Genomic DNA, 49,570 nt, shown 5'->3' with positions numbered 1-49,570 from the left:
CTCAACGTTCACACCGATCCCCTGTAGGAGCTGGCTTGCCGGCGATGACATCCGCATGATCGATGCACATCCAAAGGCCCCATCGCCAGCAAGCCGGCTCCTACAAGGGCTTTGTGTGAACGCCAGTCTCAACGTTCACACCGATCCACTGTAGGAGCCGGCTTGCCGGCGATGGCGGCTGCATGATCGATGCAAGTCCAAGGGCCTCATCGCCGGCAAGCCGGCTCCTACAAGGGTTTTGTGTGAACGCCAGTTTCAACGTTCACATCGATCCACTGTAGGAGCTGGCTTGCTGGCGATGGCGGCCGCATGATCGATGCAAATCCAAAGGACCTATCGCCGGCAAGCCGGCTCCTACAAGGGCTTTGTGTGAACGCCAGTTTCAACGTTCACACCGATCCACTGTAGGAGCTGGCTTGCCGGCGATGGCGTCCGCATGATCGATGCAAGTCCAAAGGCCTCATCGCCGGCAAGGGGCTTTCTGCGAGTTCCTGTTACAACGCCTTCGCACTGGGTTTTGCCAGTGACTGTGCGTTTATTGCCTTCTTCAGGAACATGACCGGCATCACCCCTGGCCACTGGCGAAATTAAGCACCTGACGATCGGCAGCAGAAATTAATTGCGACCAAATATTACATGCGTCATATTACGTACGTAATTAAACGCCGATTCCCACAGGTAATCCTCCATGACCAGCATGCCCAGCCTTGAACCCAACGTTGCCGTTGCGGTGAGCACGCCCAAGCCTCCCCTGCTCAAGCGCCTGATCCTGCTGACGCTGGCCATTGCTGCCCTGATATGTGCAGGCCTTTACGCCACCCATTGGTGGACCGCCGGGCGTTTCATCGAAGAAACCGACGACGCCTACATTGGCGGCGACGTGACGGTGATCGGGCCGAAGGTCGCGGGTTACATCGAAGAAGTGCTGGTCAGCGACAACCAGAAAGTGAAGGCCGGCGATGTGCTGATCCGCCTCGATTCCCGTGACTACCGCGCTAACCTGGCCAAGGCCGAAGGCGCGGTGGCTGCGCAAGAAGCCTTGCTGGCCAACCTCGACGCCACCGAACAACTGCAACACGCGGTGATCGGTCAGGCCCGTGCCGGGATCGATGCCACCGGCGCTGAAACGGCCCGCTCACGGGACGACAATGCACGCTACAAACGCCTGGTCGGCAGCAACGCCGTCTCCGTGGAAAGTGCGCAACGGGCCGACGCCACCTTCAAGACCGCCCAGGCGCTGAGTGCTCGGGCCCAGGCTGAACTGCTGGCGGCGCAACGCCAATTGAACGTGATCGACACTCAGAAACAGCAAGCACGTGCCGCGCTGATGCAAGCCCGGGCCGAACGAGACCTGGCGCAATTGAACGTCGGCTACACCGAGTTGCGCGCACCGATGGATGGCGTGATCGGCAATCGCCGGGCTCGGGTCGGTGCGTATGCGCAGGCCGGTTCGCAGCAGTTGTCAGTGGTGCCGGCCAGCGGGCTGTGGGTCGATGCCAACTTCAAGGAAGACCAACTGGCGCACATGACACCGGGCCAACCGGTGATCATTCACGCCGACGTGCTCTCGGGGCAGGTATTCCACGGGCACCTCGACAGCCTCGCGCCGGCCAGCGGTTCGCAGTTCAGCGTGTTGCCACCGGAAAACGCCACCGGCAACTTCACCAAAATCGTGCAGCGAGTGCCAGTGCGGATCGTGCTCGATCCTGCCGACGGCGTGCTTGGGCATCTGCGTCCGGGCCTGTCGGTGACCGCTGAAGTCGACACACGCAAGGAGCCTGAAACGCCTGCCGTGGCCAGCACGCCATGAGCCGCGCCCTCGCCGCCCCCGCGCAGCCGTTCAACGCCGCGAACATGGCGACGGCGACCAAGGTGTTCGCCTTCGCCACCATGTGCATCGGCATGTTCATTGCCCTGCTGGATATCCAGATCGTCTCGGCTTCATTGCGCGATATCGGCGGCGGGTTGTCGGCGGGCACTGACGAAACGGCGTGGGTGCAGACCAGCTACCTGATCGCCGAAATCATCGTGATTCCGCTGTCCGGCTGGCTCTCCCGTGTGTTCTCTACCCGCTGGCTGTTCTGCGCATCCGCGGTGGGTTTCACCCTGGCCAGCCTGCTCTGCGGCGCGGCCTGGAACATTCAGAGCATGATCGCCTTCCGCGCCCTGCAAGGGTTTCTTGGCGGCTCGATGATCCCGCTGGTGTTCACCACGGCGTTCTTTTTCTTCACCGGCAAACAACGGGTGATCGCCGCCGCGACCATCGGCGCAGTGGCGTCATTGGCACCGACACTGGGGCCGGTGATTGGTGGCTGGATCACCGACGTTTCCTCCTGGCACTGGCTGTTCTACATCAACCTGGTGCCGGGGATTTTCGTCGCGGTGGCGGTGCCGATGCTGGTGAAGATCGATCAGCCGGAACTGTCGCTGCTAAAGGGCGCCGACTATTTGAGCATGGTGTTTCTGGCACTGTTTCTCGGCTGCCTGGAATACACCCTCGAAGAAGGCCCGCGCTGGAACTGGCTCAGTGACCGCACGATTCTGACCACCGCCTGGATCAGCGGCCTGGCGGGCCTGGCGTTCATCGGCCGGACCTTGCACGTGGCCAACCCGATCGTCGATTTGCGCGCCCTCAAAGACCGCAACTTCGCCCTCGGCTGCTTCTTCTCGTTTGTCACCGGGATCGGCCTGTTTGCCACAATTTACCTGACGCCGCTGTTTCTCGGTCGCGTCCGGGGTTATGGCGCGCTGGACATTGGTCTGGCGGTTTTCTCCACCGGAGTGTTCCAGATCATGGCGATTCCGCTGTACGCCTTTCTGGCCAACCGCATCGATCTGCGCTGGGTCATGATGACCGGCCTTGGGTTATTCGCTTTGTCGATGTGGGATTTCAGCCCGATCACCCATGACTGGGGAGGCAAGGAATTGATGCTGCCGCAAGCGCTGCGCGGAATTGCCCAGCAATTGGCGGTGCCACCGGCGGTCACCTTGACCCTCGGCGGTCTGGCGCCGGCGCGACTCAAACACGCTTCCGGGCTGTTCAACCTGATGCGAAACCTGGGCGGAGCCATTGGCATCGCCGCCTGCGCGACGATCCTCAATGACCGCACCAACCTGCACTTCACACGATTGGCGGAAAACCTCAACAGCACCAACGAAGCCCTGAATCAATGGCTGTCCCAGGTCGGCAGCAACTTCGCCACGCTCGGCCAAAGCGGTGACGCGGGTGTCACCGCCAGCCTGCACCAGCTATGGCTGCTGACCTACCGCGAAGCGCAGACGCAAACCTACGGCGATGCGTTTCTGATGATCATGGTCTGCTTCATCATCGCCACGGCGATGGTGCCCTTGATGCGCAAGGTGCAACCACCGGCCGCGCCTTCAGCGGACGCTCACTGATCAGGCCTGAGGCGTTTTACGGAAGCCTACGGCGAGACGGTTCCAGCTATTGATGGTGGAAATCGCCACGGTCAGGTCGACCATTTCCTTGGGGCTGAACTGCGCAGCGACCACTTCGTAGTCTTCGTCCGGAGCGTGGGTCAGGCTCAGTTGGGTCAGGGATTCGGTCCAGAGCAACGCAGCACGTTCGCGCTCGGTGAAGAACGGGGCCTCGCGCCAGGCGGTCACGGCGAACAGGCGACGCGGGGTTTCGCCGCCCTTGATCGCATCGGCGGTGTGCATGTCGATGCAGAAGGCGCAGCCATTGATTTGCGAAGCACGCAACTTGACCAGTTCGATCAGGGTCTTTTCCAGCGGCAGCTTCGAAACGGCGGTTTCCAGGGCGATCATGGCTTTGAGGGCATCAGGGGACGCGGTGTAGAAATCGATACGGGGTTTCATGGCAGGCTCCGGGAGCAAGTGGGGGTGGAGCTAAGTTAGTCCTGCAGGCCGACTGCTGGAATATCCAATTTCTCAAAAGTCGAGTAGACCGCCGCCGCCCTTGTAGGAGCCGGCTTGCTGGCGATGCGGGCAACTCGGAGCAAATTGATGAGTGAGGTGATGCTATCGCCAGCAAGCCGGCTCCTACAGGGGGGCGAAAAATAGTCTGTCGGGCTGATTGCCAGCACTCGGTCCTCGCCACTAGAATGCGATCAATTCTTAATTGCATCAGGCCAGGACGCCGGAAAAGAGTATCAGTCCCCCATGTCGTCAGCCGACCAGCCTTTGAACCAGCAAATCCATACCCTCTACAGCGAACACCACGGTTGGCTGCAGGGATGGCTGCAGCGAAAACTCGGCAATCGCTGCGACGCGGCGGACCTGGCCCACGATACGTTCCTGCGTTTGCTGACCCGGCAAGTCGTCAAGCCCTGGGGCAGCGAGCCCCGGGCACTGCTGACGCACATCGCCAAGGGCCTGGTGATTGATCGCTGGCGTCGACAGGACATCGAACGCGCCTATCTGGAGACCATTGCCCACCTGCCGGCCGCGGAGGTGCCGTCACCGGAAACCCGCCTGCTGATTCTCGAAACCCTGATGCGCATCGAAGCGCTGCTGCGCGAATTGCCGGCCATCACTCGAGAAACCTTTCTGCTGTCACAGATCGAAGGGCTGACCTACAACCAGATCGCCGCACGCCTGAATGTGTCGCTGATCACCGTCAAACGGCACATGCGCACCGCGTTCATTGCCTGCCTGAGTGTCGCCTGATGAATTCGTCGATGATCAACCCGCACATTCTCGGCGAAGCCGCCGACTGGCTGGTGCAGTTGCATTCAGGCAGCGCGACGCCGTCCGACCATCACGCCATTGCACAATGGCGCAATCGCAGTGCCGAGCATGCGCTGGCCTGGCAACGGGCCGAAGCGCTGCTCGGAGAATTTCGCAGCGTGCCGGCCAACCTGGCCATCCAGACCCTGCAGCGAGCGGCACGCAAGGATGGTTTGAGCCGCCGCCAGACCCTCACGCGTATTGGCTTGCTGCTGATGGCCGGCCCCTTGGGCATCGCCTCGCAACACGCGTCCTGGCAACAATGGACCGCCGATCAGCGCACGGCAGTGGGCGAACAGAAAAACCTGCAACTGCCCGATGGCAGTCAGGTGCTGCTCAACACCGAAAGTGCGGTGGACATTGCCTTTACCCCGCGTGAACGCCGAGTGGTGCTGCTGGATGGCGAAGTGTTGATCAGCACCGCCAAGGATCCCGGCGCCCGGCCCTTTATCGTCGAAACCCCGCAAGGCATCGCCCGTGCGCTGGGTACGCGGTTTTGCGTGCGCATCACTGGCTCGAGAAGCCAGGTGTCGGTGCTCGAAGGGCTGGTGGAAGTCACGCCGCAGTTGCTCCAGCAGAGCACGACGCTCAAGGCCGGTGAGCGTCAGAGCTTCAAGCTCAATCGCCTCGACCCGCTCGAACCTTTCGACACCAGCGCCCTGGCCTGGGACAAGGGCATGTTGCTGGCGAGCAATATGCGCCTGGACGAATTGCTCGGCGAATTGAGCCGCTATCGCCCCGGCGTGTTGCGTTGTCATGCGGATGTCGCGGGGTTGCGGGTGTCGGGGGCGTTTTCCCTGCGTGACACCGATGCCAGCCTGCGTCTGCTCAGCGATACGCTGCCGCTGAAAATCAGCAGCCTGACCCGCTACTGGCTGTCGGTCGAGCCGCGGGCCTGAGTGCGCTGAAAAACTATTTCACAGTCCCCTGATACCTTTCCGCGTTTCGTTCGGTGTGTGGATAGACCTCTTCAATTCCACGCGCTCGACAGGAACGCCGAATGACTTCGACACCGCTGCACCGCCCCGCCGATTTCCCGCTCAAGGCCCTGAGCCTGAGCATTGCCCTGGCCTTTACCGCGATGCTGCCGATCAACAGCCATGCCGCTGACACCGTCAGCGAAAGTGCCAGCCGCAACGTCGACATCGGGCCGGGCTTGCTCAGCCATACCCTGGCGCAATTCGCCGTGGCGGTCGGCGTGCCGTTGTCGTTCGATCCGGCGCAACTGGGCAATCGCCAGAGTCCGGGATTGCAAGGCAACTACAGCGTGCAATCGGGCTTCGCGCAATTGCTTGAAGGCAGCGGTTTCAAGTTGATCAGCACGGGCGGAAACGGTTACACCGTGGCGCCGCGAGTCGCTGCCAACGGTGCACTGGAGTTGGGCGCCACCAGCGTCAGCGCCCTGCGCGACGACAACGCGGACACCTACGGTGGCGGTCAGGTCGCCAAGGTTGCGCAGATCGGCATGCTCGGTAACCAGGCCTTGAAAGACCTGCCCTTCAGCGTCACCAGCTACACCGCCAAAACCATCGCCGACCAGCAAGCGCAGACTGTGGGCGATGTGTTGCTTAACGACGCTTCGGTGCGGCAGTCCGCCGGCTTTGGCAACTTCTCCCAGGTGTTCGTGATCCGCGGTTTGCCGCTGCTGTCCGATGACATTTCCTATAACGGTCTTTACGGCATCCTGCCCCGGCAGATCATCGCCACCGAAGCGCTGGAACGGGTCGAGTTGTTCAAGGGACCGAACGCTTTTGTGAATGGTGTTACGCCCAGCGGCAGCGGGATTGGCGGCGGCGTCAACCTGCAACCCAAGCGCGCCAACGATGTGCCGACCCGCAGCGTCACTCTCGATTACAGTGACGATGGCCGGGTCGGCGGGCATCTGGACCTGGGCCAGCGCTTTGGCGAAGACAACCGATTCGGCGCGCGGGTCAATCTGTTGCAACGCGAAGGCGCCACCGCCGTCGATGACGAAGACCGTCGCTCGTCGCTGATCAGCGTCGGCCTGGACTACCGAGGTGATCGCCTGCGGGTGTCGACGGACCTGGGCTATCAGAAACAGGTGATCAATCAGGGCCGCTCGGTGATCTATGTCGATTCGACCTTGAGCAAAGCGCCCAAGGTGCCGGATGCCAACGCCGGGTACGCACAGAGCTGGAGCTACTCGCAACTGGAAGACACCTTCGGCATGGCCCGCGCCGAGTACGACCTCAGTGACAACTGGACCGCCTACGTGTCCGGCGGCGCCAAACACACGCGGGAAAACGGCGTGTATTCGTCGCTGACCGTCACCGACCTCAACGGCAATGCCCGGGGCGGCATGCTTTACTCGCCTCACGACGAGGACAACAAAAGCCTGATGACCGGCCTCAACGGCCACTTGAACACCGGGCCGATCAGTCACCAATTGAACCTGGGCCTCGCGGGTATCTGGGGCCAGCAACGCTCGGCGTTCGAAACCATAGGAACCGCCACGCGCTACAGCACCAACCTCTACGACGTCACGGACAAACCGCGCCCAAGCCCCACATCGTTTGCCAGCGACATTCACGACCCGCGCATCGTCGGCAAGAACACCCTGCGCAGCGCGGCGGTGTCCGACACCCTGGGTTTCATCGATGATCGCGTCTTGCTCACCCTCGGCGTACGGCGCCAGACACTCAACGTCGACGGCTGGAACACCACCACCGGCGCGCGCACTTCAAGTTATGAAGAGTCGATCAGCACGCCGGTCTATGGCCTGGTGATCAAGCCGTGGGAACACGTTTCGTTCTACGCCAACCGCATCGAAGGCCTGGCCAAGGGCCCGACGCCGCCGACCAGCGCGATCAACCGCGACGAGACCTTCGCCCCGGTGCGCAGCAAGCAAATCGAAGCCGGCGTGCGCCTGGACATGGACACCTATGGCGCGAGCCTGGGCGTGTACCGCATCGAACAACCGTCGAGCTACACCCAGGACGGGATCTTCCGGGTCGATGGCGAGCAGCAAAACAAAGGCGTGGAGTTGAACGTCTATGGCGAGCCGCTTGATGGTCTGCGCCTGCTGAGCGGCGCGACGCTGATGAAGACCGAAATCGAAGGCAGCACCAACGGGGTCAACGACGGCAACCGCGCCGTCGGCGTACCGCGTTTTCAACTCAACGTCGGGGCGGATTGGGACGTACCGGGGATTGAAGGCGCGGCGCTCAGTGCGCGGATGCTGCGCACCGGCGGGCAATACCTGAACGCCGCCAACACCCAGAGCATTCCGGCGTGGAACCGCTTTGATGTGGGGTCGAGGTATGCCTTCAAGATGGATGAGAAGTACATCACCTTGCGCGCCAATCTGGAGAACGTGGCGAACAAGGCATATTGGGCCTCGGCGAATGGCGGGTACCTGACGCAGGGGACACCGCGGACGCTGAAGGTGTCGGCGACGCTGGATTTCTGATCCGGAATTTGCAGTGAGCCAGCTACCGCCATCGCGAGCAGGCTCGCTCCCACATTGAATCTCCGTCGTACACAAATATTGAGTTCACTGAAGATCAACTGTGGGAGTGAGCCTGCTCGCGATCCGCGAAGCGGCCATTCACTACAAACCGCTAAGCCCGACTGCGCAACCACTGCAAAAACCCCTTCTTCTCCACCACCTTCGGCGTTTCCTGGGTCAACGTCTGTGCCTTGTGCAAACGGAAATCCAGCAACGCCCTCATCGCTTCGCCGATGTCATGCCGCGCATCCAGGCACGGTTTGAGGTAGTCCTTTTCGATCCGGTACAGGCTGCAGGCGGTCTTGGCGCTGAAGTCCGCCGGCAGCGCCGTGTCCGACAAGATCCCGCCCTCGCCGATCACCTCGCCCGGCCCCATGCGCCCGGACTCGAACTTGCCCCCGGCGCGGCTCAGCGCCACCGAGACCACGCCGGATTCGATGATGAACAGATGATCGCTGACCTCCCCCGCCGGCAGGATCATTTCCCCGGCGCGGAAGTTTTGCAGGGTCATGTGCTGGCTGAAGGTTTCTTTTTCTTCCTGACGCAAAGTCGAGAAGATCGCCGAGCTTTCCAGCAACGCCCGTGGCCGCGACAGGTTCACCGGTGCATTCGATTCGACGCTGGACAACAGGCTCACGCCCGACGCTTGCAAGTGCCGGAACGCCAGATCGAACAGCAGATTGCGCACCATGCGCTTCTGGTCCATCGAGACCACGAAGCCGCTGATTTCGTATTCCACGCCGGTGGCGCTCGAACCTTTGAGCGCGACACACGGCGCTGGCTTGGCCAGCAGGTATCGGCACCCCTCCATCGCCCGCTCCAGCGCATCGATCACCGTTTGCGGACGGGCGTGCGGGCTCAACTGCAAGCTGATCGACACGCCGAAAATGTCGCTCGGCCGGCTGAAGTTGATGATCTTGGCCTTGGCCGCCAGCGAGTTGGGGATCACCGCCATGCTGCCCTGGGACGTTTGCAGGCGCGTGGCACGCCAATCGATGTCGGTGACCCGACCTTCGGTGCCGTCGATAGAGATCCAGTCATCCAGTTGATAGGGTTTGGTGGTGTTGAGGACGATCCCCGAGAACACGTCGCTGAGGGTGCTTTGCAACGCCAGGCCGACGATGATCGCCAACGCGCCGGACGTCGCCAGCACGCCTTTGACCGGCAGGTCGAGCACGTACGCCAGGGCCGCGATGATCGCGATCAGGAAAATCACCGCGCCCAGCAAATCCTGGAGCAGGCGACCGGTGTGCCCGACCCGTTGCATCATCCCTGCGCCGATCAACACCGTCAGGGTGCGCGCGCCGAACAGCCACCAGCCAATCTGCAAGCCGGTCGCCGCCAGGTGCAACGGCACGTTGTCCGCCCAGGGCGCGGGCTCCAGAGGGTTCAGGCCTTCGTTGAACAACAGGATGCTGAACAACGTGAAAATCAGCAGCCGCACCAACAGTTTCCAGTTGCTGCCACTAGCACTGATCAAGCGCCACAGCCCCAGATCGATGATGATCAGGATCAGGGCACAGACCAGCGGGTGATTGGTAAGCAGTGACAGCATCAAGCAACTCCAGCCATGTACGGATGGGCACAGTGTAGGAGCAAACGCAGTCGTTGGAACAACACAAAACACTGTAGGAGCCGGCTTGCCGGCGATGACGGTTTCAAGATCGCCATCGCCGGCAAGCCGGCTCCTACAGAGAACGTGTGATGTTATTTGCTATTGGTCAGCGTGTTGTAGCTGGTCATCAGGTTGCGGTAGTCCGGGATGTGGTTGGAGAACAGGGTCGCCAGGCCTTCCACGTCGTTGCGCCAGTCGCGATGCAGCTCGCAGGCCAGGCCGAACCAGGTCATCAGTTGCGCGCCGGAGGACGACATGCGGTCCCAGGCCGATTGGCGGGTCAGCTCGTTGAACGTGCCGGAAGCGTCCGTCACCACAAACACGTCAAAACCTTCCGCCAGTGCCGACAGCGCCGGGAATGCCACGCACACCTCGGTCACCACGCCAGCGATGATCAGTTGCTTCTTGCCGGTGGCCTTGATCGCCTTGACGAAGTCTTCGTTGTCCCAGGCATTGATCTGGCCAGGACGGGCAATGTAAGGCGCATCCGGAAACAGCGCTTTGAGCTCGGGCACCAGCGGGCCGTTGGGGCCGGTTTCGAAACTGGTGGTGAGGATGGTCGGCAATTTGAAGTACTTGGCCAGGTCGGCCAGGGCCAGCACGTTGTTCTTGAAACGGTCCGGTTCGATGTCCCGCACCAGGGACAGCAGGCCAGCCTGATGATCCACCAACAGAACGGCGGCGTTATCCTTGTCGAGACGTTTGTAAGAAGTAGTCATGGGGTCATCCTCGGTTTTAATCGATGCCGAACAGTTCGGCGTGGGGGTGTTTTGATTGATCATTCAGACGCGGCCAGACAAGCGTAGTCAGTCAAGCCTGGCGCGGTGCAACCATCTATCCGTGTATCAACCGCTCATCCGTCCAAACCGGCCCGATTGAAAATCGGCAAAGGCCTGGTGAATCTCTTGCTCGCTGTTCATCACGAACGGGCCGTGGCCGACGATGGGTTCGTCGATCGGCTCGCCGCTGAGCAGCAACACGACGGCGTCGTTATTGGCTTCCAGGCTGAGCTGGTGGCCGTTGCGTTCGAACAACGCCAGCTGCCCTTCGCGCACCAGTTCCAGGCCGTTGACCTGAACCGTGCCACGCAGCACCACCAGTGCGGTGTTGCGACCTTCATGCAGATCGAGGGTCAGCAACTTGCCGCCGTTGAGGCGCAAGTCCCAGACATCGACCGGGGTGAATGTCCGCGCCGGGCCGGTGTGGCCGTCGAATTCGCCAGCGATCAGGCGCAGGCTGCCGGCCTCGTCCTTGAGCGGGATGCTCGGAATGTCGCCGTCGAGAATCGTCTGGTAACCAGCGTCGGCCATTTTGTCTTTAGCCGGCAGGTTGACCCACAGCTGGACCATTTCCAGGGTGCCGCCCGTTTTGGCGAAGCCTTCGGAGTGGAACTCTTCGTGGAGAATCCCCGAGGCGGCAGTCATCCATTGCACATCGCCCGGGCCGATCTTGCCGCCGCTGCCGGTGGAGTCGCGGTGCTCCAGTTCGCCCTTATAAACGATAGTCACGGTTTCGAAACCGCGGTGCGGATGCTGACCAACGCCACGACGCTCGGTGGTCGGGGTGAATTCAGCAGGGCCGGCGTGATCCAGCAGCAAAAACGGGCTGATGTGTTTGCCCAGGTTGTCGTAGGAAAACAGCGTACGAACCGGAAAACCGTCGCCAACCCAATGGGTCCGTGGGCTGGTGTAGATGCCGATGATGTTTTTCATGCTGCCTCCGAAATCTGTGGTTTGACGCGATGGACAAAGCTTAAAACCGAACCCTTTGGTACGCTAGACTGCAAAAATCAGCCTTAGCGTTCTATATGGAGAACGATGGTGGAAGACCTCAACACCCTCTACTACTTCACCCAAGTGGTGGAACATCAGGGTTTCGCTGCGGCCGGGCGGGCGCTGGACATGCCCAAATCGAAGCTCAGCCGACGCATCGCCGAGCTCGAAGAGCGCCTCGGTGTACGTCTGTTGCACCGCACCAGCCGGCATTGTTCGCTGACCGAAATCGGCCAGGCGTATTACCAGCGTTGCCTGGCCATGCGCGTGGAAGCGGAAAGCGCCGCCGAACTGATCGAGCGCAACCGCTCCGAACCGCAAGGCCTGGTGCGCATCAGTTGCCCGACCGCGTTGCTCAACTCCTGGGTCGGGCCGATGCTGACCCGCTACATGCTCAAATACCCACTGGTGGAGTTGTTCATCGAGAGCACCAACCGCCGGGTCGACCTGATCCACGAGGGATTCGACATCGCCTTACGCGTGCGCTTTCCGCCGCTGGAGAACACCGACATGGTGATGAAGGTGCTGGGCAACAGTACCCAATGCCTGGTGGGCAGCCCGGCCTTTGCCGAACGCTTGTCGACGCCCGCCTCCCCGGCCGACCTCAGCGGTTTGCCCAGCGTGCATTGGGGCGCGGCGCAGCGTGAATATCAGTGGGAATTATTCGGTGCGAACGGCGCCAGCGCGCTGATTCGACACGCGCCACGCATGGTCACCGATGACTTGCTGGCCCTGCGTCACGCGGTGCTCGCGGGGATTGGCGTCGCGCACCTGCCCAGCGTGGTGGTGCGCGATGACATTGCCGCCGGACGCCTCGTCGAACTGGTGCCGGGCTGGGCGCCCAAGTGCGGGATCGTCCATGCAATTTTCCCCTCTCGCCGTGGGTTGCTGCCGTCGGTGCGGACGTTGATTGACTTTCTCGGTGAGGAATTCACCCACAGCGACATCGCCTAGCCCTTTTTTTGCCGACACGGACGAACCTGTAGGAGCGAGCTTGCTCGCGAAAAACGTGAGAGCTCCGCGGGGTGTCAGACTGGCTGCGTTACCGTTGACCTCCATCGCGAGCAGGCTCGCTCCTACAGGGCCGATGAGTGGGGGCTGGCGGAGTTTTTATTTCGGACATAATATCAGCCAAGATTACAACCATAATATCCGCGCCCGTCCGAGGACACTGAACATGCAAAGCCCCAACCGAGAAGCCACCCTCGCCCAATGGATCGTTCAGGAAGACGCCATGCGCGCACGTCTGGCCGGGCCCGGCAGCCTGTCGCTGGCCGAGGTCAGCGCGCTGTCGCCGGCCGAGTTCTTCGAGGGCATCGGCAACGGTGAACTGCCCTCGCCGCCGATTGGCACGCTGATGGACTTCATCCCTATCGAATGGTCGGCCGGGCTGTTCATCTTCCAGGGCACGCCGGACGCCCGGCATTACAACCCGCTGGGCAGCGTGCATGGTGGCTATGCGGCGACCTTGCTGGATTCGTGCATGGGCTGCGCGATTCATACGCAGCTGAAAAAGGGCCAAGGGTATACGACGCTGGATCTGCGCATCAGTTATGTCCGCGCGTTGACCGGCGCCAGCGGACCGGTGCGGGCCGAGGGCAAGATTGTGCACCTGGGGCGTTCGACGGCGCTGGCCGAGGGGCGGATTTATGATGTGGATGGGCGGTTGTATGCGACGGGGTCGACCACCTGCATGATTCTTGAGGCTCGGGGGTAAGGTTTTAGACCGAGTCGTTGCCTTCGCGGGCAAGCCTCGCTCCTACAGAAACAGTGTACCCCCCTGTAGGAGCGAGGCTTGCCCGCGAAGGGGCCAGACCGGACACCATCAATTTCGCAGACATCCCACTATTCATGACTTGCGGTAAACATTGCTTTGCCCATCCAGCGGTTTTTCTCAAGGATGCAGGCACGGATACTCGTGCCCATTCCCACTGCAACCCCTGGAGTCATTGATGTCTATTCCCGCATTCGGTCTTGGTACGTTTCGCTTGCAAGGCCAGGTGGTCATTGATTCGGTGAGCACTGGCCTGGAACTGGGCTACCGCGCCATCGATACCGCGCAAATCTACGAGAACGAAGCCGAGGTCGGCGAGGCCATCGCGGCCAGCGGCATTGCCCGTGAAGAGCTGTTCATCACCAGCAAGATCTGGGTCGCCAACTTCGCCAAGGACCGCTTGATCGACAGCCTCAAAGAGAGCCTGCAAAAACTGCAGACCGACTACCTCGACCTGACACTGATCCACTGGCCATCGCCGGAAAACCAGGTGCCGGTCGAAGAATTCATGGGCGCGTTGCTCGAAGCCAAAAAACTCGGATTGACCCGGCAGATTGGCGTCTCCAACTTCACCGTCGACCTGATGAAGCAAGCCATCGCCGCCATCGGTGCCGAGCACATCGCCACCAACCAGATCGAATTGCACCCGTACCTGCAAAACCGCAAGGTCGTCGAGTTCGCGCAGAACCAGGATATCCAGATCACCTCCTACATGACCCTGGCATACGGCGAAGTGCTGAAAGACCCGGTCATCCAGCAGATTGCCGAGCGTCTGCAAGCAACGCCTGCGCAAGTCACCCTGGCCTGGGCCATGCAATCGGGTTACGCGGTGATCCCGTCGTCGACCAAGCGCGCCAACCTGGAAAGCAACCTCAAGGCCTGCGCCCTGACCCTGAGCGACGCCGACATGGCGTTGATCGCCGGCCTTGAACGCGCCCACCGCCTGACCAGCCCCAAAGGCATCGCGCCGAACTGGGATTAAGCGTCAACCCTGCGCCAGGCGTCGGTCGAGGCACGTCATGGCCTGCAGCAACTGAACGACGGCTTCGTCGATCAGCCCTGCACGGCCATCACCGCAGGCACGCTCGAGGTCCTCGCAGCATTTGACCAGACCGTCCGCCCGTACCATCAGCGCCCCGCCCTTGATGCGGTGCGCCAACTTACGCAGGGCATGCTGTTCGCCACTGGCGTGGGCCTTGAGCAACTCATCCCGATCCGTGCGATTGGTCGCGGCCAGGTCGCTCAACAGTTGATTGATCAGCTCGTCGTCCTTGCCGACGTAGCGCTCCAGACCGCTCAAGTCGATGTCGGCGGTTGAGGGTGTTTCGAGGGGCGGCACCGGTGATCCATCGGCAAACCTGGACGCCAACCAGACGCCCAGATCCGCCAGGCGGATCGGTTTGAACAGGCAGTCGTCCATCCCCGCTTCCAGGCAACGGGCCTTCTCCTCGGGCTGCGCATTGGCGGTCAACCCCAGAATCAGGATCGGTTGCAATCCCTGAGTCCGCTCTTCATCGCGGATGGCCCCGGCCAACTCATAACCGCTGAGCACCGGCATGTTGCAGTCGGTAATCAGCACTTCAACATCATACTCGCGCCATCGATCAAGACCTTGCTGGCCATCCTCGGCGTCCATCACCCGGTGGCCCAGGTAGCTCAACTGCCGTGAGAGCAGCAATCGATTGGCCGGGTAATCATCGACCACCAGAATGGTCAGCGGCCGGGTCTGAGCCTGTTCCTCAAGGTCAGGTAACTCACTGGACGGCAACGGTTGCAACGCGGGCAGATCCAGACAGACATCAATCCGCGTGCCCTTCCCCAACACGCTGGCAAGCTGCAATTGACCGCCCATCATTTCGCACAACGTGCGGCTGATCACCAGCCCCAGACCCGAGCCGTTTCGACCTGTTTGCTGGCTGTTTTGCGCCTGCACAAACGGGCTGAACAGTCGCTGCCGATCGATCTCGCTGATACCGATGCCGGTGTCTTCAATGCGCACCGAGACCGCCAGTTGCCCGGCCGCACGGGGCTCGACCCGCAGCGTCAGGCGCACTTCACCTTCTTGGGTGAACTTGATCGCGTTGCTCAGCAGATTGGACAGCACCTGCTTGAAGCGCGTGGGGTCGATCAACACGTCGGCGTCGCTGTGCTCGCCCAGGTCGACGCGCCACTCCAGGTTCTTCTGCCGGGCCAGGCCTTCAAACACCCGGCACACCGATTCGACCAGCGTGCGCAGGTTGGCCCGTTCCGGCGTCAGGGACAAATGCCCGGACTCGATGCGGGCGATGTCCAGGATGTCGCCAATCAACGCCAGCAATTGTTGCCCGGCATTGGCCGCCACCTCGATTGCCGGCCGGTCGGTGACGCCTTCATCCGCTCGCTTCAGCGCCAGTTCGAGCATGCCAAGCAGCGCATTCATCGGCGTGCGGATCTCATGGCTCATGGTCGCCAGAAACGTGGTCTTGGCACGGTTCGCCTCATCCGCCGCGTCCTTGGCGTCCTGCAGTTGACTGAGCAATTGCTGACGCAGGCGGATTTGCCGGCGCTGCCAGGCGATCCAGGCCAGCGCCAGCAACAGCAAGGCGCCGGCACCGACAAAGGCCTGGAGAATGTCCTGCCGGTGACGCAGCCAGAAGCTCTGTTCAACCATCAGGTCATTGCGCCAATAACCGGTCATTTCATCGATTTCTTCAGGGGAGATACTCAGCAGCGCCTTGTCCAGGATCGAATGCAGCTCAACGGCCTCGCGACCGGTCGCCAGGGTGCTGCGGGCCGGATCGGTGCCGACGGTGCTGGTCACTTGCAGGCGGTCGCGGTATTGCCGGGAAATCATGATCCGGGCACCGATCAACGAGTTGATGGCGCCGTCCGTCCTGCCCTGGGCGACCATTTCCATCCCGTCTGCGGTCAACGGCGCAGTAACCAGTTCGACCTGCGGGAAATGCTGGCGAATGAATTCGCCGGCACTGTTGCCCTGGGTGATGGCCAGTTTTTTTCCCGCCATCTCATCCAGTGTCTGCGGGCTGTCGGATGCGATGCGGGTCACCAGCACATTCGGGCTGGTCAGAAACGGCCGGGTAAATCGCAGTTCTGTTTCACGCTCAATGCTGGGGCTGATCCCGGCGACCACGTCAACATGACCGCTCCTGATCCACTCGAACAATTCAGCCACTGACCGGGTTGGCTGAATGTCGAATTTCAAGCCTGTACGCAAACTGATTTTCGCCAGCACATCGATGCTGATGCCCCGGTAATTGCCCCCGTCATCGACGAAGGAAATCGGCATGAGGTTTTGGTTGATCGCCACTCGCACGCGTGGATGATTATTGAGCCAGCGTTGCTCGGCGACACTGAAGTGCAGGGCTTGCGTACCGGCAATGGAAGCCCCGCTGCCGCCCCATCGCCGCAGGATATTCATTCGTTCATTGGTCGGGATCGCCGCCAGCGCCCGGTTGACGATGCGTTGCAACTGGAGGTTGTCGAGGTTCATCGCAAACGCAAAACGCCCGGACTCCATACGGGAAAAATCCGCCAGTTGAACGTTGTTGAGGTAATTTTTGCTGATCAGGTGATTGACGCTGATGGCGTCCCCCAGATAGGCGTCCGACTGACCAAACGCAACGGCGCCCACCGCGCCCAGCGTTGAAGGGAACAGCTGCACATTCGCCTTGGGATAAAAAGCCTGCACTTGTTGCTCGGGCAAATAGTGGTACAGCATCGCCAGCCGTTTACCGGCAAGGTCCGGGTCCAGTGGCTGGGATGAATCGGTGCGCGTGACCAGCACCGGTTGATCATCGGCATAGGCACTGGACATCCGCAGTTGTGGATCCTCGACCTCATAACGGTTGGCCGTTCCCAACAGGTCAGCCGCGCCGTCCTTGATCGCACGCACCGCCTCGTCCCGCGATGCGTAGCGGTGAACATCGATCTCCACGCTCAATAGCTGTTTGAGCAGCCCGGCATAGTCAGCCGTCAGCCCTTCGTAGTCGGTGCCGGTGGTGGTGATGTCGAAGGGCGGATAATCCGGCGCCGAGACGGCCAGTACCAGCCGGCCTTTCTGGCGCAGCACACGCGAATCGGCATCCGACAGTTTGACGTCGTAGCCGTCGACGCTGGAGCGTCCGAGCAGGGTCAGTGATTGCGGTTGGGCATAGGCAGTCGATACCCACAAACAGACCGGGAGTACGAGGGATATCAGCCAACGCAATTGCCGAGAGGTACTCACTCAAATCAGACCGTTACGCTGGGCGGTCTCTCTCAAGTGAACCTTGGATTCCACATTGAGTTTTTCCGTCAAACGGGTTTTGTAGGTGCTGATGGTCTTGTGGCTCAGGTTCAAGAGTTTGGCGATTTCCTTGTTGCTTAATCCCTCGGCCAGGTACCGGAATATGGTCAGTTCACGGTCGGAGAGCTTGTCGATCCTCTCCATCTCGCTGAGTTGCATTGTGCTCAACGACACCGAACTCGACGGCAACTTGGCGAAATAGGTGTAACCGGCCATCACCGCCAGCACTGCCTCGTGCAAATGCTTCAAGTCGTTGGCCTTGGAAACATAAGCCCTGGCGCTGGCACGCATGCAGCGGTCCTGATAAAACCTTGGATCTTGCCCGGTGAAAACCAGTACTCGACAACGCTCGTCACTGGCCTGAATGCGGGCCAACACTTCCAGCCCGCCGAGACGGGGCATCATCAGATCCAGCACCACCAGATCGGGTTGATGCTTACGGATCGCTGAAAAGACCTCGTTGCCGTTGGATACCTTATGAATCAGTTTGAATCCCAGCTGTGTAAGCAGCATCGCGACTGCAGTGCACACCACCGGATGATCGTCTGCTATTACCGCTGACTTCATGGCAACTCCCTGTGCAGATACAAGACGATTGGGTAATGAATGCCCATGGGGCAGCCCCCGGCTACACGCAGCAGCTGCGCGAAGACTCTTGCACGGAAACACGTGCCCGACTACCTGACAGAAATGACAGTACCGACGAACGGTAGCTGTGGATCAACGGTCGCCATCAGCCGTTGAATGCACGCCAGATCGGGTAACGCAGCATCACTCACCTGAACCTTTTGCTGCCCGCAAGCCGGGGTCGGCGGCCCGTCATAGATCAAGGCGTGGTGAACCTGTGGGTGATCGAGGAAGAAGTCGCGCAGGTCCAGTACCCCGTCCGCCAACGCGGCATTGATGACCACCAGGTCGAAAGGCACGCCGCCGTACTCGGTCAGGGTCAGCAGTTCGGCAAGGTTTTGCACGGGGGCCACGCGGTAATAATCGAGCCGGTTGAACAGGCGCTCGATTCTCATCCGCTGAAAATGCTGCTCGTCGGCAATCAGGATACGTAACGCTTTGTTCGGCAACCGGGGCCCCCAGGAGGGTTTCAGATTCGTGAGGCCGCAAGGCTACGGAAGAGCCAACGAGCTTTCTGTAGGACTATTCCTAAAACCCGAGACATTTATTCCGTTGCCAGAGCGGATTCAACGCTATTCCGTCGTACTCGGACTCCAGAACGCCTGCACCACCAGCGTCGATGTCGAAATCCGCGCCACCAGCGCATCCAGTTCGTCGCCGTCCACGGACGTCGTCGCGAGGGTCGCCTCCACTTCGATTTCATCTGCGCCGAACGCGTGTACATCAACATCGCTCGCCGGGTAATTGCTGCGCTCAAGTTCCGCTTCCAGCAGCGCCAGCACGGCTTTTTGTTGTGAACGTCGAGCGATCACGTAAACGATGTTGGTGACTTCAGCCGAAATCACATCCAGCGGCTGACGGTTGATGTTGTTGACGATCGGCCGCAGCAAGGTATTGGCCGCGAGTACGAACAGCGTACCGAGCAAGGCCTCCAGGACCAGATCGGCCCCTGCGCAGGCACCGACCGCCGCCGAGGCCCACAGCGTTGCCGCGGTGTTGAGGCCACGCACGTTGCCCTCTTCGCGCATGATCACCCCGGCACCGAGGAAGCCGATGCCGGAGACCACGTAGGCGACCACCCGCACCGCGCCTTCGGCCCCGCCGAGGCGGTTGGCCATGTCGACGAAAATCGCCGCCCCCACCGCGACCAGCACGTTGGTGCGCAAGCCGGCGGTGCGTTGGCGGTATTGACGCTCAAAGCCGATCAGGCCACCGAGGATGAAGGCCGCGCTGAGGCTGACCAGGGTGTCGACCAGGGAGGTGAGGTTGATGTTGTTGAGTGCTTGCATGATGAATCCTTTGAAAAACACACGATCCCCTGTGGGAGCGAGCCGGCTCCGGGCGGCGTTCCGACGATGACGGTGGTACATCCAACATTAAAGTGGCTGATCTACCGCTATCGCGAGCAGGCTCGCTCCTACATCTGGCAGCATTACTGCCAGCCAAACCGGCGGATGTAGAAGCCCTTCACCGCCTGGGTGAGCGCCATGTACGCCAGCAGAATCACCGGCAAAAACACAAAGTACAGCGACGGCAGCGCCTGCAATTTGAAGTAGTGCGCCAAGGGCCCCATCGGCAGGAAAATCCCCACGGCCATGATGATTCCGGTCATCACCAGCAGCGGCATGGCGGCGCGGCTTTGCAGGAACGGAATCTTCGGTGTGCGAATCATGTGCACGATCAGCGTCTGGGTCAGCAGCCCGACCACGAACCAGCCGGACTGGAACAGGGTCTGGTGGTCCGGGGTATTGGCGTCGAACACGTACCACATCAAGGCAAACGTGGTGATGTCGAAGATCGAACTGATCGGGCCAAAGAACAGCATGAAACGCCCGACATCCGCCGGTTGCCAGCGTTGCGGTTGCTTGAGCATTTCTTCGTCGACGTTATCGAACGGGATGGCGATCTGCGAAATGTCATAGAGCAGGTTCTGCACCAGCAGGTGCATCGGCAGCATCGGCAGGAACGGGATGAACGCGCTGGCCACCAGCACCGAGAACACGTTGCCGAAGTTCGAACTCGCGGTCATCTTGATGTACTTGAGCATGTTGGCGAAGGTCCGCCGCCCCTCCAGCACGCCCTCCTCCAGGACCATCAGGCTTTTCTCCAGCAGGATGATGTCCGCCGCTTCCTTGGCGATGTCCACGGCGCTGTCCACCGAAATGCCGATGTCGGCGGTGCGCAGCGCCGGGGCGTCGTTGATGCCATCGCCCATGAACCCGACCACATGGCCGTTGCCTTTGAGCAGACGGACGATGCGTTCCTTGTGCGACGGTGTCAGTTTGGCGAAGACGTTGGTGGTCTCCACGGCCACCGCCAGTTCGGCGTCGGTCATGCGCTCGATGTCGTTGCCCATCAACAGGCCTTGCTGCTCCAGGCCGACTTCGCGGCAGATCTTCGCGGTCACCAGTTCGTTGTCGCCGGTCAGCACTTTCACTGCCACGCCATGCGCGGCCAGCGCTTTCAGGGCCGGTGCGGTGCTTTCCTTCGGTGGATCGAGAAACGCCACGTAGCCGATCAGCGTCAGTGCCTGCTCGTCCGCCAGGCTGTAAGTCTCGCGCCCCTCGATCATCGGCCGCGCGGCAACCGCCACCACCCGCAGCCCCTCGGCATTGAACGAGGCGGTGACCTGACGAATCCGCGCCAGCAGTTCATCGCTCAGTGCTTCATCGCGTTCGCCGTGACGCACCCGCGTGCACACCGCCAGCACCTCTTCCACCGCACCTTTGCAGATCAACAGATGCGGTTGACCACGCTCGGCAACCACCACCGACATGCGCCGCCGGGTGAAGTCGAACGGGATCTCGTCGACTTTGTGAAACGCCGTGCCGACTTTCAGTTCACGGTGGATTTCGACGTGTTCGAGCACTGCCACGTCCAGCAGGTTTTTCAGGCCGGTCTGGTAGTAGCTGTTGAGGTAGGCCATTTCCAGCACGTCGTCGGAGTCGTTGCCCCAGACGTCGACGTTGCGCGCCAGAAAGATTTTGTCCTGGGTCAGGGTGCCGGTCTTGTCCGTGCACAGCACGTCCATGGCGCCGAAGTTCTGGATCGCGTCGAGGCGCTTGACGATGACTTTTTTGCGCGACAGGAACACCGCCCCTTTCGCCAGCGTCGAGGTGACGATCATCGGCAGCATTTCCGGGGTCAGGCCCACGGCAATCGACAGTGCGAACAGCAGCGCTTCGGTCCAGTCGCCTTTGGTGAACCCATTGATGAACAGCACCAGCGGCGCCATGACGAACATGAAGCGGATCAGCAACCAGCTGACTTTGTTGACCCCGGTCTGGAACGACGTCGGCGCGCGATCGGTGGCGCCGACCCGCTGGGCCAATGCGCCAAAATAGGTGCTGTTGCCCGTGGTCAGAATCACCGCGATCGCCGTGCCGGACACGACGTTGGTGCCCATGAACAGGATGTTGTCCAGGTCCAGCGGATTGCTGGTGTCGCTGTCCTGCTGGTGGCGGAATTTTTCCACCGGCATCGATTCGCCGGTCATCGCCGCCTGGCTGACGAACAGGTCCTTGGCGCTGAGCACCCGGCAATCGGCGGGAATCATGTCGCCGGCCGAGAGCACGATCAGATCGCCCGGCACCAGTTGTTTGATGGGGACTTCGGTGCGCAGGGCATCACGACGCATCACCGTGGCGGTGTTGCTGACCATCGCCTTGAGCGCGTCGGCCGCCTGGTTGGATTTGGTTTCCTGCCAGAAGCGCAGCAAGGTCGAGAGCACCACCATCGAGAAAATCACGATGGCGGCTTTCATGTCCTCGGTCAGCCACGAGATGACCGCGAGCAATGTCAGCAGCAGGTTGAACGGGTTTTTGTAGCAGTGCCACAGGTGAGTCCACCACGGCAGCGGTTGCTCGTGCTCGACTTCGTTGAGGCCGAATTGCACGCGCAGTGCATCGGCTTCGGCTTCGCTCAGGCCATCGGTGTGGCTGCCGAGGTTGTGCAGCAGTTGGCCGGTGTCGCTGTTGGCGGCGCTCACCAGAGTTTGCGCCAAGGTGGGCGGCACCTCGCGGCTGACCGTGGTGTCGGTGAAGGTTTCCAGCAGCGCCAGGCGACGGAAGTGTCGGGCGATGTGACGGGTGCGCAGGAATCCGGCAAAGAATTCTTTGAGCAGGTTCAGGTTCATGGCAGTTCCCCCAGGGTCAGCCGGGAAACCTTCCAGCAGGCGTGTCGGTGCACCGCGATGACGACAAAAAGTCGAACATCACGCACGGTTCAGCGTCGATGAGAGGACGTCGGGACACGGACCAGGACTGGCCGCGATCGGGATGCCGCTGCTCGCTATCAGGCGAGACAACGGCACAAAAAGTTGCGCGTTATCTTGCCGGGTTGTTGCCGGTTATCGAAACCGGCCGACTACTGTCACTCGAACAAGTACCCACTGTGGGTCTCCGCTATTGATGAAAACGCGCGAAGCTTACGCCCCGATTTCTGGAGAGTAAACGATGCATTGGCAAGTCGTCGGGGAATTGCCGGGATCTTCAGGAAGGGTTCAGGATTAGGCATTTTTGGTGTCTTTGAGGACGCCATCGCCGGCAAGCCGGCTCCTACAGGGGAATGCGATCAACTGTAGGAGCCGGCTTGCCGGCGATGGCGGCGTGACAGACGCCGAAGGTTTTAGCTGGCAGTCGCGAGCAGCAAATCCACCACCGAACGGCCATGCCCACGGTGCTTGCCATGCTCATACAAAGACCCGGCAATCTCATCCGCGCGAATCGGCAGGATCGACAACAGGGTGTCGCTCAAACCATGGCTCGCCTGGCAGAAGCCCTGCATGTAGATGCCGGCCTTGCAGCGCTCGTCGGTGATCAGCTTGTAGTTGCGGTCCACCTCGAAATCACCGAGGTACTGCTCCAGCGGAGCCAGCAGTTTGCGGTGCATCTGACGCTCATAACCGGTGGCCAGTACCACCGCGTCGTAATGCCGAACCGTGACTTCACCGGTGGCGTTGTTGCGCACTGCCAGTTCGATGCCGCGCTCGGTGGCGGTGGCTTTTTCAATAGTGGTCAGGGTGCGGAAGGCATGACGGGCGATGCCCGAGACTTTCTGGCGATAGAAGATCCCGTAGATGCGTTCGATCAGGTCTATGTCCACCACCGAATAGTTGGTGTTGTGGTACTCGTTGACCAGACGCTCGCGCTCGCTGCTCGCCTGCTGGAACACCAGGTCGGTGAACTCCGGCGAGAACACTTCGTTGACGAACGGGCTGTCGTCCGCCGGTTTCAGCGCCGAGCCGCGCAGGATCATGTCGACCTGCACCGAGGGGAAGCTGTCGTTCAAATCGATGAAGGCTTCCGCCGCGCTCTGCCCACCACCGATGATCGCAATGCTCATCGGTTGATTGTTCACGCACGGCTGCTTGGCCATCTGCGCCAGGTACTGCGAATGGTGGAACACCCGACCGTCATCCTTCAGCGCCTTGAACGCTTCGGGAATGCGCGGCGTACCACCGGCGCTGACCACCACCGAACGAGCGGTGCGCACGTGTTGCTGGCCCTGGGTATCGCGGGAGATCACGCGCAACGCTTCGACCTGCTGGTTGTGCAGCACCGGCTCGATGGTCAGCACTTCTTCGCCGTAACGGCTCTGCTCGGCGAATTGCCCGGCGACCCAGCACAGGTAGTCGTTGTATTCCATGCGGCACGGATAGAAGGTGCCGAGGTTGATGAAATCCACCAGACGACCGTGGTGCTTGAGGTAGTTGACGAAGGAATACGGGCTGGTCGGGTTGCGCAGGGTCACCAGATCCTTGAGGAAGGAAATCTGCAATTCGCTCTGGGTCACCAGGGTGTTGCCGTGCCAGCGATAGTCCGCCTGCTTGTCGAGAAACAGTACATCCAGCTCGCCCTGGCTCGGCCCGCGCTCTTGCAGTGCGATGGCCAGCGCCAGGTTCGAAGGGCCGAAACCGACGCCGATCAGGTCGTGAACGATGGGCGATGCAATTGCCTGTGTCATTTCCAGTGTCCTCTGGATGAACCCCTCAACAGTGGGGCGTAAGCCTAAGTGACCTGACCAGCCTTGAGCAGGACAGCAGGTCGTCTGTTGATAGGGAACGAGGACAATGAAACAAAATTTAATATTGTTTTTTTACCCACCGGAGAAGATCAGTGGGCATCCCACTGGCGCATCCGCACGCGGCAATGCTTCATCGCATTGACGATGTGCTTCTCGACCAGCGCCCGGGAAATCCCCAGGCGTTCGGCGATTTCCGGGTGCGACAGGCCATCGATCTTGCGCAGCAGGAAACTCTCGCGGCACAGCCGTGGCAACTCCGCCAGGGCACGCTGGAGCATTTCCAGGCGTTGGCCGTGGTCGAGGCTGTTGTGCGGGGACGGGGTGAAATAGCGTTCTTCGTTGTCGAGCACTTCCAGCGATTCGACCTGACGCAAGGCATTGCGCCGATGGTCGTCGATCACCAGGTTGAGCGCGGTGCGATAAAGGAATGCCCGGGGCTGCTCGATCGGCGTGTCGCTGGAACGTTCCAGAACCCGCACATAAGCGTCATGCACCACATCTTCGGCCACCTGACGGTTGCCCAGCTTGGCGTTGAGGAAACACACCAGCTCGCGATAGTAGTTTTCCAACCATGACTCCCGGCCGCAGGGGTGCGGTTTCTTTCCTTGAGCCACCGCAACGACCGCCGAAATGGGCAGTGGCACGATAGTGGCAGTTCGAGGTGCGTAATTTATAGTAATTCTCATATAGATTTAAAGTATTGCTTCATCTTGCCCGACAAATAGTCTTGAACATGTGGGAGCGGGCTTGCTCGCGAATGCGGTGTGTCATTAAGCAAATTCGTTTACTGACACTCCGCATTCGCGAGCAAGCCCGCTCCCACATTTGATTGTGTCCGCGCCTAAATTCCTCGGCTCTTTCCTCGTATAAAGGACAGCTCCCCGTCTCTGTCGGCTTCCCGACAGCGTTCAACTGTTGCCGGATTTTGTGCGCAGGCTGAGCGACGGGCCGATATCCATTGGCCGGAACCCTGCATGAAACGTCCCCGACACACCCGACGCGCCCTGCTTGTAGCACTTTGTCTGATCCCCGTTATCGCCGTGGCTGCCTGGCAGGTCATCCCGCCCGGCCGAGACAAATTCGCCACCGTACAAGTCAGTCGGGGTGACATCGAAAGCAGCGTCACGGCGCTGGGCACCCTGCAACCTCGACGCTACGTCGACGTCGGTGCGCAGGCGTCCGGGCAGATCCAGAAGATCCATGTGGAAGTCGGTGATGTGATCAAGGAAGGCCAGTTGCTGGTGGAAATCGATCCGTCCACGCAACAGGCCAAACTCGACGCCGGGCGTTTTTCCGTGGAAAACCTCAAGGCACAACTCGAGGAACAACGGGCACAGCACGAGCTGGCCCGGCAAAAGTTCCAGCGCCAGCAGAACCTCAAGGCCGGCGGCGCCACCCGCGAAGAAGACGTACAAACTGCCCAGGCAGAGCTGCGCGCCACCCAGGCGCGCATCGACATGTTCCAGGCGCAGATCCGCCAGGCCCAGGCCAGCCTGCGCAGCGATCAGGCCGAGCTCGGTTACACGCGCATTTACGCGCCGATGTCCGGCACCGTGGTCGCACTCGACGCACGGGTCGGCCAGACCCTCAACGCGCAACAGCAAACTCCGCTGATTCTGCGCATCGCCAAGTTGTCGCCGATGACGGTCTGGGCCGAAGTCTCGGAAGCCGACATCGGTCACGTCAAACCCGGCATGACGGCCTGGTTCACCACCCTCAGCGGTGGCAAGCGGCGCTGGAGTAGCACCGTGCGGCAAATCCTGCCGGTGCCGCCCAAGCCTCTGGACCAGACCAGCCAGGGCGGTGGCAGCCCGACCAGTTCGAGCAAAAGCGGCAGCGCTCGCGTGGTGCTGTACACCGTGCTGCTCGACGTCGATAACGCCGACAACGCACTGATGGCGGAAATGACCACACAAGTGTTCTTCGTGTCCGACCAGGCGAAAGACGTGCTCACCGCGCCTATCGCCGCGTTGCAAGGCGGCACGCAACCGAACATCCAGACCGCGCAGGTCGTCGCCAAAAACGGCCGCATCGAGCAACGCGAGGTGCGCACCGGCATCAGCGACCGCCTGCGGGTGCAAATCTTCGACGGCTTGCAGGAAGGCGATCACCTGTTGATCGGCCCGGTCGACGGGAGTGGCGGCTAGATGCAGACGCCCCTGATCGACCTGCAGGACATCCGCAAATCCTACGGCGGCGGCGATTCACCTGAAGTCCACGTGCTGCGCGGCATCGACCTGTCGATCCATGCCGGGGAGTTCGTGGCGATTGTCGGCGCGTCCGGTTCCGGCAAGTCGACGCTGATGAACATCCTCGGTTGCCTCGACCGCCCGACGTCCGGCGAATACCGCTTCGCCGGGGAGAACGTCGCCGGGCTCGACAGCGATGAACTGGCCTGGCTGCGCCGCGAAGCCTTCGGTTTTGTGTTCCAGGGCTATCACCTGATTCCGTCCGGCTCGGCCCAGGAAAACGTCGAGATGCCGGCGATCTACGCAGGCACCCCGGCCGCCGAACGCCACGCCCGCGCTGCCGCCCTGCTCGACCGCCTCGGCCTCGCCTCGCGCACCGGCAACCGCCCGCACCAACTCTCCGGCGGCCAGCAACAACGCGTATCCATCGCCCGCGCCTTGATGAACGGCGGCCACATCATCCTCGCCGACGAACCCACCGGCGCCCTCGACAGCCACAGCGGCGCCGAGGTGATGACGTTGCTGGATGAACTGGCGAGCCAGGGCCACGTGGTGATCCTCATCACCCACGACCGCGAAGTCGCGGCCCGGGCCAAACGCATCATCGAAATCCGCGACGGGCTGATCATCAGCGACAGCGCCCACGACAACCCCGACGTACAAACCTCGGCCAACCCCGGCGCCCTGCAAGCCGTGGATTTGCGCAAGCGCCTGAGCGAAGGCGCCGAGGCCACGGGAGCCTGGAAAGGCGAGTTGGTGGACGCGGTACACGCCGCGTGGCGGGTGATGTGGATCAACAAGTTTCGCACCGCGCTGACACTGCTCGGGATCATCATCGGCGTTGCGTCGGTGGTGGTGATGCTCGCCGTCGGTGAAGGCAGCAAGCGTCAGGTCATGGCGCAGATGGGCGCGTTCGGCTCGAACATCATTTACCTCAGCGGCTCGGCACCGAACCCGCGAACACCGCTGGGCATCATCACCCTCGATGACGTCGCGGCGGTCGGCAGCCTGCCGCAGGTGACGCGCATCATGCCGGTCAACGGCCAGGAGGCCGGGGTGCGCTTCGGCAACCTCGACCACTTGAGCTACGTTGGCGGCAACGACACCAATTTCCCGGCGATCTTCAATTGGCCGGTGGTGGAAGGCAGCTATTTCACCCAGGACGATGAACGCAACGCGGCGGCCGTCGCAGTGATCGGGCACAAGGTGCGGAGCAAATTGCTCAAGGACGTGGCCAACCCGATCGGCCAGTACATCCTGATCGAAAACGTGCCGTTCCAGGTGGTTGGCGTGCTTGCGGAAAAAGGTGCCAGCTCCGGTGACAGCGACAGCGACGACCGCATCGCCATCCCGTATTCCGCCGCGAGTGTGCGGCTGTTCGGCACCCACAACCCCGAGTACGTGGCCATCGCCGCGGCCGATGCGCGCAAGGTCAAGGAGACGGAAACCGCCATCGAGCAGTTGATGTTGCGCCTGCACGACGGCAAAAAGGATTTCGAACTGACCAACAACGCCGCAATGATTCAGGCCGAAGCGCGCACGCAAAATACCCTGTCGCTGATGCTCGGTTCGATCGCCGCGATTTCGCTGTTGGTGGGCGGGATTGGCGTGATGAACATCATGCTCATGACTGTGCGCGAACGCACCCGCGAGATCGGCATCCGCATGGCCACCGGCGCCCGCCAGCGCGACATCCTGCGGCAGTTCCTCACCGAAGCGGTGATGCTCTCGGTGGTCGGCGGCCTCGCTGGCATTGCCCTGGCGCTGATCGTCGGCGGCGTGCTGATTCTCAGCGAAGTGGCCGTCGCGTTCTCTTTGATAGCGGTACTCGGTGCCTTCGGCTGCGCCCTGGTCACCGGTGTTGTCTTCGGCTTCATGCCGGCCCGCAAAGCTGCCCGGCTCGACCCGGTCACGGCCCTTACCAGTGAATGATCGATCTATGAAAGCGCCACTCAGCCTGTTGACCCTCTGCGTGTTGCTCAGCGCGTGCGCCAACCCGGACTCGCGCCCGGACAGTGGCCTGCAACCGCCGCCCTCCTGGCAGTCGGCACACCATGAAAACGCCTTGATGCAGAACGCCCAGTGGTGGACGCACTTTGGCAGCCCGCAGCTCGATCAACTGATTGAACAGGCCCGCGTCGGCAGTTATGACCTGGCGGCGGCACTGGCCCGGGTGCGACAAGCCCAAGCCACCACCGTGATCGCCGGCGGTTCGCTGTTGCCGGAAGTGAAAGCTGCGGGGAACGCCAATCGCCAGAAGCTGATGCGCGGCAACGGCTACAGCCAACTGGACGCCGACAACAGCAACAAGGCGGTGGATTACTTCGACGCCAGCCTCAGCGCCAGTTATGAAATCGATTTCTGGGGCGGCCAGCGCGCCTCCCGTGACAGCGCGCAATTCGGCCTGCGAGCCAGTGAGTTCGATCGCGATACGGTTGAGTTGACGCTGCTCAGTGCGGTCGCCAGCACCTACGCGCAAGCGTTGTCATTGCAGGAACAGCACCGTATCGCGCAGCTCAATCTGGCGAACGCACAAAAGGTTTTGAACCTGGTACAAACCCGCTTCGACTCAGGTTCTGCCACGGCACTGGAACTGGCCCAGCAAAAAAGCCTGGTGGCCGCGCAACAACGGCAGCTGCCGCTGGTGCAGCAACAAGCCGAAGAAGCGCGGATCACCCTCGCCGCCCTCCTCGGCCGTCCGGTTCAGGAGCTGAAGCTCGACGATCAGCGCTTCGACCAGCTCAGTTGGCCGGTCATCGGTGCGGGCGTGCCCAGCGAGTTGCTCAACCGTCGCCCGGACATCGCTCGCGCCGAAGCGCAGCTGGCAGCCGCACGCGCCGATGTGACCGTGGCCCGGGCGAAAATGCTGCCCACCGTGACATTGAGTGCCCAGATCGGTTCTGGCGCCGACACGTTCAGCGATGTGCTGCGCAGCCCGTTCTACAACCTCACCGCCGGATTGGTCGCGCCGATTTTCAACAACGGTCGCCTGAGCGCCGAACGTGATAAAGCCACGGCGCGCCAGGAAGAACTGCTGGAAACCTACCGTGGCGCGATCATCAACGGCTTTGCCGACGTGGAAAAAGCCCTGACCGGCATTCGCGGACTGGACGCCCAGCGCCAATGGCAAAGTGAAGAATTGAATCAGGCGCAAACGGCTTTCGACATTGCGCAAAGCCGCTATCAGGCCGGGGCCGAGGATTTGCTGACGGTGATGGAGACCCAGCGCACGCTGTATGCCGCGCAGGATTTGAATGTGCAGCTGCGGTTGGCGAGGTTGCAGGCGAGTGTTGCGTTGTACAAGGCGCTTGGGGGTGGGTGGCAGGTGTTGTGATTTGCAGCGATCTCAGAATGGCCATCGCGAGCAGGCTCGCTCCCACATTGGATCTATGGCGAACACATTATGTGTGAACACCCGAGATCAACTGTGGGAGCGAGCCTGCTCGCGATTGAACGATAACGCGGTACGCCTGATTAACTGGTCATCGGTTTAGCCTTCAAATTCCGCGCATACCAAGGCCGTTGCGGCACCTTGCGGAACAGGTCTTCCAACTTTTTCTCGTCTTCACCAAAGGTAATCCGCAGCGCCAGTTTCATGGTTTCCGGGTCCATTTCCACCGACTTGCCCGCCTGCAACCCCGGTGTGGTGTTGCAGCCATGGGTGCTCGGGCCGAGCCACGGATCGTCGATCTCGACCCAGCGACCGGGCGCAAACCACGGCACACCATTGACCTCCAGCCGACGGACTTCCCCCGGATGAAAGCGCTCGTGCGCACGGAACCAGTCTTCGAGACGGTCATCGATCCAGCCATGGAAATGCCAGAACACCGGGTTCACATGGGAGGAAAACGGGTCGCCAAGAAAGTCGTTTTCCGCCGCGAACCAACGGGCGGAAAAGTCTGCGGTGTCCCGCGCGAACGGCACAGGCTGGCCGTTGGACGGATCGCGGGGCACCGACGCCCAGCGCATGTGCAGCCAGTCATGCAGCCCGAGTTCGACCTCGGAACCGAACTGCCCCAAGGTCAGTTTCGACAAGTAACGCGGGTCACGGTATCGCGATTCCCAGACCTGAAAATTGCTGTGATAGGTCTCGGCGGTCTTGAGATCGGCCACCCACTGCGAGAATTCGTCATCGTCTTCGGCGCGCCAGGCCGGCGGCAAAGCGGTGCCGTCGTGGTTGTCGAAGTAACGGGCAAAGCCCTGGCGATCACGCAGCAGCTCCGGTTGCGGCAATGGAAATTGCTGCCACGACGGCAAGTCTTGCAGGGAGCGCGCGGTGCCGAGCATGTGCCGGTGCATGAAGAAAAAGTCGATGCCCGAGCCATTGCGGTCCTTGCGCGGCCCGCGTGCATCGCGCTCCTTGTCCCGAAGCCCCGGCTGCCAGCCGATGCCGCGCAAGGCGTTGCGCTTGTCTTCGGACAAGGTGTGCCATTTGTCGCGGGAGGCGTGCCAGAGCTGATGGAACAAGCGGTGCTCGGGCGAAATCAGCCACGCCAGCAACGCCGGGCCCAGGCCCGTGCGCTCGCGTGCTTCAGGGAACACCTGTTTGACTGCGACGAAACGGTTGTCCTGAGCGGTCAAGGCCAACGGACGATCCAGACGCAGCACACGCCCACTCAAGGTGCCGCTGCCGGCATTGCCGAACGCGGCCCAGACTTCGTCCAGCTTGAAGGTGAATTCGTAGTCCGGCGTCCCGGTCGGGGATCGGGAATCGATCAGGCGCCAGCTCAGCTCTTGGTTATCTACGCCCGCCAGATCGCCGAGGACGCGATAGCGCGGCGGCGGTGCGGCACGCAGCGCTTCGAAAGTATCGAGAAAACCGTTGAGCCCACGGCCCTTGTGACCGACGTCGAGCAGCAGTTGCAAGCCCTCGCGAGGCAAGCCGTCGAGCCCCGCGTCACGCCCCTCGAAGCGAATGTCCCAGACGCCCTGCAAGGTGTTGGCCAAACGCTGACCGGCCACATCCGCGACGTCGAATGACGCTTCGCCGGGGGTAATGGTCGGGTCCGGTTTTGTCAGTTCGCGATGCCCGTAATACGCCGCAGGCAGGGCGGCACCGGTCAGTGCCAGCCCCGCCAGGAACCATCGTCGAGAAATCGTCATTGCCCTACCTGTGTCAGCCATGGAGCAGGCTTTATCCAAGCTAGAACGTTTGTTGCCTCGACAAATTTAAGAGCTTCGCGGGCAAGCCTCGCTCCTACAGGTCGGCATACAAACCCTGTAGGAGCGAGCGGTGCGGCGATCCGACTTGCCCGCGAAGGGGCCATCAGCCTCACTAAATTTCCCACTCGGCCACTCGTTCTTCCCAGATAGCAAAGGCCCCCGCGCCTGCACCCTCGACGGCGAACCTGACTGAGATGGCAATGACAAAACCTCGTTCGAAAAAGGCTCTTTTCATTGGCCTGCCCCTGGCGCTGGCCATCGCTGGCGCGGCAGGGTTTGCGGCCTGGGATTACTGGCTCAACGACAACCCCGGCTACCCGGTCGCGGTGATGAAACAGGCCGATGAACTGCAAGAACGCATCCTCTCGTTCGACAGCCACATCACCGTGCCCATGGATTTCGGCACCGCCGAAAACGAGGCCGACAAGGACGGCAGCGGCCAGTTCGACCTGGTCAAGACAGCGCGTGGTCGCCTGTCCGGCGCGGCGCTGACCATTTTCGGCTGGCCCGAAATCTGGAACGGCGACAACGCCCCGCACCGCCCGACCGCCGGGTTCATCGACGAAGCCCGTCACGAGCAGGAAACACGCTACAAAATCATCACCACCCTGGTGCGCGACTTCCCCAATCAGGTGGCCATTGCCTACACCCCGGACGATTTCCGACGCCTGCACGGCGAGGGCAAGTTCGCCGTGTTCATCAGCATGCTCAACGCTTACCCGCTGGGCAACGACGTCAACGCCCTGGATAAATGGGCCGCACGCGGAATGCGCATGTTCGGTTTCAGTTACGTGGGCAACAACGCCTGGGCCGATTCGTCCCGACCGCTGCCGTTTTTCAATGATTCCCGTGATGCGCTGGGCGGCCTGTCAGAGCTGGGCAAACAAGCAGTGCATCGCCTGAACGACCTCGGGGTCATCATCGATGTGTCGCAAATGTCGACCAAAGCGCTTGAGCAAGTCAGCCAATTGAGCCGCGCACCGATGGTCGCCTCGCACTCGGCGCCACGGGCGCTGGTGGACATCCCGCGCAACCTCAGCGACAGCGAAATGCAGCTGATCAAGAACAGCGGCGGCGTGGTGCAGATCGTCGGCTTCCCTACCTACATCAAGCCGCTGAGCCAGGGCACCCAGGACAAACTCAACGCCCTGCGTGCGCGTTTCGACCTGCAACCGCTGCAAGGCCTGGAGATGGCGCTGATGCCGGGCGACCCGGTGATCACCGTGTGGTCGGAACAGCGTTTCGGCGAATACGCCAGTCAGCTCTACGGCATTGTCGATGAAGAACCCAAGGCCACCCTCAAGGATTACGGCGACGCCATCGACTACGCCGTGAAAAAAATCGGCATCGATCACGTCGGCATCAGCTCCGACTTCAACGACGGTGGCGGCCTGAACGGCTGGAAAGACGTCAGCGAGGCACGCAACGTGACCGCCGAGCTGATCAGCCGCGGTTACAGCGAAGCCGACATCGCCAAGCTCTGGGGCGGCAATTTCCTGCGCGTCTGGGATCAGGTGCAGAAGTCCTCCAGACCCGTCGCCAAACACTGACATTCACTTTGCCAAGCGAACCGAATTCATGACCAACCGTCGTACATTCCTCAAGCAGGCCGGCATTGTCGCGGCCGCCATTCCCCTGGGTTCAGCGGTCAGCCTGCCGGCACTGGCCGCAACGCCGGCACCGCTGCCCAAAGACAAATGGGCGCAGTTTCGCCAGCTGTTCAATCAGGATCCCGATTACCTGCATTTCGCCAACTTCCTGGTGACCTCACACCCCCGCCCCGTGCGCGAAGCCATCGAGATGCACCGCGCCAACCTCGACCGCAACCCCGGCCTGGCGATGGACTGGCATCGCGGCGAAACCGAACGCCGTGAAGAAGACGTGCGCGTGTGGGCCGGCCATTACTTGAAGGCCAAGCCTTCGCAGATCGCCCTGACCGGCAGCACCACCGAAGGCCTGGCGATGATTTACGCCGGCATTCACGTGCGTCCGGATCAGGAAATCCTGACCAGCGAACATGAGCACTACGCCGCCAACAGCGTGTTTGAATTCCGCACGCAAAAGGACGGAACCAAGGTCCGTAAAATCAAATTGTTCGAAGACCCGTACAAGGTCTCGACGAAAGAAATACTGGCCTCCATTGCCCGCAACATTCGCCCCGAGACTCGCGTGCTCGGCATGACCTGGGTGCATTCCGGCAGCGGTGTGAAGCTGCCCATCGGCGAGATCGGCAAACTGGTCGCCGAGAAAAACCGCGACCGCCAGGAAAAGGATCGCATCCTTTATGTGGTCGATGGCGTCCACGGCTTTGGCGTGGAAAACCTCGATTTCCCGGACATGCATTGCGACTACTTCATCGCCGGCACCCACAAATGGATGTTCGGCCCACGGGGCACCGGGATCATCTGCGCGCGCTCCGATGAAATGAAGGACCTCACGCCGACCATCCCGACGTTCTCCGAAGCAACTACGTTTTCGACCGTTATGACCTACGGCGGCTATCACTCGTTTGAACACCGCTGGGCGCTGACCGAAGCGTTCAAGTTGCATCTGGACCTGGGCAAGGCCGAGGTTCAGGCACGCATCCATGAAATCAACAGCTACCTGAAAAAGCGCTTGCAGGAGCATCCGTCGGTGGAGCTCGTCACGCCGTTGTCGCCCGAGTATTCCGCCGGCTTCACGTTCTTCCGGATCAAGAACCGCGACTGCGAAGAAGTCGCCAATTTCCTGATGGACCAGCGCGTGGTCTGCGATGCCGTGGACCGCGATGTCGGCCCGATCATTCGCCTGTCGCCGGGCCTGCTCAACACCGAGGCGCACATCGACCGCGTCATGGCGCTGTTGGCCAGCAAGCTCTGAAACACCGATTTCCTTTAGCGAGAATGCATATGAAAAACATCCTGCACAGACTCGGGTTGTCGCTCCCACAACTCGGGGCGCTGACAATCCTGGCATTGCTCGGCACCGCGTTGCCCGGCGCTGCCCAGGCCACCACCGCACCGCTGCCGGGCAAGGTGTTCAAGGATTGCCGCAACTGCCCGGAAATGGTGGTGCTGCCCGCCGGCACTTTCACCATGGGCACGCCGGAAGGTGAAGTCGGTCGCGAACCCGATGAAGGCCCGATGCACGAAGTCACGTTCGACAAGCCGTTTGCCATGAGCCGTTACCAGATCACCGCCGGCGAATGGGACCAGTACCTGAAAGAAACCGGGATCACCATTCCCGACGGCGATACCCGCCCCGGCCGCGAGTGCATCAACAGCAAGCCGCGTTATCCACAAAGCCCGCGTCAGCCGGCGGTGTGCATGAACTTTGCCGAGGTCAGCGCGTATGTCGCGTGGCTGTCGCTCAAGACCGGCCAGCACTACCACATCGTCAGCGAGGCCCAGCGCGAATACGCCGCCCGTGCCGGTTCAACGGGGCCGTTCCCGTTCCCGTTCGATGAGGGCACCGAGTACAGCATCGCCACCCATGCCAATACTTACGGGCCAACCGACGGCTACAGCTACACCTCCCCGGCCGGCAGCTACCCGCCGAACGCCTTCGGCATGTACGACATGCACGGCAACGTCTACGAGTGGATCGCCGACTGCGAACACAGCGATTACGTGGGTGCCCCCACCGACGGCAGCGCGTGGGTCGAACCCAACTGCGAAGCCTTGCAGATTCGCGGCAATGACTGGGGCGAAGCGCCGGTGTTCTCGCGCTCCGGCAACCGCAACAACATCTACCCGCAAACCCGTGGCGACTGGATCGGTTTCCGCGTCGTGCGTGATCTGCCGTCCAAAGGCTGACCCCCCTTCCCCCCGGCCGCCGCCAGTCGGCGGCCGTCTAAATTAAACGCCTGGCCACACGTTCTTCTGGGTATCTGCCTCACGACCCAAGAGACCTTCCCCACATGCATCTTCCCAAGACCCAGCCTGCGCGCGGTGCAATTCATGAATTGTTCACCCTCCTGAAACCGTTCCGGCTGGTGGTCAGCCTGTCGATCATTCTGGGCATGGTGGGCGGTCTGAGCGTGACGGTGTTGCTGGCGACGATCAACAATGCCCTGCATTCGGAAAGCGGCCTGACCCAGGGCGTGGTCGCACTGTTCGGCGGCCTTTGCCTGTTGGCGCTGGCGAGTTCGATCTGCTCGGACATCGGCACCAACTACGTCGGCCAGCACATCATCGCCAAGCTGCGCAAAGAGCTGGGGGAAAAGGTGCTGTCGGCGCCCATCGAACAGATCGAACGCTATCGCAGCCACCGTTTGATCCCGGTGCTGACCCATGACGTCGACACCATCAGCGACTTCGCGTTTGCCTTCGCGCCGCTGGCCATTTCCCTGACCGTGACCCTCGGCTGCATGGGCTACCTGGCCCTGTTGTCGTGGCCGATGTTCCTGATGATGGTGCTGGCGATTGCCATCGGCACCGGCATCCAGTTCTACGCACAGGGCAAGGGCATCAAGGGCTTCATGGCCGCCCGTGACGCCGAAGACGAATTGCAAAAGCATTACAACGCCATCGCCGGCGGCGCCAAGGAACTGCGCATTCACCGTCCGCGCCGCCAGCGCATGTTCACCTCGGGCATTCAGGGCACGGCGGATTTCATCTGCAACACCCAGGTGCGCTCGATCAATACCTTCGTGATCGCCAAGACGCTGGGGTCGATGCTGTTCTTCGTGGTCATCGGCCTGGCGCTGGCCCTGCAATCGTTCTGGCCCAGCGCCGACAAGTCGGTGATGAGCGGCTTCGTCCTGGTGCTGCTGTACATGAAAGGCCCTATCGAGCATCTGGTCGGCACCTTGCCGGTGGTCAGCCGGGCGCGAATTGCCTTCCGCCGCATCGCCGAACTGTCGAGCCGGTTTTCCTCGCCCGAACCGCACCTGCTGCTCAACGACACCGGCAAAAAACCGGCCGTGGTCAACAGCCTGCAACTGGACAACGTCAGCTATGCCTTCCCGGCCGCACCGGGCAGCGAAGCGTTCCGCCTGGGGCCGGTGAACCTGACCATCGAACAGGGCGACATCATTTTCATCGTCGGCGAAAACGGCTGCGGCAAGACCACGCTGATCAAATTGTTGCTGGGGCTTTATGCGCCGCAACAAGGCGCAATCCTGCTCAACGGCGAAGGTGTCGATGCGCAGAACCGTGACGACTATCGCCAACTGTTCACCACGATTTTTGCCGACTACTACCTGTTCGATGACGTGGTGCAGGGCGATCAGCACATTCCCGAAGACGCCAACAAATACCTGCAACGCCTGGAAATCGCGCACAAGGTCAGCGTCAAGGACGGCAGCTTCACCACCACCGACCTGTCCACCGGCCAGCGTAAACGCCTGGCACTGGTCAATGCCTGGCTGGAAGAACGTCCGGTGCTGGTGTTTGACGAGTGGGCGGCCGACCAGGACCCGACCTTCCGCCGGATCTTCTACACCGAGCTGCTTCCGGACCTGAAGCGCCTGGGCAAAACCATCATCGTCATCTCCCACGACGACCGCTATTTCGACATGGCCGATCAGTTGGTTCGCATGGAATCGGGCCGTGTGGTGACGGAGCGGGCGACCGCCTGAGCAGCGTTGAATCCATATACCTCGACGATTTTCGGAGTTTGTTTTCCGGTTTCGTCGGGGTGATGCGTCTAATAATAATTATCATTAACTAAAAAAATCTGCACACCTTAGGAGCGATTTGAGCAATGCAAAGCCCTACCCTGTCCCGCGCGCCGTTGGCACTGGCCATCGCGCCGCAAAAGAAATTCCGAACAGTCGTACCGGGTGCGTTGCTGACCCTGTTGCTGCTGGGCACCTCTCAGGTCCAGGCCGCGCCGGTGAACGTCAACGTGCCTGCGCAATCGCTGGCCAGCGCGCTGCAGCAACTGGGTCAACAGACCGACCTGCAGATTCTGTACAGCCAGGACATGGTCAACGGCCTCAAGTCCACGGCGGTTTCCGGCAATCTGGAGCCGGAACAGGCATTGAATACGTTGCTGCTGGGGAGCGGCATTACGTTTCAACTGACTGGCAACACCGTTTCGCTGATTCCGGTCGCGGGTAACTCCAGCGCGCTGCAACTGGGCGCGACCGCCATTTCCGGCGTGGCGCCGGGGCCTACCACCGAAGGCACGCATTCCTATACCACCGATCAAGTCAGCATCGGCAAGGGCAACATCAAGCTCAAGGACATCCCGCAGTCAGTGTCCGTCGTCACGCGCCAGCGCATGGACGACCAGAACATGAACAGCCTGCAAGACGCGATGCGCCAGGTCACCGGCGTCACCATCAAGACGTACAACTCCGGCTCCAGCCTGAACGACGTCTACATGCGCGGCTTCCTCGTCGACCAGGTACAGGTTGACGGCGTATCGCAACCGACCGGCCAGGGCGACTTGGGCACCAGCTTCGACCTCGCGATGTATGATCGTGTCGAAGTGCTGCGCGGCCCATCCGGCCTGTATCAAGGCGCTGGCGAACCCGGCGGTACGATCAACGTGGTGCGCAAGCGCGCCCTGAACAAATTCGCCCTCGGCGGCGAGCTGGGCGCAGGTTCCTATGACCACTACCGCTCGATGGTGGACGTCACCGGTCCGTTGAACGATCAAGGCACCGTGCGCGGTCGCTTCATCACCGCTTACGAAAACAACAAATCCTACGTCGACTCTGCCCAGAACGAACGCCCGATGGTGTACGGTCGCCTGGAATTCGACCTCGCCCCGTCCACCACCCTGTCGGTCGGCGGCGCCTACCAGCAAAACCACTCCACCCCGGCGTTCGGCTTGCCGGCCTTTGCCGACGGCAAATTGCTGGACGTGCCGCGCTCGACGTTCGTCGATGCCAAGTGGAACACCCTGAACGAGAAAGTCTGGGAGTCCTTTGCCGAGGTCGATCACGCGCTGGACAACGGCGGTCAGTTCAAGACCACCGTCACCTACCGCGACGCAGAAACGCCACAGCGTAACTTCACCTGGGCCGACGGTACCGTCGATCCGGCTACCGGCGACAGTTCGGCCGTGGCGTACGACTACTACACCCACATCAAAACCATCGGCGTCGACAGCTTCGTCACCACGCCGTTCGAATTCGCGGATCGCAGACACGAGTTCACCGTAGGCGCCGAGTACCAGCACCTCGACAAAGACTTTGAATACGGTGGCGGCGAGTACTTCCCGATCAACGTCTACAACCCGGGCAGTATCGATATTCCCAAGAACGACTACGAGCGCAACAACGGTAACTGGTCCAAATCCGACCAGTACGGCCTCTATACCCGCGCCAAGTTCAACGTCACCGACTGGCTCGACGTGATCGGCGGCAGCCGCGTGACCTGGTACGAAAGCGACGCGAAGAACGCCAACGCCTTCTTCAACAGCTTCGGCGAAGCCCACACCAGCATCAACCGCAAGGTCGTGCCTTACGGCGCCATCATCGCCAAGCTGACCCCGGAACTGTCGGCCTACGCCAGCTACACCGGCGTGTTCAAGCCACAAAGCGAGCTCGACAGCGACAACTCGCCCATTGGACCGCGTAAAGGCAAGCAATATGAAGTCGGCCTCAAGCGCGAGTTCTACGACGGCCGCCTGAACGCCAGCATCGCGATGTTCCGCATCTACGATGAAAACCGTGCTCAATTCAACGCCGACACCGGTGGAAACGAAGCACAAGGCAAGGCGCGCAGCCAGGGCTGGGAAACCGAGTTGAGCGGTAACCTGACCGACAACTGGAGCATCGTCACCGGCTACGCCTTCACCACCACCAAATTGTTGAAATCTGACGACGCGACCGAAGGCAGCACCTTCAGCACCATCACGCCGAAGCACAACTTCAACCTGTGGACCAAATACGAATTCGCCGACGGCCCGCTCAAAGACTTCAGCGTCGGCGGCGGCGTGCGCGTAGTCAGCAAGACCTGGTACCAGCGTGAAGTACGCTTCGAACAAAGCGGCTACGGCATCGCCACCGCGCAGGTGGGCTACAAGTTCAACGAGAACCTGTCGGCGACACTGACTGGCAACAACCTGTTTGATAAAAAGTACTACGATCGCGTGGATGCTTCGTGGGGGACTAACTTCTATGGCGATCCGCGTAATCTGACGTTGACGTTGCGGGCTAACTATTGATTGCTGTGTTCGTTAAATGTTGAACAACACCGGGCCGCTTGCGGCCCGGTGTTGTTTTTAAGGTGAGCGGGAGTGGAGCAAATGCATGTAGATAGGCGAGAAGTAACCGGCCATCATCATTCGCTTTGCCCCTGGCTGAAAATCTAGCCGACAAGAACTTTTCGAAACGAGTCTCGACTACCCGAACCATCACATACCAATGGCCCTTATGGCCATCATGCAGAGATGTCATTTTGATTTTCATTGGACATCACCTTCGATTTTGTCTTAACTGCTTTCATTACCATCCTTGAGCCACATCAGCATGAGACCGATACGAATGGAAGCTATCGCACGTTCAATGCTAGTTACTGCGCTGACTTTTTTAACGGCTTGCAGCGCCGCCCTTGTAGCGCCTGTAGATGAACCGCCACCAGAACCAGTTCCCGCTGTATCTGTTGAGGAGCCCCCACCGTCTTCCATTGATGAGACTCATAATGAGTTCGTCGATAAAATGACCGGAATCGTCACTGTTTTTTTTGCCAGTAATCGAAACATAATTTCCGATTATGGCTGCGTAGATTCTTTAGGTAAAAAACGAGGCAAGTCTCTAGTTTATGGATATTGCCATGTAAAAATCCCCTTCAACCATAAAACAGGAATTATCGAGTCCCCCTCATGGTTTAAACTTGAATGGACAGAAGATCCCGAGAAGCATGTATCTATTGTAGGTGGAGGCGTTGTTGCCAAGGCAGAATTTGAAAAGCTTATTAGTCATCGACTAAAAGAAAACGGAACAACTTTCATTTACGTGCACGGATATAATGTTTCGTTCGAGGACGCCGCGAAACGCACAGCACAGATGGCATACGATCTGGATTTCAAGGGGGTACCGGCTTTCTACAGTTGGCCTTCGGCTGGAAACCCGAAAAACTATGTACCTGACGAGGCAGCTGCAGAAGCGGCGAAGACAAAATACTATAATTTTTTGGTCGACTACCTCAAAAACCCCAACGTCAAAGGGGTGTATTTGATTGCTCATAGCATGGGTAACCGGGCAGTTGCAGCTGGCCTTGTCACCCTTAACGTTCAACACCCAGAGCTCAGGGCTAAAATAAAAGAAGTGATACTGGCAGCTCCTGATATAGATTCTGACGTATTTGCGGATGAAATTGTTCCTGGTATTGAGTCAGCAAAATGGCCTGTCACGATGTATGCCTCAGATAAAGACATGGCTTTACTCGCATCAAAGACATATCACAACTACCCGCGAGCCGGGTATATCTCAGACAATCTTATTGTAATGCCAGGTATTGACACCGTCGATGCCAGCCTGATTAAAACAGACTTTCTCAGCCACTCTTATTACGGCGACTCAACCACGTTAATTTATGACATCTACAACATAATAAACACGGGGGCACGAGCAGATAAGCGTCGAAATCTTTCCAAGATCAATGACACTAACGGAATCTATTGGCGCTTTACTCCTTAAGTGTCTTTACTTGCTTTTTCAAGACATGGGCAACCTCAAGATTCTGGCTGGCTGATCGTAAAGCGGATTGGCGGAATATATGAACCGCACAACCACCCATTCATGCTGTTTGGCGTCATGGATTGGGCCGTTGGCATCGAGAATCGATAATCAAAGTGCCGACGACGGCAACCGATCCAGAGCACAACCGTTGGCCATTTGCGACGGCTTGGCTTGAATGACTCGGCCCCCGATATCCAGATTAAAGATGCTGAGTTTGCAGCCGCCGATTTCATCCGGGCCGTCGGCGATGCCGCCCTTGATCACGTAGTGGGCCCCCGGTGTGAACTCGGTGACGAAATCGACTGTGCACCGTCGATTGCCACTGGCCCAGCCCTGCAAAACCAGGTGCAGCGGTTTGCCCGCTTCGATAGCGCGAAAACCTTCGGGGCGGGTTGCCATGTTATCGACTGAGAACAATTGACTCCCAGGTGTCACCGCCACCGACCTCCCGAACTTGCAATCCATAGCTGGGGCTTGCGAAAGAACCGCGCCGTTACGACGGTTGTTGGTCACGTCCATTTCACTGCGGATCAGCGCTTGGGGGACGTTGGCGGGGACCACGTACTGCGGGGTCTGCACGCAGCCTGCGACCAGTAATAGAAGGGAGCATGCGTAAAGCGGTTTCATGATCGTCTTTGTCCGTTTCAGCGATTTTTTATGGCGAAGATGGAATGCAGTCTGCGCTTCGTAACCTTCACTCAACCGGCATCGCGCTTGTTGTGCTTTGACTCGATGAGCGCTCGCATATGCGCCATCACCCAATCATGGGGGATATTCATCAAGGGGAGATTGTGACCTCCGGTATTGATGATCGCCAATCAAATCGAATTGGATTGCTGTCGTTGCAGGGGCGTGCCCCACGCACCAGCAAGGTCAGCACAATTTGAGAGATCTCCGCTTCGATTACGTAGACCGGAACCTTTTTTTCAGCGTACGGCGTGTTGGCACCCATTGTTGCTACCATTTTGCTTCCGGCCAACTTGCGACTTAAAATGCGTAGCTCGGCGCCTTCCGCAAAAACCACTTCCTTCTCGTGCCCCAAATCTCCGTCCGGACCATAGAGATAAGCTTCAGTCTCAGCCCCCGTAACCCTTACAACCATCAAATCAATATGGCCCACATCGTAAGCTTTCCCAGACCAACTAGCGTTTCCCAGCGCTATCTGCGGGCAGAAGCTTGTAGAAAACGGTCGATCTGTCACAAACACATCACGCTCGGTTGGCCAGCATCCGCCATGAAACAGAAATTGCCCTTCACCCAGAATCACGCCGTGAGCCCGTATCTCCCTATCTACTTCCAAAGGATCATATTTTGGATAATCAGACTGGTAACGTGCCAATGCCGGAGGAGTTGAATTTGGCATTAGACGCCTGATACCTGCCAAAGCAGGGTTATCGTTTAGAACGCTGTGGATATGATCTTCCAGGCGATTGTCCAAAGCCTCTGCTACATGCAGGGCCGCCAGTCGTGCCGAATTGATTTCTTTGACAAATTTGTCTGGGGGACTGGCTCGGCAGCCATGCAAGCGAAGGTAGGAAAGTTCCTCCTCCATCGTTAGCTTTTGCTGGGACCTTACTTCATACGGAGACCTGAATACGTCGACGACTGGCACTCGGTTGGTTCGCATAAAAATCCATTTTTTGACTGGAAGTTAAGCGCGAATAATGCCTATTGGAAGACATGAAACACAACAATTGACGGTAGTAACTCGTAGAAACACGCTACTACTCCAACATCAGCTCCATGATGATCGTGCGCTCGGCACCTTGAAATTCGTCTCGGACTTTCTTGAATCCAAGCGATGCGTAAAAGCCTTCTGCGGTTATTGAAGAAGGAACGCGCAGTCGTTTGACGCCCCTACTGACAGCGGTTGACTGGATCATCGTCATCAACTGCTTTCCGAAGCCCTGCCCTTGATGGAGTGGATCGACGAATACGCTTCGAACAACGTCCTGATCAAGGCTGGCGGTTGCAACGACATGATCGTCGATTGTTGCCACGTAGACCTGACGCTGAGTCAGCAAGCAAAGGATGGCTTGCGGGGAGAAGCTTTGCTCCACCTGTTCAATGACTGCTGGCGTGTAGTCACGGGCATTGGTTTCACGTAGTGCGCCAATCACGACCCGGCTTATGGCGATTGCATCTTCGCGTGTGGCGATTCGGATCAGGCAGTCCATTTGAGTAAAATCCTTCCGCATGGTCGGCTGATCGTAAAGGGATGCATCCGGCCTACCTAGTAGAAGTCGTAGTAAAGCACCCACTCCCCCGTACTTTTGCTCTTCCAGAACATCAGGCTCCCGCAATCCACCACGTTCAGGTTGATTTTCGTGTCGGAGGAAATCTGGAACACGAATTCAAAATCATCACCGAGGTCCACGCCGGACTGGCAGAACGAGGGGTAGCCGCCAATCTTGTGTTCGTAGGTGTGAGTCACGAGGTCTGAGTAGCTTTCTATCTCGCCCGTCCGCTGAAGGCTGCAAATTTCCTCTTCAAGGTCCGCCGGTGCACCACCGCCATCCCACAGTGGAAAGTCCTCTGCGACCCGTTCGGCCAGCAACGGAAAGGGCTTGAGGTATGAACCTGCTACCGGCAGCTCTTTGCGGACAAGTACATCGTCAAATCCATACTCCCTGATCAGCCAGTTGTTCCCCATCGGGTCCAGCGCTTCCGGCAAGGGACTGGAAACAAACAAGGTAAGGACGCGAACACCGTCCAGCGCCGGACTGTTAAACGGCAGGCTGGGGAGGTGGAATTGTGCAAAGGGATGCAGTTCAGCTCCGGCGTCGTTTCTCGGGACGCCTTCATCCGGGCGAAACAGGAATACGTTTCCAAGCCAGCTTTCGTCATCCCCATGGGTGGGACGAAATCCGCCAGCGACGAATTTTGTAGCGGGTCTGGCCAAGCGTCTTTTGATTTCCTGGATGTTCATACCGGTACATCACTCCATTGCCAACTGCAGGGAGCCACAACGCTATACGTCGGACGTCCGAGCGCCAACCCTAAAAAGATGTCGGAAATTTCCCCAGAGTTTTCGCGTTTTACATCGGGTGTAGGAAGCCGGTGAATGGCGCGGTAGGCGGTCAGTCAGATCGCGTTATCGTTTATCGCCAGCAAGCCGGCTCCTACAGGCGATCCGGGCGACACGGCTTGTATGGTTCACCGCGGTGGGGCCATCGCCGGCAAGCCGGCTCCTACAGGAATTGCGTAGGTTGTAGGAGCCGGCTTGCTGGCGATGCAGGCGACACGGTTTGTCTGGTTCACCGCGGTGATGCCATCGCCGGCAAGCCGGCTCCTACAGGAATTGCGTAGGTTGTAGGAGCCAGCTTGCTGGCGATGCAGGCGACACGGTTTGTCTGGTTCACCGCGGGGGCCATCGCCGGCAAGCCGGTTCCTACAGATCACGATTAACCCAGGCTTTCTGTGATCTGCGCCGCCAGTTGCTCCAGCATCGCCGGTACTTCCTGGACCATCTCCCCCATCCGTGCGAAGTCGTGGGTCATTCCGGCTTTCACGTCCAGCACTATGGGTTGTCCGGCGGCACGCAATTTTTCGGCCCAGGCCAGGCCTTCATCCAGCAACGGATCGTATTCGGCCAGCCACAGTACGGTCGGTGTCAGCCCTTGCAGGGTCTCGGCGAACAACGGGGAAAAGCGCCAGTCGCGGCGATCATCAATGCTGCGTTGATACTGCTGATAGAACCATTCCAGCGTGGTCGCTTCCAGCAGGTAGCCTTCGGCGAAACGTGCAAGCGACGGGCGTTTTTCCACAGCGTCGATCACCGGGTACAACAGCACTTGCAGCCGTGGCGTGAGCAGCCAGGCCTGTGGGTCCTGGGCGATAGCAATCGACAAGGACGCCACCAGGCTGCCGCCGACGCTGTCTCCCGCCAATGCGATACGTGCCGGGTCCAGCCCGAGCGCACCGGCGCCGGTGGTGGCGAGCCAGCGCGTCACGTCTTCCGCATCCTCGTAGGCGACAGGAAAACGGTGCTCCGGGGCCAGTCGATAATCCGCCGACAGCACCGCAAAACCACCCGCCAGCGCCAGTCGGCGGCACAGGGTGTCGTGGGAATCGAGGCTGCCGACCACGTAGCCGCCACCATGGAAATACAGCAGCACCGGACGTTCCTGCGTGCCCAGCGACGGCCGAGCGTAGAGGCGAGCATTGAGCAGATGGCCGTCGCGGGCCGGAATGCTGACCGCAGTCACTGTCAGCGCGCCCATCGGTGCGGCGTCGAGCAGCTGCGAGGTTTGTTCGAATTGCTGGCGCGCTTCGGTCGGGCTCAGCTCGTGCATGGGCAGGCTTTTGCCGGTGAGGCGGCCGAACTCGGCCAGCTCTAGAAAACCTTCGATGTCCGGGTGCAGTGCCATGGGCGGTGGTCTCCAAAAAATAAAAAGCTCGCCCTATAAACGAACCGTGAGAGCCGTTCATTAGGGCGAGCTTGTTTTGGCGCGGTAAAACCTTAGTCCTGCGCCACCACCTCGCGACCAAGTGCCGTCACCACGGCACTCAGGCATTCATCCCGTTGCAGGATATCGAAGTGGCTGGCGGTGACGGTTTGCACTTTGCGCAGCCGTGGTTGCTGACGCTCCAGCGTCGCGCGTTCGGCCGTCGGGTTGCCATCGGCCCACCAGCAGCACAGTTCGGCGTGCGGCAGCGGCAAGGTCTCGACCTGCCGCGACAGCGCCTTCAAGCGCGTGCTGACCATGAACGTCTGCGCCAACTCATCGGCACCCAGCAATGCGTAACCGCTGGCCTGCTCGCCTTCGGTGTCGATCACCGTGCGAATGATCCGCGCGACAGCGTCCTGATCACCCGTGGTTTCGACACTCAATGCCTGGGCAATGACATCGCTGTCCATGCTCAAGGTTGCACCGAGGAACTCGCGCAGGTCCGCCCGCCACTCATCAACACTGGCGACGGCGTTGGCCTGGGTCGGCACAAAGCTGTCCACCAGGCCGACGAATGCCACACGCTGGCCCTGCTGTTCAAGCAGGTCGCCGACCATCAACGCCAGCGCCCCGCCCAACGACCAGCCCAGCAAGTGATACGGGCCTTGCGGTTGCTTGCGGCGGATTGCTTCGACGTAGTCCGCAGCCATTTGCTGCAGCGAAGTGTCGTGCCACTGGCGGTCGAGCAGCATGCGGCATTGCACGCCGTACACCGTGCGTTGGCCTTCCAGTCGACGGGCCAGCGGTTCGTAGTCGAACACCGTGCCGAACCCGGCGTGCAGGCAGAACAGCGCCGGTTGATCGTCCACCGGCTGGTTCAACAGCAGCAGCGGTTCCGGGCTCTGTTTGAGCGGTTGCTCATCGACACCGGACAACCCGGCGATGGTCGGTTTGGCCATCATGTCGCGCAGTTTCAACTGGAATCCCGGCTCATTCAGCGCCCGCACCTTCGAGATCACTTTGAGGGTGCGCAGCGAGTCGCCGCCCAACTCGAAGAAGTTGTCGGTGATGCCGACTTTGTCGACGCCCAGCACTTGCTGCCAGATCTCGGCCAGCGCCCATTCCAGCGGCGTACGCGGGGCCACGTAGTCGCGGCCTTCGAAGGTCGGGTCGGGCAAGGCCTTGCGGTCGAGCTTGCCGTTCGGTGTCAGCGGGAAACGCGGCAACACCACGACCTGCGTCGGCACCATGTAATCCGGCAGGCTTTCACGCAGGGCCGCCTGGCAGCGCAGGCCCAGGCCGTCGTCTTCAGCCGCGACCACATAGCCGATCAATTGCGGCCCCTGCCCGCCGTCACGCACTACCACCAGCGCGTCATTGACCCCGACTTGCTCGCGCAGACGAGCTTCGATTTCGCCCAGTTCGATGCGGAAGCCGCGCACTTTGACCTGATGGTCGATGCGCCCCACGTAATCGAACACGCCATCCTCGCGGCGGCGCACCAGGTCACCGGTGCGGTACAAACGGCCGCCGTCGCGGCTGAACGGGTCGGCGACAAAACGCTCGGCGGTTTGCCACGGGTGACGGTGGTAGCCACGCGCAACGCCACGACCGCCGATGTACAGTTCGCCGACCATGCCCACCGGCAACGGATTGAGGTCCATGTCCAGCACATGCAGGCTGCGGGTGCCGACGCGGCGGCCAATCGGCGCATACATCGCCTCGCAGTGGCCATCGGCAGCGATTTTCCACAGCAGCGGCGTGACCACGGTTTCCGTCGGGCCGTAACCATTCACCAGGTATTGCGGTTTGAGCGTGTGCTTGACTCGTTCGAACGTGGCGTCCGGCACCGCATCGCCACCGAAGCAATAGATGCGCACCGGCGGTGGATTGCCGCCCTGCAACTCGGCGTGTTCGGCCAGTTGCAGCAAGTACGCCGGCGGGAAGCAGGCGACGGTGATGCGCTGACGATGCAACACCGCCAGGGTCTGTTCGGCGGTCCACAAGGTGTTGTCACGCACCACCAGGGTCGAGCCGCTGATCAGCGCGGTGATCCAGCGTTCATGGGCACCGTCGAAGGCGAACGACATGAAATGCAGTTCACGGTTTGTCGGGTCCATTTCGTACAGCTCGGCAATCGCCTGCACGTGCATGCTCAACGGCCCATGGGCCACGGCGACGCTTTTCGGTTTGCCGGTCGAGCCCGAGGTGTAAATCAGGTACGCCAGTTGCTCCGCGTGCACATTTAGCAGTGGCGCCGACACCTCGACGTCGAGGTTCAAGCGATCCACGGCGACCATCGGCGTGCCTGGATTGAGTTGCGCCGTGTCACGCAAACGCTCCTGGGTCAGCAGCAAACGCATGTCGCTGTCGGCCATCATGTAGCGCAGGCGTTCCTGCGGGTATTGCGGGTCCAGCGGCACGTACGCGGCGCCGCACTTCATCACCGCCAGCAGCGAAACCACCAGTTCCAGCGAGCGCTCCATGAACACGCCGATCACGTCTTCGGCCTGCACGCCCTGCTCCAGCAGATGCACCGCAAGTGCGTCGGAACGACGGTCCAGTTCGGCATAGCTCAACTGTTCACCGTCGCGGTCGGCGTAGCTCAGCACCAGCGCTGTGTGCTCCGGTTGCAGCCGCGCTCGCTCACGGATCAGCTCGTGCACCGGCCGCTCGTGGTCTTCGGCCAGCGTCGACAGCTCGCCGTCCAGTTGCCGGCCTTGGTCCAGCGTCAGCAAACCGATCTCGCCCACGGCGCGCCCGGCGTTGTCGCACAGACGCTGCATCAGGCTTTCCATGTGGCTGCGCAGCACTTCGACGGTGGCGAGGTCGAACTGATCGCGCTGGTGCATGTACTCGATGCGCAACCCTTCATCGAGGCTGACCATCAAGTCCATCGCAAAGCTGGTCAGGCCGAAATCGGAGACGTCTTCGAAGCGCAGGGAATCGCCGTTCCACTCGCGCAACGTGCGGTCCACCGGCTGGTTTTCGAAAACGATGATGCTGTCGAACAGCGACTGCCCGCCCTGCCCGGCCCAGCGTTGAATGTCGCTGAGCGGGGTTTGCTGGAAGTCGCGGATGTCGAGGTTGTAGGCCTGGATCTCGCGTAGCCAGTCACCGACACTCGCTTCGGTCGGCACGCTGTTGACCACCGGCAAGGTGTTGATGAACAGCCCGAGCATGTTCTCCGAACCGTTGAGGGTTTCCGGTCGGCCCGACACCGTGGCGCCGAACGTCACCGTGCGCTGGCCGGTATAACGCTGCAACAGCAGCAGCCACGCGGCTTGCACCAGAGTGTTGAGCGTGACTTGCTGTTGCTGGGCAAACGCCTGCAAACGCGCGGTTTGCTCGGCACTCAGGTGCGTATAGATCGCGTGATAACCCGCTTGCGGCGCCTTCACCGGCAAGGCGCGGGCCAGGTGCGTGGCGCCTTCAAGGGCGTTGAGTTTGTCTTTCCAGAACGCTTCGCTGGCCTCGGCGACTTGCTGGCCGAGCCAGTCGATGTAGTCGATGTAGTCGCGATACGCGGCCACCGGTTCCTGCGCGTCGCCACTGTAATGACGCAGCACTTCACCGATCAGGCGCGACACACTCCAGCCGTCCATGAGGATGTGGTGATAGGTCCAGATCAGGCGATAACGGTCGTCTTCCAGACGCACCAGCAGCAGGCGCAGCAACGGCGCACGGTTCAGCGAGAAGCCACGTTCACGTTCATCGCTGGCCAATTGGCGCACACGCTCGGGCTGGTTATCCAGACCGCGCCAGTCGAGTTCGGTCAGCAGCGCCGGTGCGTTGCGCAGCACCACTTGCAGCGGCTCCTTGTCGCCCTCCCACAGGAACGCGGTGCGCAGGATCGCGTGACGCTGCGCGGCGTCGGCCCAGGCCTCGCGGAAACGCGGACCGTCAACGCCACGCACGCCCACTTCGATCTG

General features: G+C 60.6%; 36 protein-coding genes (1 of these 36 running past the window's edge). 17 read left to right on the top strand and 19 right to left on the bottom strand.

Annotated elements, in window-relative coordinates:
- Nucleotides 1–688 precede the first annotated feature (688 nt).
- Entirely contained in the window at nucleotides 689–1,810 is a 1,122-nt protein-coding gene (locus J4E42_RS20545) for an HlyD family secretion protein (protein WP_207286042.1), read from the top strand.
- Nucleotides 1,807–3,399 (top strand): DHA2 family efflux MFS transporter permease subunit, encoded by a 1,593-nt coding sequence (locus J4E42_RS20540; protein WP_207286041.1) that lies wholly within the window; start codon nucleotides 1,807–1,809, stop codon nucleotides 3,397–3,399. Before J4E42_RS20545 ends, J4E42_RS20540 begins: the two co-directional genes overlap by 4 nt.
- On the opposite strand, the gene J4E42_RS20535 is transcribed toward J4E42_RS20540, so the two are convergent.
- The gene (locus tag J4E42_RS20535; protein WP_008040019.1) at nucleotides 3,400–3,840 is read right to left on the bottom strand and encodes a carboxymuconolactone decarboxylase family protein; all 441 of its coding nucleotides are present in this window, start codon (nucleotides 3,838–3,840) and stop codon (nucleotides 3,400–3,402) included.
- 303 nt (nucleotides 3,841–4,143) lie between these two features.
- Between J4E42_RS20535 and J4E42_RS20530 the strand changes: the two genes are divergently transcribed.
- From J4E42_RS20530 to J4E42_RS20520, 3 genes are all read left to right on the top strand, one after another.
- Nucleotides 4,144–4,650: a sigma-70 family RNA polymerase sigma factor gene (locus J4E42_RS20530; protein ID WP_008040017.1), complete on the top strand. Its 507-nt coding sequence runs from the start codon at nucleotides 4,144–4,146 to the stop codon at nucleotides 4,648–4,650.
- Entirely contained in the window at nucleotides 4,650–5,609 is a 960-nt protein-coding gene (locus tag J4E42_RS20525; RefSeq protein WP_207286040.1) for a FecR domain-containing protein, read from the top strand. The genes J4E42_RS20530 and J4E42_RS20525 overlap by 1 nt, the downstream gene beginning before the upstream one ends.
- A gap of 101 nt (nucleotides 5,610–5,710) precedes the next feature.
- On the top strand, nucleotides 5,711–8,140 hold the full coding sequence (locus J4E42_RS20520) for a TonB-dependent receptor (protein ID WP_207286039.1): 2,430 nt from the start codon (nucleotides 5,711–5,713) through the stop codon (nucleotides 8,138–8,140).
- A 151-nt stretch (nucleotides 8,141–8,291) separates the two neighbouring features.
- Here the strand turns inward: J4E42_RS20520 and J4E42_RS20515 are convergent, their stop codons facing one another.
- The 3 genes from J4E42_RS20515 to J4E42_RS20505 form a co-directional block, all read right to left on the bottom strand.
- On the bottom strand, nucleotides 8,292–9,734 hold the full coding sequence (locus tag J4E42_RS20515; RefSeq protein WP_207286038.1) for a mechanosensitive ion channel domain-containing protein: 1,443 nt from the start codon (nucleotides 9,732–9,734) through the stop codon (nucleotides 8,292–8,294).
- 152 nt (nucleotides 9,735–9,886) lie between these two features.
- Nucleotides 9,887–10,513, bottom strand: a complete 627-nt coding sequence (gene ycaC, locus J4E42_RS20510) for an isochorismate family cysteine hydrolase YcaC (RefSeq protein WP_008032356.1) — start codon at nucleotides 10,511–10,513, stop codon at nucleotides 9,887–9,889.
- Nucleotides 10,514–10,639: 126 nt separating this feature from the next.
- On the bottom strand, nucleotides 10,640–11,506 hold the full coding sequence (locus J4E42_RS20505) for a pirin family protein (RefSeq protein WP_192228887.1): 867 nt from the start codon (nucleotides 11,504–11,506) through the stop codon (nucleotides 10,640–10,642).
- Between the two features lie 105 nt (nucleotides 11,507–11,611).
- On the opposite strand from J4E42_RS20505, the gene J4E42_RS20500 reads away from it, so the two are divergent.
- The 3 genes from J4E42_RS20500 to dkgB all read left to right on the top strand — a co-directional run bounded on the left by J4E42_RS20500 (nucleotide 11,612) and on the right by dkgB (nucleotide 14,322).
- Complete coding sequence (locus J4E42_RS20500; protein WP_008032353.1) at nucleotides 11,612–12,520, top strand: LysR substrate-binding domain-containing protein; 909 nt, start codon at nucleotides 11,612–11,614, stop codon at nucleotides 12,518–12,520.
- A 223-nt stretch (nucleotides 12,521–12,743) separates the two neighbouring features.
- The gene (locus tag J4E42_RS20495) at nucleotides 12,744–13,283 is read left to right on the top strand and encodes a PaaI family thioesterase (RefSeq protein ID WP_008032351.1); all 540 of its coding nucleotides are present in this window, start codon (nucleotides 12,744–12,746) and stop codon (nucleotides 13,281–13,283) included.
- Nucleotides 13,284–13,518: 235 nt separating this feature from the next.
- The gene (dkgB, locus tag J4E42_RS20490; protein WP_207286037.1) at nucleotides 13,519–14,322 is read left to right on the top strand and encodes a 2,5-didehydrogluconate reductase DkgB; all 804 of its coding nucleotides are present in this window, start codon (nucleotides 13,519–13,521) and stop codon (nucleotides 14,320–14,322) included.
- Nucleotides 14,323–14,325: 3 nt separating this feature from the next.
- Here the strand turns inward: dkgB and J4E42_RS20485 are convergent, their stop codons facing one another.
- The 7 genes from J4E42_RS20485 to J4E42_RS20455 form a co-directional block, all read right to left on the bottom strand.
- Nucleotides 14,326–17,565 (bottom strand): transporter substrate-binding domain-containing protein, encoded by a 3,240-nt coding sequence (locus J4E42_RS20485; protein ID WP_207286036.1) that lies wholly within the window; start codon nucleotides 17,563–17,565, stop codon nucleotides 14,326–14,328.
- Entirely contained in the window at nucleotides 17,566–18,192 is a 627-nt protein-coding gene (locus J4E42_RS20480) for a response regulator transcription factor (protein WP_008039990.1), read from the bottom strand.
- Nucleotides 18,193–18,302: 110 nt separating this feature from the next.
- Nucleotides 18,303–18,701 (bottom strand): chemotaxis protein CheY, encoded by a 399-nt coding sequence (locus J4E42_RS20475; RefSeq protein WP_207286035.1) that lies wholly within the window; start codon nucleotides 18,699–18,701, stop codon nucleotides 18,303–18,305.
- Between the two features lie 123 nt (nucleotides 18,702–18,824).
- Entirely contained in the window at nucleotides 18,825–19,541 is a 717-nt protein-coding gene (locus J4E42_RS20470; protein ID WP_008032341.1) for an MgtC/SapB family protein, read from the bottom strand.
- 143 nt (nucleotides 19,542–19,684) lie between these two features.
- Nucleotides 19,685–22,387, bottom strand: coding sequence for a magnesium-translocating P-type ATPase (gene mgtA, locus J4E42_RS20465; protein ID WP_207286034.1), 2,703 nt, complete (start codon nucleotides 22,385–22,387; stop codon nucleotides 19,685–19,687).
- 491 nt (nucleotides 22,388–22,878) lie between these two features.
- Nucleotides 22,879–24,216: a lysine N(6)-hydroxylase/L-ornithine N(5)-oxygenase family protein gene (locus J4E42_RS20460; RefSeq protein WP_008032337.1), complete on the bottom strand. Its 1,338-nt coding sequence runs from the start codon at nucleotides 24,214–24,216 to the stop codon at nucleotides 22,879–22,881.
- A 149-nt stretch (nucleotides 24,217–24,365) separates the two neighbouring features.
- Nucleotides 24,366–24,845 carry a sigma-70 family RNA polymerase sigma factor gene (locus J4E42_RS20455; RefSeq protein WP_008032335.1) on the bottom strand — a complete coding sequence of 160 codons (480 nt, stop codon included), beginning with the start codon at nucleotides 24,843–24,845 and terminating at the stop codon, nucleotides 24,366–24,368.
- 405 nt (nucleotides 24,846–25,250) lie between these two features.
- Between J4E42_RS20455 and J4E42_RS20450 the strand changes: the two genes are divergently transcribed.
- The 3 genes from J4E42_RS20450 to J4E42_RS20440 are packed head-to-tail and all read left to right on the top strand — an operon-like array spanning nucleotide 25,251 to nucleotide 29,799.
- The gene (locus J4E42_RS20450; RefSeq protein ID WP_207286033.1) at nucleotides 25,251–26,423 is read left to right on the top strand and encodes an efflux RND transporter periplasmic adaptor subunit; all 1,173 of its coding nucleotides are present in this window, start codon (nucleotides 25,251–25,253) and stop codon (nucleotides 26,421–26,423) included.
- Nucleotides 26,424–28,397 carry a MacB family efflux pump subunit gene (locus tag J4E42_RS20445; protein ID WP_207286032.1) on the top strand — a complete coding sequence of 658 codons (1,974 nt, stop codon included), beginning with the start codon at nucleotides 26,424–26,426 and terminating at the stop codon, nucleotides 28,395–28,397.
- Between the two features lie 7 nt (nucleotides 28,398–28,404).
- Nucleotides 28,405–29,799 (top strand): efflux transporter outer membrane subunit, encoded by a 1,395-nt coding sequence (locus J4E42_RS20440; protein WP_207286031.1) that lies wholly within the window; start codon nucleotides 28,405–28,407, stop codon nucleotides 29,797–29,799.
- 140 nt (nucleotides 29,800–29,939) lie between these two features.
- On the opposite strand, the gene J4E42_RS20435 is transcribed toward J4E42_RS20440, so the two are convergent.
- Complete coding sequence (locus tag J4E42_RS20435) at nucleotides 29,940–31,568, bottom strand: PvdJ/PvdD/PvdP-like protein (RefSeq protein WP_207286030.1); 1,629 nt, start codon at nucleotides 31,566–31,568, stop codon at nucleotides 29,940–29,942.
- A 260-nt stretch (nucleotides 31,569–31,828) separates the two neighbouring features.
- Between J4E42_RS20435 and pvdM the strand changes: the two genes are divergently transcribed.
- From pvdM to J4E42_RS20410, 5 genes are all read left to right on the top strand, one after another.
- Nucleotides 31,829–33,178, top strand: coding sequence for a pyoverdine-tailoring dipeptidase-like protein PvdM (gene pvdM, locus J4E42_RS20430; protein ID WP_008039979.1), 1,350 nt, complete (start codon nucleotides 31,829–31,831; stop codon nucleotides 33,176–33,178).
- 28 nt (nucleotides 33,179–33,206) lie between these two features.
- Nucleotides 33,207–34,487 carry an aminotransferase class V-fold PLP-dependent enzyme gene (locus J4E42_RS20425; protein WP_207286029.1) on the top strand — a complete coding sequence of 427 codons (1,281 nt, stop codon included), beginning with the start codon at nucleotides 33,207–33,209 and terminating at the stop codon, nucleotides 34,485–34,487.
- A gap of 29 nt (nucleotides 34,488–34,516) precedes the next feature.
- Complete coding sequence (locus J4E42_RS20420; protein WP_008032321.1) at nucleotides 34,517–35,422, top strand: formylglycine-generating enzyme family protein; 906 nt, start codon at nucleotides 34,517–34,519, stop codon at nucleotides 35,420–35,422.
- Nucleotides 35,423–35,526: 104 nt separating this feature from the next.
- Nucleotides 35,527–37,188, top strand: a complete 1,662-nt coding sequence (locus J4E42_RS20415; protein ID WP_207286028.1) for a cyclic peptide export ABC transporter — start codon at nucleotides 35,527–35,529, stop codon at nucleotides 37,186–37,188.
- A gap of 125 nt (nucleotides 37,189–37,313) precedes the next feature.
- Complete coding sequence (locus J4E42_RS20410; protein WP_207286027.1) at nucleotides 37,314–39,731, top strand: TonB-dependent siderophore receptor; 2,418 nt, start codon at nucleotides 37,314–37,316, stop codon at nucleotides 39,729–39,731.
- Here J4E42_RS20410 and J4E42_RS20405 read toward each other — a convergent pair.
- Nucleotides 39,721–39,975: a hypothetical protein gene (locus J4E42_RS20405; RefSeq protein WP_207286026.1), complete on the bottom strand. Its 255-nt coding sequence runs from the start codon at nucleotides 39,973–39,975 to the stop codon at nucleotides 39,721–39,723. The two genes, J4E42_RS20410 and J4E42_RS20405, sit on opposite strands and share 11 nt — an antisense overlap.
- 75 nt (nucleotides 39,976–40,050) lie before the next feature.
- On the opposite strand from J4E42_RS20405, the gene J4E42_RS20400 reads away from it, so the two are divergent.
- Nucleotides 40,051–41,205 (top strand): alpha/beta hydrolase, encoded by a 1,155-nt coding sequence (locus J4E42_RS20400; protein ID WP_207286025.1) that lies wholly within the window; start codon nucleotides 40,051–40,053, stop codon nucleotides 41,203–41,205.
- A gap of 150 nt (nucleotides 41,206–41,355) precedes the next feature.
- Here J4E42_RS20400 and J4E42_RS20395 read toward each other — a convergent pair whose 3' ends face one another.
- The 6 genes from J4E42_RS20395 to J4E42_RS20370 all read right to left on the bottom strand — a co-directional run.
- Nucleotides 41,356–41,949 (bottom strand): hypothetical protein, encoded by a 594-nt coding sequence (locus J4E42_RS20395; protein WP_259331702.1) that lies wholly within the window; start codon nucleotides 41,947–41,949, stop codon nucleotides 41,356–41,358.
- 76 nt (nucleotides 41,950–42,025) lie between these two features.
- The gene (locus J4E42_RS20390; protein ID WP_207286024.1) at nucleotides 42,026–42,799 is read right to left on the bottom strand and encodes a hypothetical protein; all 774 of its coding nucleotides are present in this window, start codon (nucleotides 42,797–42,799) and stop codon (nucleotides 42,026–42,028) included.
- A gap of 172 nt (nucleotides 42,800–42,971) precedes the next feature.
- Entirely contained in the window at nucleotides 42,972–43,424 is a 453-nt protein-coding gene (locus J4E42_RS20385; protein WP_207286023.1) for a GNAT family N-acetyltransferase, read from the bottom strand.
- A gap of 56 nt (nucleotides 43,425–43,480) precedes the next feature.
- Entirely contained in the window at nucleotides 43,481–44,176 is a 696-nt protein-coding gene (locus J4E42_RS20380) for a DUF1963 domain-containing protein (RefSeq protein ID WP_207286022.1), read from the bottom strand.
- Between the two features lie 475 nt (nucleotides 44,177–44,651).
- Nucleotides 44,652–45,617, bottom strand: coding sequence for an alpha/beta hydrolase (locus J4E42_RS20375; protein ID WP_207286021.1), 966 nt, complete (start codon nucleotides 45,615–45,617; stop codon nucleotides 44,652–44,654).
- Nucleotides 45,618–45,709: 92 nt separating this feature from the next.
- On the bottom strand, nucleotides 45,710–49,570 hold the 3' end of the coding sequence (locus tag J4E42_RS20370) for an amino acid adenylation domain-containing protein (RefSeq protein WP_207286020.1). It continues 7,947 nt past the right edge of the window; 3,861 of the gene's 11,808 nt are visible here — the last part of the coding sequence; its start codon lies beyond the right edge, outside the window; it ends in the stop codon at nucleotides 45,710–45,712.

This window comes from Pseudomonas sp. FW300-N2A2 (assembly GCF_017351735.1).
GTDB lineage: Bacteria > Pseudomonadota > Gammaproteobacteria > Pseudomonadales > Pseudomonadaceae > Aquipseudomonas > Aquipseudomonas migulae.
Note: the sequence above shows the minus strand (reverse complement) of the source record. Positions and strands in the feature narration are given on the sequence as shown.

What these genes read in the sequence shown, in the direction of transcription:
- J4E42_RS20410 (WP_207286027.1), top strand. Translation starts at nt 37,314, where the DNA reads ATGCAAAGCCCTACCCTGTCCCGCGCGCCGTTGGCACTGGCCATCGCG.
- J4E42_RS20390 (WP_207286024.1), bottom strand. Translation starts at nt 42,799, where the DNA reads ATGGAGGAGGAACTTTCCTACCTTCGCTTGCATGGCTGCCGAGCCAGT.
- J4E42_RS20460 (WP_008032337.1), bottom strand. Translation starts at nt 24,216, where the DNA reads ATGACACAGGCAATTGCATCGCCCATCGTTCACGACCTGATCGGCGTC.
- dkgB (WP_207286037.1), top strand. Translation starts at nt 13,519, where the DNA reads ATGTCTATTCCCGCATTCGGTCTTGGTACGTTTCGCTTGCAAGGCCAG.
- J4E42_RS20440 (WP_207286031.1), top strand. Translation starts at nt 28,405, where the DNA reads ATGAAAGCGCCACTCAGCCTGTTGACCCTCTGCGTGTTGCTCAGCGCG.
- pvdM (WP_008039979.1), top strand. Translation starts at nt 31,829, where the DNA reads ATGACAAAACCTCGTTCGAAAAAGGCTCTTTTCATTGGCCTGCCCCTG.
- ycaC (WP_008032356.1), bottom strand. Translation starts at nt 10,513, where the DNA reads ATGACTACTTCTTACAAACGTCTCGACAAGGATAACGCCGCCGTTCTG.
- J4E42_RS20500 (WP_008032353.1), top strand. Translation starts at nt 11,612, where the DNA reads ATGGTGGAAGACCTCAACACCCTCTACTACTTCACCCAAGTGGTGGAA.
- J4E42_RS20495 (WP_008032351.1), top strand. Translation starts at nt 12,744, where the DNA reads ATGCAAAGCCCCAACCGAGAAGCCACCCTCGCCCAATGGATCGTTCAG.
- J4E42_RS20445 (WP_207286032.1), top strand. Translation starts at nt 26,424, where the DNA reads ATGCAGACGCCCCTGATCGACCTGCAGGACATCCGCAAATCCTACGGC.
- J4E42_RS20425 (WP_207286029.1), top strand. Translation starts at nt 33,207, where the DNA reads ATGACCAACCGTCGTACATTCCTCAAGCAGGCCGGCATTGTCGCGGCC.
- J4E42_RS20400 (WP_207286025.1), top strand. Translation starts at nt 40,051, where the DNA reads ATGGAAGCTATCGCACGTTCAATGCTAGTTACTGCGCTGACTTTTTTA.
- J4E42_RS20450 (WP_207286033.1), top strand. Translation starts at nt 25,251, where the DNA reads ATGAAACGTCCCCGACACACCCGACGCGCCCTGCTTGTAGCACTTTGT.
- J4E42_RS20505 (WP_192228887.1), bottom strand. Translation starts at nt 11,506, where the DNA reads ATGAAAAACATCATCGGCATCTACACCAGCCCACGGACCCATTGGGTT.
- J4E42_RS20540 (WP_207286041.1), top strand. Translation starts at nt 1,807, where the DNA reads ATGAGCCGCGCCCTCGCCGCCCCCGCGCAGCCGTTCAACGCCGCGAAC.
- J4E42_RS20435 (WP_207286030.1), bottom strand. Translation starts at nt 31,568, where the DNA reads ATGACGATTTCTCGACGATGGTTCCTGGCGGGGCTGGCACTGACCGGT.
- J4E42_RS20535 (WP_008040019.1), bottom strand. Translation starts at nt 3,840, where the DNA reads ATGAAACCCCGTATCGATTTCTACACCGCGTCCCCTGATGCCCTCAAA.
- J4E42_RS20405 (WP_207286026.1), bottom strand. Translation starts at nt 39,975, where the DNA reads ATGAAAATCAAAATGACATCTCTGCATGATGGCCATAAGGGCCATTGG.
- J4E42_RS20470 (WP_008032341.1), bottom strand. Translation starts at nt 19,541, where the DNA reads ATGCAAGCACTCAACAACATCAACCTCACCTCCCTGGTCGACACCCTG.
- J4E42_RS20385 (WP_207286023.1), bottom strand. Translation starts at nt 43,424, where the DNA reads ATGGACTGCCTGATCCGAATCGCCACACGCGAAGATGCAATCGCCATA.
- J4E42_RS20520 (WP_207286039.1), top strand. Translation starts at nt 5,711, where the DNA reads ATGACTTCGACACCGCTGCACCGCCCCGCCGATTTCCCGCTCAAGGCC.
- mgtA (WP_207286034.1), bottom strand. Translation starts at nt 22,387, where the DNA reads ATGAACCTGAACCTGCTCAAAGAATTCTTTGCCGGATTCCTGCGCACC.
- J4E42_RS20380 (WP_207286022.1), bottom strand. Translation starts at nt 44,176, where the DNA reads ATGAACATCCAGGAAATCAAAAGACGCTTGGCCAGACCCGCTACAAAA.
- J4E42_RS20530 (WP_008040017.1), top strand. Translation starts at nt 4,144, where the DNA reads ATGTCGTCAGCCGACCAGCCTTTGAACCAGCAAATCCATACCCTCTAC.
- J4E42_RS20375 (WP_207286021.1), bottom strand. Translation starts at nt 45,617, where the DNA reads ATGGCACTGCACCCGGACATCGAAGGTTTTCTAGAGCTGGCCGAGTTC.
- J4E42_RS20515 (WP_207286038.1), bottom strand. Translation starts at nt 9,734, where the DNA reads ATGCTGTCACTGCTTACCAATCACCCGCTGGTCTGTGCCCTGATCCTG.
- J4E42_RS20480 (WP_008039990.1), bottom strand. Translation starts at nt 18,192, where the DNA reads ATGAAGTCAGCGGTAATAGCAGACGATCATCCGGTGGTGTGCACTGCA.
- J4E42_RS20420 (WP_008032321.1), top strand. Translation starts at nt 34,517, where the DNA reads ATGAAAAACATCCTGCACAGACTCGGGTTGTCGCTCCCACAACTCGGG.
- J4E42_RS20525 (WP_207286040.1), top strand. Translation starts at nt 4,650, where the DNA reads ATGAATTCGTCGATGATCAACCCGCACATTCTCGGCGAAGCCGCCGAC.
- J4E42_RS20415 (WP_207286028.1), top strand. Translation starts at nt 35,527, where the DNA reads ATGCATCTTCCCAAGACCCAGCCTGCGCGCGGTGCAATTCATGAATTG.
- J4E42_RS20545 (WP_207286042.1), top strand. Translation starts at nt 689, where the DNA reads ATGACCAGCATGCCCAGCCTTGAACCCAACGTTGCCGTTGCGGTGAGC.